We start from the raw sequence: 54,287 nt of genomic DNA, 5'->3' as shown, positions 1-54,287 counted from the left end.
CGGTATTTTTACCGCCCGGAGGGCGGCGTTACAAAAGTCTTAAACTGCTTGAACTAATAGACCATTAGCTGTAAAATATTTCAGAATAGCTAAGTTATGGAGTGTCGAGCAAATCGTGAATCTGAGTGAACTTTTAGAACCAATCGCCAGCCAATTCCGCAGCCTAGGAATTCCTGAACCTGTTACCCATTGGGGACATCCGCTGATGATGGGTATCGTTGTGTTTGTTATGGGTAGTTATGTCGGATTTTCAGGATGGCGAGGAAGATTGGTTGCTGATAAAGATGTGGCGATTAAAAGCCGCTCGGATCACCGCAAACTTGCACCTTGGATGTTTTTGTTCATGGCTTTAGGCTATACTGGGGGCTTGCTTTCGCTGGTGATGCAGCATCAGCCAGTAATGGAAAGCCCCCATTTTTGGACGGGTTCAGTTGTGCTGATTTTACTAGCTATTAATGCCGTGATTTCTTTAACAAATTTCGGTGGAAATCAAGTAACTCTCCGTGCTGTTCATGCTTATTTAGGAACTACGGCGCTTGCTCTTATGTTAGTCCATGCAGCGTTTGGTTTAAATCTCGGTTTGTCTATTTAGTTTGTTAATTGTTAGTTGTGGGTTGTTAGTTGTTGGTTGCCGATTTCAACTAACAATTACCAATTAGCAATTACCAATTACCAATTACTAATTACCAATTACTAATTATATGAATCAAGTAGTCGGTGTTATTATATGTTTAGCCTACATTTTGGGGTTACTGTTTACAGCAATTCCTTGGGGTGGATTCTTGATGCTAGCTTTGGGCGTAGCGGCAACTTTTGCTGTGCCTAAATTATTGCGAGATTATTATAAAAATTCAACCAGAAAACAAAAAACTAAAGGCGCAATAGATAATCCCCCCTCATTATTTGTTTTTCCTAAATGGCTGTGGTTGATAGCAGGAATTATCGGGTTTCTAGCTAGTATTTATTTACAAGTGCGCCTGCCAAAACCTGCAACTGATGACATCAGCAATTTAATTCCTGCTAATAGTAATGCTGAAGAGGTAGTCGTTACTATTCGCGGCACAGTTGCCAGCACCCCCCGCCTGACTCGCTCCGGGCGATCGCAATTCTGGCTAGAAACCACTCAAGTCAGCGAAATCAACGGTAGCAAAGGAGCCGCAGAGGTAAATCGCCCCGCGAGCGGCCAACTCTACGTTACAGTGCCTTTGCTTCAGACAACAGGAGTTTACCCCGGAGATGCGATCGAAGTCACCGGCGCTCTATATAAACCGCAACCGCCATCGAATCCGGGAGCCTTTGATTTTCGATCGTATTTAGCAAGAGAAGGGGCTTTTGCGGGCCTTAAAGGGCGACAAACGATCGCGATCGCAGAAACACAAAGCAAGTGGGGATGGTGGGCTTTACGGCAGCGAATCGTGCGATCGCAGCTACTCCATCTCGGCGTACCCGAAGGCCCTCTAGTCAGCGCGATCGCCCTCGGCAAACAAGCCGTAGATTTAGCTTACGACATCCGCGACTATTTCGTACAAGTTGGGTTAGCCCACGCGATCGCCGCTTCTGGTACTCAAGTCTCTATGGTTTTGGCTTTGGTACTGAGTTTAACCAGGCGTTTTTCCAAACAAATACAATTTATTTGTGGTGTCGGCGCTTTACTGTTGTTAGTGGGATTAACAGGTTTAGAACCTTCAGTAAGTCGTGCCGCTTTAATGGGATTTGGAACTTTATTAGCCTTGGTAATTCAAAGGCAAGTAAAGCCCATCGGTTTGTTATTATTAGCTGCTACAATTCTACTATTAATTAATCCTTTATGGATTTGGGATTTAGGCTTTCAACTAAGTTTTTTAGCAACCTTGGGATTGTTAGTTACTGCTCCGGCAATTATGAAATGGTTGGATTGGCTACCGCCTGCCATTGCTTCTATAATTGCCGTTCCTATCGCCTGCTCAATTTGGGTATTGCCCCTACAACTTTATATTTTTAATGTTGTATCACCTTACAGCATTTTAGTCAATATTATTGCCGCTCCTTTGCTATGGATAGTTAGTATTGGCGGTATGATTAGTGCTTTGGCGGCATTAATTTGGCCGCCAGCAGGAAGTGCTTTAGCTTCATTGCTGCACTATCCAGCAAAAGGGTTAATTGAGGTTGCTCAATATTTCTCCCAATTACCAGGAAACTCGGTAGCCGTAGGCACTCTGTCAGAATTACAGTTGATAGCACTCTATGGAATAATAGGCTTAGTTTGGTTTTTTGGAAGCAGGAAAGAAGAAGGAAGAAGGAAGAAGGAAGAAGGAAGAAGGAAGAAGGAAGAAGGAAGAAGGAAGAAGGGAAAAGGGAAGAAGGAAGAGAAAATCTCCCCTGCTCCTTCGTCCCCCCGCTTCCCTGCTATCCCGTTTTTACCTTTTGCTATTCTTACGGCTATTGGGATAGTAATTCTTCCTACTTGGCAAACTCAGGCATCTCTATTTCAAGCAACAGTGCTAGCGACATCTGGAGAGCCTGTTTTAGTGATTCAAGATCGGGGGCAAGTCACCCTAATTAACAGCGGTGATGAAAATACAGTAAGATTTACAGTCCTACCATTTTTGCAACAACAAGGTATTAATCAAGTTAATTTCGCGATCGCAGCTAATTCCCATTTAGGCTTGAGCAGTGGTTGGTCAAAATTAATCGAACGTTTGCCCATTAAAACATTTTATGATAATCCAGCTCCCCAAGAAACTTATTACACAAATAATCAACCATTTCTCAGCGCTATACAAAATCGTCAAGGAGTTTACTTACCTTTACAAATTAATCATAAAATTAACATCGGTTCCGCAGAATTACAGTTACTCAATGCTGAAGCACCCGTGATAGAATTAGTAATTAATGGGCAAACGTGGCTATTAGTAGGAGACATCGAATCCGAACCTCAAAAAAGATTAGTTGCAAGCGGAAATTTGAAGCCAGCTCAAGTGCTTTGGTGGTCGGGAGAAACTTTAACTGCTGAGTTATTGCAGGCGATCAAACCGCAAGTTGCGATCGCATCCGCCAATTCCCTCGATTCAGACGCAGCAACGCGGTTACACCAAGCTAATACCAAGATATTCTGGACAGGACGAGATGGTGCTCTCGTTTGGACACCGGCACAGGGGTTTAAGACAACCCTGGACTCTGACGGCGCAGACGCATCCTTGCTTTGAGCAAGGGATTGGAAGTTAAGTTAAGTTTGTCCAGAGAAGGATTAATCCTGTTTTTCCCAGAGGATTTACAAAAAGATTTGCAAATCGCCTGCAATAGCGGTATAATAGTTTATGATCTTAAATTAAGAACTCAAAAGCCTTGGAGAGGTGGCAGAGCGGTTGAATGCGGTAGACTCGAAATCTACTTTAGGGCGACCTAACGTGGGTTCAAATCCCACCCTCTCCGTTCAATTCAAACTAATAGTTAGAGAAGATATAACAAGTTATCTTAGCTTGTTTTGTTATATCTTATGGGGAAAATTGGGGAAGAATTGGGGAAGAATTGGGGAAGAGTAACAATGCGATCGGCTACGTACTTGTGATTGATATGTTCGGGTATCATTGGACTCTCCGGTAGTGATTCGCAGAGGATCGGGCGTATAACATTTACCCAGCAAGGCTTTTATCACTCTTGAATCCCTCAAGCGTCGGACGTAGATTTCTAGCAAGGTAAACACCATGACTCAAGCCCAAACTATAGCCACAACAGTCACGTTTGATCAGTTCGTTGCCTGGTATCCAGAGAACTCTGCCCACAAATACGAACTACACAAAGGAGTAATTGTTGAAATGCCAAAACCAACAGGCGAACATTCAGAACTTGGCGGTTATCTCAGTTTTGAGTTAACTCTTCTTTGTCGCAGCAATAAACTTCCTTACTTTCTTCCCAAGGAATGCGTAGTCAAGCACTTTCGCGATGAATCTGGTTACGAACCAGATGTTATCGTTTTGGATAGGCAAGCTGTAGCCAACGAACCGCGTTGGTCAAAAGAATCCGTCATTACAATAGGTTCGTCAGTTCGTTTGATTGTGGAAATAGTCAGTACCAATTGGCGTGATGACTACTTCACAAAAGCTAGGGATTATGAAGAAATGGGGATTCCCGAATACTGGATTGTGGACTATCGGGGTTTGGGTGGCAGACGGTTTATCGGCAATCCCAAACAACCCACTTTCTCAGTTTGCCAACTGGTTGATGGGGAGTATCAGGTCAAACAGTTTAGAGGTGATGACCGGGTTGAATCGGCTGCATTTCCAGAATTGCAATTAACAGCAGAACAGATTTTTTGCGCCGGCTTGCCTCTTCCGTGAGTCGAACTAGAAGAAACGAGATCGCAAAGTTAGCAAATTATCGTTTGATGTCTAGCAACTGAAGAGTAAAGGAGAAACCATGATTCAATCCCACACAAAAGCCAAAACAGTCACGTTTGATGAGTTCGTTGACTGGTATCCAGAGAACTCTACCCACAAATACGAATTACGTAACGGAGTAATCATTGAAATGCCTTTAGGAACTGGCGACCATTCCGACGTTACAGGCTTCATTACCTTAAAATTAGGAGTTGAAATTGACCGTCGCGAATTGCCTTACTCCATTCCTGGTGACTGCCTACTTAAACCAGAGCGCAACGAATCAGGTTATCAGCCCGATGTAATTGTCCTAGACCGAGCGCAACTCGCAAACGAACCGCGCTGGAAAAAAGAATCTATCATCACAATGGGGGCGACCGTGCGACTAGCTGTAGAGGTCGTAAGCACGAACTGGCAAGATGATTATCTGATGAAAGCGGGGGAGTACGAACTCATTGGCATTCCCGAATACTGGATTGTTGACTATCTTGGCTTAGGTGGCAGACGGTTTATCGGCAATCCCAAACAACCCACTTTCTCAGTTTGCCAACTGGTTGATGGGGAGTATCAGGTCAAACAGTTTAGAGGTGATGACCGGATTGAATCGGCTGCATTTCCAGAATTGCAACTGACGGCAGAACAGATTTTTCGCACCGGCTTGCCCCAAACGGTTGATTGAAAAATTGCGGCGATGCGATGGCGAAGCGCCGCGCCGTAGGCATCGCAGCGCCGACCTAACCACTAGGAGAAAATTGACAGATAATCAAGAACAAAAAACATCGTGGCACGCAGCAACAGACCCGGAAAGCTTTGCTACGATGGAGTTTGGGATATGAAGCTTCCTAATATTAAAGCGGTATCAATCATTTCTGTGTAGAATTTATTGGCTGCGATCGCACCCTGACATCATCACAAAGATGTTTATCCTCTTTTACACTGGGGTTATTCTTCAAATAATTGCCGGCCTTATCGCAGGCTTGTTCTAGCAGTTCATCTAAATCTAAGAAATTCCAAGCATATCCTTTACCATCTTTGAGATCAGCGATCGCTTTACCATCAGGGCTAAAACTTACATTAACTAATGAAGATTTAGGCTCAATATTGTAATTATATATTATTATACTATCCAAGGAACTGATACTAAATCATAAAAATTAACTTGTCGCAGCCGCTCTAATTCTTTAATCCATTCTTGTTCTGCCCAAAACTGTTGATAATATCTATCCGCCTGTTCGCGATGGGCAATTGCATCTGTTTTTTCCCACATATTCAAAGCAGCAACACGGCGTTTTTGAGTAGTGATTTGCTCGATATAAGCAATCGCAGCTCGAATTGCCAAGGGAGGTCGGAGAATGTGTTTCTCTGACATTTCATCTAAATGAAACAGGTGAGAAATTTGCTGTAGTTGCGTTGGAAATTCTAAATAATTATTTTGTAACTTTGATATTAACACAGATGCGTCTGCCTGTAAAGAATTTTCATCCAACATTTTTAAATTCAAAAGCTGGAGCCACAAAAATCGATGGTGAGACATACTAAACTGTAAACCTCGCGCTTCTATGGCTTCTATTACAGCTTGACGATGTTCGGAAGAGTGGATATAAATACGCAACAAAAAAGCCTCTGGTTGTTCTAAAACGCTACGTTCTCGCGGTTGAGACAAAGCTTCAGTTGAGGATTTATTCTCACTTGCAGCGCGGCGCGACCTGATTTGCCGACTTCCCTTGAGCTTATTTCTAATTAACGGTGGTAATGCTAAAGATTCATCTTGATTTAGTAATTTTGCCCAATAGGCTACCACCTGATTTAGCAGAGTTTCTGCCAAGAATTTTACTCTTGTTGCATCTCCTTTACTGAGAATTTGAGCGCATTCGTAATTATAATGAGCTAGTTGATTATCATCGGTAATTTTAGTTAATAACTTTACCATTTCTTGAGTAACTTTGCCGTACTGGTCGGCTTGTTTCAAATCGCAGTTAATGAGGAGATTTTGAATTTGCCAATCGAGCCACAGTGGTGCATTTAGCAGCAGTTCGCTATACTTATCAGCCGAATAAGTTTTGAGAAATTCATCTGCATCTTTGCCATCGGGAATATTGAGAATCCGCAGTTGTACTTCTCCCCGATAAGCAAGTTTTTCTATTTCTCCAATTGCTCGTTCCGCCGCTTGAGTACCCGCCTTATCCGCATCAAAGTTAAGCACAATTTGCTTAGATTCAGTATAGCGCAAAAGTTGCCGCACTTGGTCTAAGCTTAATGCTGTACCCAGGGAGGCTACAGCATTAGAAATGCCTGCTGCGTGGAGTGCGATCGCATCAAAATATCCCTCTACTACTACTGCTCGATCTTGTTTGCTAATAGCAGTCTTAGCCTTATCCAAAGCATATAAAGTTTTGCCTTTATCGAATAACTCAGTTTCGGGAGAATTGAGATATTTCGGCTGTTCGTCAGTCAGAGTTCGACCGCCAAAACCAATCGTTCGCCCTTGCAGATCGCAGATGGGAATCATCAGGCGATCGCGAAATCTATCATAATAACCATTCCCCCCCGATTTTCGTGGTAAAATTAATCCAGCTTGCTCTACTAACTGCAAAGGATAATGTTTTTGTTCCACCAAATAACTGTAAAGAGCTTCCCAACCAGACGGCGCATATCCTAATTGAAATTGTTGGATAGTTTCTTCACTCAACTTGCGCTCAACTTGCAGATATTCTAAGGCTTTCTGTCCTTGCGACTGTCGCAAAGCGTGCTCGTAAAAACTCGAAGCTAAAGCCAAAATTTCATACAATTGTTCTCGCAAAGAAATTTGGCGTTGCAATTCTTGCCGCTGTTCCGGTTCCAAGGTTTGTACTGGAACCTGATGTTGTCTGGCTAATTCTAAGACTACATCACTGAAAGAGCGCTTGCCAAATTCCATCAAAAATTTAAAGGCATTTCCCCCTGCACCGCAGCCGAAACAATAAAACATCTGCTTGCTTGGACTAACAGTAAAACTAGGGGATTTTTCATCGTGAAATGGACATAAACCTACGAAATCTTTGCCTCTTTTTCGGAGTACAACGTGAGTGGAAATGACATCTACTATGTCAGCCCTTTGTTTGACTTCCTCAATTGTATCGGGATGGAGGCGGGGAATTTGCATAGAGCATTTTTCATTTCAAAAGAATAAAAAAACAAAACCTTAATTCAGCTTCGAGTTTCTGCACTTGCAGTCTCCGCCGCCGGCTGAGTTACACCCATCCGAATTTCGGAACAAAAAGATGCTACAGTCATCCCAGAAGGCTCTGTGACAACACTGGTGCGTATCCGCAGATTAGGAATGAGATACCACAGACGTTCCTCAGCATAGAAACCTTCTGATTCACCAATTAGTGTTAGCACATCGTCTTCGCCTATAATGTAGCGAGTGGTGATGCTTGCGGCGAGTTTCCCTGACGAGGTTTTAGAGGCGGGGCCTGTACTTTGTAACAATTTACCTGTTTTGGGGTTCTCGGAATTGGGAATCGGTACTAGAACTGTAGAGCCATTCTTTTGATTTTTATCTGCGAGCGGATTCCAGGTAATGCGAACCCCTGCTAACGGCGCTGAAGCTGGGTTAAGCGAGTGTTCAGAGCAAAGTTTGATGACAGCGGGATCGCTTGTCGGTAGGATCTCAATCTTGAGCTCGGATTTGCCCGCCTGCAATTTCCCGGAAGTCAGATTGTGAAGAGTGCGCTGGGAAAACCATTTGCCTGCACTTTGCTCAAAAAATTCGATTATGTCCATGAATTCTCTTGTCTCGCGTCAATATTGGTCAATACTTTAATTTTAATTGTCTGGGGGTTGCATTTTCCTTTTTCCTGGTTCCTTCTCTCCTAGATCAGTAAATCCTCCTTTTCTTTCTGTTATAACTTCAACCATCTACCCCTACCATTAAAGCAAGTTTTTGTCAATATCTACAAAACTACCCGCGTCCCTCATAGCAATTAGCTTTTAAATATGTCATTCTAAACAAAGAGAAGAATTAGGATTTATACTATCCCCTAGGGTGCAGATCGCGTCAAGCAAAGCTATTGCTTTACCAAATCCCACAACATTTTTGAAATACCGCCGTAAAACTATGAGTGAGTTTAGAGAAACATTAGATAACTTATCCTTCGCAGAACAGCACGATCTTTTAGCCACTTTACCAAGTCAGCTAGCTGATGCTTGTGACACAGAAAAATTGCATCACTTGCTAACAAGCTACGATTTTATTGAAGCCAAGCTAGAAACCTTGGGAATACAACCGCTAATTGAAGATTACAACCTAGTTAGTAATCTGAGTATTTCCCCTGATGACCCTAAAGCCCAAACTCTGAAATTAATTCAAGATACACTTCGACTTTCAGCCCACATTATCTCTAAAGATACCACACAATTAGCCGGACAACTAATCGGGCGCTTATTGTCTTTTCCAAACCCAGAAATTCAGGTATTACTCGAAGAAGCAAAACAGCAAAAAAATCCTTGGTTACAACCATTAACCCCTAGCTTTACACCTCCCGGAGGCAGACTGCGGCGCACCCTCATCGGACATACAGACTGGGTACAAGCAGTAGCGGTTACACCCGATGGCAAAAAGGCAATTTCCGCTTCCTCCGACCATACTCTCAAAGTTTGGAACCTCACCACCGGCGAAGAAATTTTTACTCTCAAAGGTCATCTAACTTATGTCAATGCTGTCGCAGTCACCCCCGACGGTACGAAAGTAATTTCCGGTTCCTGGGACAACACTATTAAAATCTGGGATTTAGAAACCGGGCAAAAAATTTTCACATTTAGAGGCGATACTTTTGCCGTAGAAGCAGTAGCAGTCACCCCCGATGGTCAAAGGGTAATTTCTGGTTCCTGGGACGGTACTATCAAAGTCTGGAATTTAGAAACTGGACAGGTAATTTTCAACCTCAAAGGTCATACCAGTTTTGTCCAAACTGTAGCAGTTACTCCCGACGGTAAACGCCTCATTTCTGGGTCTGGCGACCACCACCTCAAAGTCTGGAATTTAGAAACAGGAAAAGAACTTTTTACTCTCACAGGTCATGGAGACTGGGTAAAAACTGTAGCTGTTACGAATGATGGCAGTTGCGTGATTTCTGGTTCCTATGATAAGACTATCAAAGTTTGGAATTTGGTAACAAAAGAAGAACTTTTTACTCTTAGAGGTCATACTAGCTTTGTGCAATCTGTAGCAGTATCACTCGACGATAAGCAATTAATTTCTGGGTCTGGTGACAAAACTATCAAGGTTTGGGATTTGGAAAAAAAGGCAGAAGTTTTTACCTTTATCAATCATATTGCCCCAGTCAATGCTGTTGCCGTACTCCCCGATGGTAAGCAGATAATTTCTGCTTCATCTGACAAAACTCTTAAGATTTGGAATCTGGAAACTGGAGATGAAAATTCATTTTTTGTAGGCCATCTAGACTGGGTAAATACTGTTGCTATTACCCCTGATAGCCAGCGAGTTATTTCCGGTTCTGGTGATAATAATATGAAAGTTTGGGATTTAAAAACAAAAGCTGAAATTCTCACGATTGCAGGCCATGAAGACTGGGTTAAATCTGTTGCTGTCACTCCTGATAGCAAGCTATTAGTTTCCGCTTCGGGTGACAAAACAATTAAAGTTTGGAACTTGGAAAATGGAGAAAAAATTTACACTTTTACAGGTCATGAAGACTGGGTAAATTCTGTTGCTATCACTCCCGATGGTAAGCGAGTAGTTTCTGGTTCTGGGGACAAAACTATTAAATTATGGGATTTGGAAACAGGAAAAGAAATTTTAACTATTGTAGGTCATACAGATGGGGTAAAAGCTGTAGCTGTCACCCTTGACGGTAAGCGGTTAATTTCAGGTTCAGGAGATCATACTCTCAAGATTTGGAGTCTGGAAACTGGAGAAAATATTTTCACTTCAGTCTGGAATTTAGTCACGGGCAATAAATTTTTTACTCTCCTAGGTCATACCAGTTTTGTCAATACTGTAGCAGTCACACCCGATAGCAAATGGGCAATTTCTGGTTCGCGGGAAAGTACGATTAAAGTTTGGGATTTAGGAGGGAGAAAAGAGCTTTTTACGCTTATAGGTCATACTGATGCGGTGACATCTATCGCCGTCACAGGGAAACGGTTAGTTTCTGCTTCTGATGATAATACTCTCAAAGTTTGGGATTTATCAAATAGGGAAGTTATTGCTAGTTTTACGGGAGATAGTGCTTTAAAATGCTGTGCTATTGCCCCTGATGGGGTGACAGTTGTAGCGGGGGAAGCGTCGGGGAGATTGCATTTTTTAAAGTTTGAACAGGAAATAAATTGATACTTTTTAGTTGTATAGCAACTGCCAGGGCGATTAAGGCAACTCCAACCATTACCCTAAATTTAGAGGATCGACATCAATTGTTAAACTCACAGAAGGAGGGGTGTACTCGCGCAACCTCGCTAATGGCAATTCTATTGAGGCATTCACTGCAAATTTGAGCAAAATATGCCATCGATAACGATTAGCTACTCGCATAATCGGCGCAGGCGCAGGCCCTAACAATTCATAGGTGTTTTCCCGATTTATCGAATTTAGTAACGATGCCAAATTCATAGCAGTTTGCTCAACTTCAGCACTATTATACCCGCTTAAGCGCAATAAAATCAACCGCCCACTGGGAGGATAATTTAACTGCGCTCGTTCTTGCAATTCTGCTGCAATAAATGATTCGATTTCGTGACGACGGACTGCTTGAATTACTGGATGTTGGGGGGTGTAAGTTTGTATAATTACTCGTCCGGGGTCATCGCCGCGTCCTGCACGACCTGCTACTTGAGTTAGAATTTGAAAGGCTCTTTCATTGGCTCGATAATCGGAGAAATGGAGCAATCCGTCAGCAGAGACAACTCCTACTAAGGTGACTTGAGCTAAATCTAATCCTTTGGTTAACATTTGAGTACCCAGTAAAATTTCTGCTTCTCTATTTGCAAATTTTGTTAATAGTATGCGGTGAGCATCTTTAGTTTGGGTAGTATCGCTGTCAAAGCGAATAACGCGCAATTCTGGAAATAATCTAGTTAATTCTTGTTCGACTCGCTGAGTACCGCTACCAAAGTTTTTAAAGTAGGGAGAACTACAGTCTGGACAGTTTCGAGGTTGTATTTCGCTGTGGTTACAGTAATGACAACGCAATATTTGTGCTGCTCCTTCACGGACGTTATGATAAGATAGAGAAACATCACAATTCGGGCATTCCATTACGTAGCCACAACTGCGACAAGAGACAAAAGTGCTGTATCCTCTGCGGTGAATAAATAGGATACCTTGCTGTTGATTCTCTTGGAGTTCTTGTAAGGCATTTTGAAGTGGTAAGCTGAAAATTGAGCGGTTGCCCACCCGCAATTCTTGCCGCATATCAACTATTTCAATTGGTGGCATGGGACGGGCGTAAATACGTTCTGGGAGTGAGAGATAATGGGTAATTGGTAATGGGTAATTGGTTATTGATGACGGGTAATTCTCTACATTTGAAAGCGATGATAAATAGTCTTTTATAGAATATTCTTTGGGGCGAGTTTCTACCCAGGTTTCTAGGGAAGGGGTGGCGGAACCTAAGATTAAAGGAAAATTTTCTAATTCGGCACGCCACTTAGCAACGGTGCGAGCATGATAGAGGGGAGGACGATCGTTTTGTTTGAAACTACTATCGTGTTCTTCATCTAAAATGATTAAGCCAAGGTGAGGTAAAGGAGCAAAAATGGCTGAACGAGTACCGATGACAATTTGAGGGATTCCTTGGGTCATGTAACGCCAAGTGTCGAAACGTTCGCCTTCGGAAAGGGCGCTGTGATAGACGCAAACTCGATCGCCAAATCTGGCACGGAATCTATCAGTTAGTTGGGGTGTTAAACCGATTTCTGGAACTAGGACAAGGGCGGATTGACCTCGCTCTAAAATAGGGGCGATCGCTTGTAAATAAACTTCGGTTTTCCCGGAACCTGTGACACCATGTAGCAATACTTGGTTAAAGCCAGATAGATTGTTGATAACGGTTAATGCTTCTATTTGATATTGTGTGAGAGCTTTAGGTGTATCTTTGTTTTGTTCTATTCCTCTATTTAATCGTAATTGTTCTTTTTCTTCTATAAAGATACAACCTTGCTGTTCTAGTTTTTTGATGGTTGTGGTAGAAGTGCTACACATTTTAATCAAGTCGCTTAACCACATTTCGCCGCCTTGATTCCAGAGTATTTGCAATACTTCCCGTTGCCGATCGGTCAATTCATTTGACAAATCATTACCAATCAAGGTTACTGCTTGTTTCAGTTTAGGTTTTGGTGTTCTAGGGGGTTCTAAGTAACTAACTGCCCAGTTTCTTTGCAATAAATCTTTTACTCCTCGGCTTGCTCCTTTGATTTGTTCTCTGATATAATCCCAAGAGTAGGAATAATCGCCATTTTTTGAGGCTTGGAGCAGTTTTAAAACTTGCAGTGCGGATGGATTGAGGAAAATTTCGACATCGCTGGTAATGAGATCGGGAAGTAAACGGATGCGACGCTGCGATCGCCTCAGCAATCCAGGGGGCAATGATGTCCGAATTACTTGAATCAAATCTGTGCAATAATAAGTAGCAATTCGATTTAGTAATTCTCGGTAAGTAGGGGATAAAAATCCCTTGCTAACTATATCTTCAACATTTTTAACTCGATTTTGTGGTAAATTAGAGGGAAGTTCATCAAGGTCGCGAATGGCGATCGCTCTCAACTGTTGATGGCCAAAGGGTACACTTAAAATATCTCCCGGTTCCACATTCAAATCTGGAGGGAGTCGATAGGTGTAAAGTTTATCTTCCTTTTGCTCTTCTGGATTGTTTTCTGACACCTCGAAGGGTAAATCAACTAGCACTTCGATCCATCTTTCCCTCCTTGGGGGGCGATCGCGATCGCCACCAGTGCTGTAAGATACACCAGCTTGGGCTACAATCGGGGATGATAGACCAAAAGTAATAGTAGACATAGCTTTGCGTGTCCTAAACTAGAAGAAGCTACACTCAAAAGTAGAGTGTTCTCATTTTCCATCACTCTATAATGTAAAGGTAGAAGGCAAGCACCATCGGTTAAACGATGGATTTAGAGACTCATCAATTAAATTGCCCCTAAAACCGCTCTGAAGTAAACCCCACCGAAAGCGATCGCTAATATGGCAGAATTTGACTTAGGCAGTATTGCGGTGGCAGCAGAAGCCTCATTCACTCAAATTCCAGAGCATGAGGATGCCCAAATTCACTATCCAACTACAACTCGAACCTCGGAATATAGCAAAGTTTCAGACGATTCGGTGGGGGCCTTATTTAAGGAAATGGCCCGCTATCCCCTTCTTAAACCCAGCGAAGAAGTGGAATTAGCCCGCCGCATTCAAGAATTGGTAGCCCTAGAAGCATTACAACAGAGTTTACAGGAAAATTTGGGTCGAGTTCCCACTTCAGAAGAAGTCGCCGCCGCAGCTTCCTTGAGCGAAGCTCAACTGCAACAGCGCCTCCATTTAGGGCGTGCCGCAAAGCGGAAGATGATTAGCTCAAATTTGCGGTTAGTAGTATCAATCGCCAAGCGCTATCTCAATCGCGGCGTGCCATTTCTCGATTTAATTCAGGAAGGCGCTTTAGGTTTGAACCGCGCCACAGAAAAATTCGATCCCTCAAAAGGCTATAAATTTTCTACCTATGCCTATTGGTGGATTCGCCAAGGAATTACGCGGACAATTGCCAATCAAGGGCGCACGATTCGATTGCCAGTTCATATTGTAGAACAGCTTAACAAACTTAAAAGAGCTTATCGGGAATTGAAGCGATCCTTACAGCGTCACCCCACAGAAAAAGAACTAGCAGAAGCACTTTTAATTACTCCCGAACATTTGCGCGAGCTCCAACAAGTGCGCCGCAAATCGCTTTCTCTGAACCACCGCATCGGAGTAGAAGAAAGTTCGGAATTAATGGATATTCTGGAAGATAGCGAAACGCAATCTCCCGAAGAACAGATGAATGAGATGATGATGCGGCAGGATATTTTAGAGGTTTTGGAGAGTATTTTAACGGAGCGGGAAAAAGATATTGTTGCTCTTCGTTACGGTTTACTGACGGGGGAACCTCACACTTTGGAAGAAGTTAGTAGTATGTTCAATCTCTCGCGGGAAAGGGTGCGACAAATTCAAAATAAAGCAATGCGAAAGCTGCGGCGGCCACAGGTAGCTGAACGCTTGAAAGGATGGCTGCGTTAGGAATTAGTAATTGAGAATTAAAAAGGTATGTAGTTGCGCTTCAGCGCTCAAAAGCAATTATATCAGCTTTAACGCCGCTCTCACTTGCGGTTAAGATACCGCTGAGACGGTGGCGTTATGGATATTTGTCCTAACCACCTTGGCGGTTGCTATAACTAAATTTTTCTTCCCTTTCTTCCTTCTTCCTTCTTCCTTCTTCCTTCTTCCTTCTACTTAGTTCCAATTGACATAAATTCCACCATTAAATAAGAAAAGTCTGCTCTATCTAGAATATATTCACTTGAATTTGAATCAAAAAAAGATTCAAGTTGAGAAACCTCTGACTTGGTTAAGTAAGGAAAAGCCGTTTTTATAAACCACTGACTCTCTTGAGTAATGTAGTTTTTTTGATGGGATGATAAAGGTGAAAACAACTGAACCGGGTAAGGTATTGTGACAATATTTTTTAGCTCAGCATCCAAAAATAATGTACGTAACTTGCGAGCCACATATTCATCATAATAATCTTCCAATGGTCTCTCCGATAAGGCTTGAGCTACAGCATTTTTAAGTTTTAACCACAATTCACAAGGAATTGGATAAAGAATAATTGTTTCTCCATCATATTCTTTAGACGCAATTCTTCCCCCTTTTTTAGCAACGCGCTTTTGTTCTTTCAAAAGCTTTTCTTTCATGGGATCGGGGAAATACATCAAACTATTACTGCAAAAAACCAGATCGAATGTTTCATCTGGATAGGGCATATTAAAAAAATCAGCTTGGCAGTATTCTATAATCTCTTTATAGGGAGAGTTTTCTAAGTTATTTTGGGCATAAGTAATGGCATCTATCGAATACTCAATGCCGATAATCCGACCATTTGGAGCTACTTTTTCACCCAAAAGATTTGACCATAAACCCGGCCCAGAACCTACATCTAATACCGTGTCGCCTGGTTTTAAATCTAAATCTTTAACCATTTGATGGCGGTATTTTTCTTTAGCTTTATAATGATCGACAAGCCATCGCGTACTAGACATTATCAATCCGGTATCTGCTTTATTCTTAAAATCTTCAGGAGAATTTTCTGCTTTCATTGTTAATTCCTCAAGGTTCAATAAATTATGTTCTTCTACTTACTAAGAATAAGTGTATCATATTTCCTTCCTCCTTCTTACTTCTTCCTTCATCAATTACTGCGGCGTAATCTAGATTCAAGTCTAGAACCTAACCAGGTTAGTCCCATTACCATCACATAATAAATCAGACCTGCCAATAATAAAGGTTCAAAATAGATATACTTTTCTGCTCCTACAATTTGAGCGCGACGCAGCACATCTACCACACCAATTGTTGACACCAATGATGAGTCCTTAAGTAAGGCAATAGTTTCATTTACTAAAGAAGGCAAAACATTTTTAACTGCCTGGGGTAAAATAATATCCTTCATCATAGGTATGTAGGCAATTCCTAAAGATAAAGAAGCTTCTTTCTGCCCTTTATCTACTGCTAGAATACCACCTCGAATCGCTTCCGAAATGTAAGCACCTGAATTGAGAGTAAAAGTAACCACGCCTGCTAATAGTGCAGGCATATCATAACCAGTTAATTGAGGTGTTGCATAGTAAACTAAAGCAATTTGTAATAATAGGGGTGTACCTCGAAATATAGAAGTATAACCATTGGCCAATAAAAGTAACGGCTTAATTGTTGAAATTTTACATAAGGCTAAAACTACTCCCCAAATAAGTCCAAAAAATGTTGAGAGCAAAGTAAATTGCAATGTTACTAATATTCCTTCTAAAATAAAAGGAATACTAGGAACTATCTGACCAAAGGACAAGAAAGATTTTTTAGACTCTGGCACTGGCTGGTTTGTATCAGTATTAGTTGTACTAACTACCGACGAAGCGTCAAACCATTTTTTTACCAATTTCTCTATCTTTCCGCTCTCTTTCATTTCTTTAAGAACGGGATTAAATTGATTGACTAGGGAAGAACCTTTAGGAAAAACTACCGCTGAACCAGTTTCTTCCGCATCACTAGGAATGATAGTAAATTCCAAATCGTCATTGCTGGTAATAAATCCTTTGGCAATTGTATCCTCCATAATCGCAGCATCAATTTTACCAGACTTAATTCCTTCAACTATCTCACCTGTTTTATTCAGGAACATAACCTGAACTTTTCCTAATTTCTTCGTTGCTTCTGCTTGAATAGACCCTAATTGAACACCAAGTTTTTTCCCTGCTAAATCTTTAGGTGTTTTCAAGTTGTGCCCTTTTTTGGCAACAATAGTATTTTTGCCTTCGTAGTAAATATCAGAAAAATCTACATTTTTTTTGCGTTCCGCAGTGGGGGTCATCCCTGCCATCGCGAAGTCTGCTTTACCCAACTGTAATGCTGGAATCACCCCGCTGTAATCTATATCTCTGATTTCCAGTTGATATCCTAATTTTTGGGAAATGTATTTGGCAATTTCTATGTCAAAACCAATAATTTCATCTTTGCCACTGGCAGTATTCCTAAATTCATAGGGTGGATAGTCTGCTGAAGTAACCATGATTAAATTTTTCCCCGTTTTTGATTGACCAATTACAGGGTAAGGTGAAAAGTTATTTAATGTAAAAGTAAGGGCTAGTGCTGCCAGAAACAGGAAAGGAATTAGTTTGCTTTTTTTGAAGTTTTTGACTATCTTTGTCATAGAAAATAAGGGAATATTATGATTATCCCTGTAATTACTAAACTTTCTCTCTCGCTCCTTAAAGATTCTTAATTTCATCTTAATTTTTAACAACTTCACCCGATTTAACAACTTCGCCGGATTGAGCAAGGTAAATACCCACTAAAACAATGGCATAAGCTATACAATTAAGGACAGTTAACTGTTCTTGAAAAATGAACCAAGCAAGGATAGCTGTAATTATCGGTTGTAGTAACATGAACAGAGAAACAAACGCTGAGGAAAATTGTTTCAGTTGATAGATAAAAATTACAGAAGCAATTACTTGGCAAAGAATACTGAGAGAAATGACATCGACCCACCCCAAAAGTGAAGTGGGAAAAAGTTGATTTTCAAAAAAGAGTACAACTGGAAGAAGTATGATACTTGAAAGGATACAATACCATAGTGATATGGTCAGGGCTGAAAATTGGGAGCGGAGTTTCTCTATAGTTAAAAAGTAACCCGCGTAGACAATAGCAGAGAACAAGGCCCAGGCATCACCTACAAAGTTTTCTGGAGAAATTTGTAAATCTTCAATTCCAACTACAATCACGCCACATAAAGCAATAGTCATTCCCAGAATAAACTTACGATCGAAGCGTTGACCTAAAAATAGCCATCCTCCAAGAACAGCAAAAACTGAGGGTAAATTATGGAGTAGATTAGAACTGGCAACTGTGGTTTGAGTTAAAGATACAGCCCAAGTAACTAAGCATACTTCTCCAAAAATAACTACTGCTAGGAGAATAAGTAGAGTAGTAATCGTAATTGGTTCTGAGTCTTTTTTCGCTGACAAATCCTTAGATTTGCTGTCTAATAATACTTTAATTCCTTGCCAGAATAGGAAAATTACACTAGCTATCAGTTCACGATTGAAAACTGTCGCATTCGGGCCTAGCTCGTTTTCGCTCAATCTCGTAAAGATTGGATCTAATGATACCAGGAATACTGCTATCAATAACAAAAGCAAATCCAAAACAACTGGATTTGACTTTAATTGAGCTTGTGAATTATCAAGAACATTAGTCATTTAAGTTTGAAGAATTTAGAAGGGTTCTGGTTTATGAGAAAAGCTTGACTATATTATTAGTGAGGAGTATTTTACCTTTCATAATATTTTTTGTACTGGTCTAAGTGAGAATTGAGTCTATATTCATTCATTTGCTTTATTCTCATAATTGATTCTACGTAATCTGATAAATTTATGTTTTATTTTTTAGTCATGAGAACCTGATAATTTGAACCGATCAATACATTACCATAGATAGCTCACATTTCGCAACAGGGCGATCGCATCTAAATTATGAGTAACCGAGTCCTAGTGAAAGACTCCTCCTATCCTAGGGAGGTCTAAGGCAATTACTCTGGCAAGTCGAAGCTAATAACTTGACAAAATACTATTTATGTGATTTACGGCTAAACTAGCATTGTTCCCTTAAGCTCACGATATATAAGTAAACAAGACATACTATTTATTTGTAATAAGCATAGATTATCAAGCTTGTTAAAAATATGTCAATTTATTGACAATTAAATTCTCAGATCGTAACCTCTAGCTCAAAAAGCAATCCGGGAAGATCCTCACCCCTTGAAGATCGGAATAAATTCCTTGAGTTAAATATGATTATTTTGCGTAAAGAGCGAACTTTATTTTCAAACAGAACCATTGACAATATCATAAATTTGTTCTAGCAACCAGTTACTTAGTCTCAAGCTATCAATGCGTCAACAAATATTAAAAAATGTTGAGGATAGACCACAATAAAGAGAAACCTGCCATACTTGCAAAAGTAATCTATTAATTTATTTACACACTCAAATGACCACAGTTCAAATAGTCAATACCTGGGAACAGGAAATTCAAGACAACATCGAGAGTAATTTCTCTCCAGAATCTTTACCATTGCTTCATCAAAAGTTTAAGCGGGAGGGATTTATCAAAATTCCCGAAGTCATGCCTCGCAAGATTCGCCAACTGATGAAGGAAGAAGCTCTAAGGCTCTTGGATCTACACGCTGAGCGTCGCGATCTTAAGCTCGCAACCACAGCCAATACTCCCAGAAAAATGAGTGTTGTCACCAGCGAAACTATTGCCGAAAACAGTGAGTTTGTTAACACGATATACCGCTCAAAATCACTGATCGAGTTTCTGGAAAAACTTGCTGGCGAACCTTTCTTGGCTTGCCCATCAAAAGACGAAGAATTTTTGATTACCCGGCATGAAAAGAGTGGCGATACTCACGGATGGCACTGGGGAGATTATCGTTTTGCTCTGATTTGGATTCTGGAAACCCCACCGATTGAATACGGTGGTATGTTGCAATGCGTTCCTCATACCGTTTGGGACAAATCTAATCCCAGGATTCATGAGTATTTGTGCGAGAATTTCATCCGTACCTATGGTTTTGTCAGTGGTGACATCTACCTGTTAAAGTCGGATACAACCCTTCATCGTACAGTCCCACTAAATCGTGATGCTACTCGCATTATCATCAACATGACTTGGGGATGCCTTGATGACGAGAAAAGGACTCTCAAAGACAACGATCGTTGGTGGGCAGAAAAGGAAGTAGAAGCAGGTGTCTATAGCTAAAAATTTTGCTTTGTGATTGCATCATTGTTTCTGATGTTTTGTATAAACATCAAAATCTGACAAAGATGGAAATACAGTTCAAAAATACCTAATCTACAAAGGAGATTACAAATGACAGCGATACAGGTTCAAAAGTTTGACGAAATCCAAGATCCGAGTGTTCGTCAACGCTTGGAAGTAAGCAACCAAGAAGTCAAAGAATATCTCAATGGGAAGATGGAGTATATTCTCAATCACCGAGCAGTACAACATCCTCTTCTCAACTACTACCGCAAGAACAAGTTTACCAAGGAGCAAGAAAAGAAGTTTTACCTAGAGTGCTGGTATTACTTCCAATACGAACCGTTCTACATCACATCCATTGCCAATAATACTCGCGATTATAACATTTTGCGGGAAGTGGTACTCAACGTATTTGATGAAGTTGGGGGTAAGATTACTCATGAAACGCTGTTTCGCGAGCAAATCAACGATCTTGGAATTAGCAATGAAGAAATTGACAATTACCAGTGCTTGCCGACAACTACAGCTATCAATGAAGGAGCAAAGAAGCTCTATGGCGAACCCCCGATTGAAAAAGCATTGGGAGCATTGTATGCTGATGAAACCATGTCCGCAGTATTGGCAAGTCAGCTTAATGATGGCTTACAAAACCAAGGCTATGACAAGAACGTTCGCAAGCATTGGTTAATGCACCTTAACGTAGAAATTGGACATAGCAACAATGCGTTTAATGCCATTGCACCCTACGTTACCCATCAAGAAGGAAGAGACTTATTTGATGCCGGCATCAATAAATACTTGGAACTGTTAGAAGCCTATTGGGGAGGAGTTGATTCAATTATCCGAGGAGAAGAAGCTGGTACGAACTAGACCTGAAAACTAGAATCCTCTAGTACAGGTCTACTAAAGCTTTTAACTTTGACGGTACAGTTAAGATAATTAACTTACCGTCAATCTTTTTAAAATTCCAACAGAGAGAAACTCTTGTCACCTTATTAGGAAAAGGAAAAATAAAATGCAAAAATCTGTTCAAATTGCAATTGTATTGGTATTGTTGTTTTCTTTTTCTCCAGCAGATGTCCAAGCAGATCAAATCACTGGTTTGAAAGATATAACTATTCAAGCAAATTCTCAAAACATTGCTCAAAATAATTTTGATGCTAAAAAATTTGCTGATGCCTATTTCAAAGTTTGGAACGATCGGGCTTTAGATCGAGTTGGTGATTATTACGCAGAAGATATCCACTATCGGGATCTTTCATTAGACGTATCTATGAAAGGTATCAAAGCACTCAAAGAGTTCATGCAGGAGCAATTTAAAGCTACACCCGATCTGAAATTTAAAGCTATAGATGTGGTGGTTCAAAGCCCAGAAAAACTTGCCATTCAGTGGTTGATGACTGGAACGGATAAAGGTGAGTCTTTTGAGATCGAAGGGGTTTCCGTAATGGAATTAAAGCAGGGTAAAGTCATCAAGAATACAGACTATTACAAGTAAATTCTGTAAGGACACAGCATTGCTGTGTCCTTACAGGTTCTATGAGCAAACAGCAAACGCCAAGATCATTAAGACATATATCCGTAACGCCGCCTTCTAGGCGGTATCCTAACCGCCCAGAGGGCGGCGTTACGTAAGTCATAACTGCCAAGAAGGTTGCTATCAATGGAAGCAAAATACATTCTGCCTTCTGCCTTCTTTCTACAGAGAAAGTTGCACCATCTTGGCATGAGAAGGTTTACCTAGATCGTTGACATAAAACATCATGTAGTAACCCGGAGGAGTCATGTGCTTGTCAGTGGGTGCAGTGAAGGAAGCAAAGGAAAATGATTTGCCATTAACCTCCCCGATCGTACTTTGTTTAAATTGTAGATCGACGAGGCGCTGCCCGAAGTTTAAACCATGAGTTACCGATCCCAACTTAATTAAAACCAACGATGCCTTTTCTGTTGGATTGCTCACCGCGATCTTTTGTTGAGAACCATAGGTTATTTTTTCTATGGCTTTAGTAATCTCTGGACGCGGGCCATCTATGAACAGATAGGGTGGGTTAAATATTTCCGGTTGCCAAGTTTCAGCGGAAAAGAAATTTTGTCCTTTTTCAGCTAAATCAGCAGTGCCAGCCTTGATATCAAGACGAACTTGCCTAATTGCATCTACAGGCGGGTTAATAGCACCATTTCGGTTATCCCAAGCTGCATAACCACCCTGTCCGCCCATCACCAAAACTCGCGCATCGGGCAAGAGAATGGCATTGTTATGATAGAGTCTGGGTTCCGTACCTGGATTCATCCACTCAGTTCGATAGCCTTGATCTGCCTTTCGATCTGGTGTCATCAAAATAGGATGATAAACAGGCATATAGAATACATAATTACCTCCACCAACAACCAAAACTTGTTTAGTAGGAAGAATCACCGCGTTATGAGTGGTACGACGATCGTGGGGGCTAGATCCTAGAAAATTCTCTTTCAGTTTCCACTCACCTTGTACTTTCGATGGCGAACAATTTGGATCGCTGGATCGATCGCAAGTGGTGACGTGCCAACGTTCTAAATCAGCGGAAGTTCTCGCTCCTTCAACGGGTAAATCGGGGCCCAAATTGGGATTGTTCATCCCTTCCATTCCACCAATCAGCAAGATATCTCCATCGGGAGAATTGGGGTCAGGTAGGCTGGTAGTGTAATACTTTGACCATCCTTCTCTTTTTGGGCCTGGCTCAAACTTTACGGATAAACCATCCTTCGAGTCTGCGATCGATAAGAAGTAGGTATTATGAGTTTTGCGGTAGGGAAGTTCGCGCGTACCACCAGAGTCGCCTGTAATTAAAAATCGACCATCTTTTGTGGGGTAAGTATGGGGATAAAGGGCGATAAAATCAGATCTGCCATCTTCCTGAAGGGTTTTATAGGGACTGTTTGGTAGGTTCTTGAGGTCTATAGATTGCCAAGCATTTTTCGGTGGCTTTGTGGGGTCGAAAACTTCAAGTATAGTGGAAACTTTGAGGTTTTCTCCCCAGTCATTTCCAGGTAAAACACTATTAAAACCAACTCCAGAAAAAATAGCGATCTTTCCATTTGCTAAGGGCAGTAAACCAGGGTACCAATGACCGTCAGCCATCTCTCCCGCTAATTCCCACTTATTTTTTTTCCAGTCATAGCGATTGGTCTGTTTTGTTCCTAAAGGTGTGGGAGCGGGAAAGGGGAACCAAGAGCCACTTACTAACAGAACGTCTCCATTGGGTAAGTGGACGTTACCTCCACAAAAAGGGTCATTAATTTGCTCCTCATTGCTCCCTTTATATTTTACAGGTGTGGGGGGCGATTTGATTTTGGTAAAGGGGGTGGCATCATAATCGATGCGGTTAATAGGGTTTCCCCGATCGTCAAGGATGGGGTCGGGATCGGAGAGGCTGGGATCGAATAGGGCCGTATTATCCATCAACCAAGGTTTTCTTGCATCTTTACCTTTGATCCCTTCGCTAACCAGTGAAAGCCGAACAGAACCTCCATTGACAATCAACACTTTACCATTGGGTAATAGTGAGGCGTGAAGACCCTGCATTCTTTCGTTGATATTCTTTGGCATTGGGGGCGTGTACCACGCTCCCTTTTTTTCGGTCGATCCTTCGACAGCTCGCAGTGGGGGTTCGGGTAGATTGGCGGCGATCGCTCGCTCCCAACTGCTAAACATAACTGCGATCGCTAGCATAAAAGCGATCGAAACTCTGAGTATTTTGTGAATACTATTGTGTGGTATCATCATGCAAACAAAAAATGTAGGCAATTGCGAGTTCTCTAGACCTGCGGATTTTGAATTGAGTTGATGGTGCGAATCCCCATGTGTTAGGACTTGGTTAGCGTGTTGTCTGGAAAGATCCAGTTACTAACCAAGTACCTTTTATCGGAGCAGTTGGGTCTGGACTAAGTACGTTTGTTTCTGAAAAAGTTAAGATTCCTTTAGCATTACGGAATTTGCCTTCACCACCAGCGATCGTTATGGTGTAAGAACCACTACCCACAAGTTTTTCAAAATCATAGGTGGAAGTACCAGTTTCAGTTCCAAAAAGTTTGTCACTTCCTTCACCATAAAATGTTATCTTTCCAAAGGGAAAGCTTTCTCCTGTCAAACCAAAAGTTGCTGGGTCTGGCCCTACTTTAATCACATTAGTAGTTTTAGGCTTAAACAGGGCGTAGTTATGATTTTCAACTTTAGTTAGACCGTAGGGAGCATTGTTACTGTCACCTACATCACGTACCCGTAAAACGTCACCTGCGATCGGTTCACCCGTGCTTTCTACATTATATGTAGCTTCAAATGGATAAGAAGTAGTCCGCGCCATCACCCTTGTACTCCCTAGTAAAAAACCAAAAGCAAGTAATACAAAAATTGCGAAAGCCAGTATTCGGTTTAAACTCATGATTTTGTACCCTTGTGTAAATAAATTGCAATATTATAGAGAACTGGTATTAAAAGATTGCTCCACTACATATCCCATACCCTCATGGAGTAGCCTAGCAGCTAGAATTGCAGTTTGATCGTTCACATCGCGATCTGGATTTAACTCTACAACATCCATACCCACTAAATTCCAACTTGCTCGCTGGATTAGATTAAGTACCTGTCGTGAAGTTAATCCACCAGGAACCGGATGAGAAACCCCAGGAGCAAAAGCTGGATCGAAACCATCTAAATCGATAGTGAGATAGACTGGTGCGCCTGCTCTAAAGTGTGGTAAGGTTTCTAATTTTTCGGGTAGATCCCTTGCTGCTATCAAATGTAGGCGATCGCTAAATTTCTGGGCCTGCTGACTTTGAATTGAGTTCATAGTGCGAATCCCAATTTGGGTAATTGAGGCAATATGGCCAAACTCTAGTAAACGAGCTGCTACACAGGCATGAGAATAGGGGCTATCTTCTAACTCAGGATATAGATCGGGATGTGCATCAATTTGGACAATATGAATTGGCTGATTTAAGACATCCAACGCTTTCCCAATTGGAATAGTTACAGCATGATCTCCACCAGCAAAAAAAGGGATTTTTCCTGCCCGAAATAAAGACTGAGCACCTTCGTAATAGCTCTGTGCTGTTAAATCCCAAGAACTCTTTGGTAGCCAGTCTCCCAAATCGACAACAGCACCGGCTAAATCTATACCCGACTCAGTTGTACTGTTGTAACAATAGCCATCATAGGCGTAACGGATTCTTTCTGGCCCTTGAGCGCAGCCTTCACGGTAAGAGGATTGCTCGTCATCTGGCAAACCTACAAACACTAATTGACTGTCGATCGGACTTTCTGAAACAGTCGCGAAACAGCTAGCAAAAGGAATTACTGGTTTAGAAGTTGGCACAGATATAGCAGTCGCCAAGGCGATTAGGACGTTCTGAGTTCCACCAAACTCGCTGATTCTATTCCCTTTTTCCCATTCTTTCCTGAGCATCGTAGCCTAAGCGCCCCTAACCGCCTTGGCGGTTGCTATACCTCTAAATTATTGTATCATTTTACTTGGCAAGAGTTCCAGGAGGAACCACTTCTAACATTCCAAATCGTGCCGGCCCTGAAGAACCGTTGGAATTTTTAAGCAGGAGCGCTCGGTTTCCTAATGGCGCATTTGCAGCCGCAGAAATAGTCAGGCTAAATATTTGGGAATTTTCTTTTTCTTGAAACCCAGTCTTTTTCACCGTGACTCCCGACGATCCGACAAACTCAATTGTGGCATTGCGATCGCTATGAGCAGCCTTGAGAGCAACATTTTCAATTGTCATTCCTTGCTCGATTCTCATATTCAAATGAGAACGCCGAGCAACTTCGAGTAAATCGAATTCTCGCAAGACATCGGCATAAGGCAACGGATTTTTGGGGACTTCGGAACATACATAAGCACGAGGGGGACGTTCTTGTGGGATACCCTCACCGATTACCCCAACTAGAACAGTTTCGGCCATTTGAGCGCCGAACTCGATCGGGAATCCACTAATTGAGATGTCGCTCACCGTAAAGCCCTGTTGTGGTGGAACCTCGTAAACGGCATGAAGTATCCAATCATAAGTTTCTCCAGCTTGGCGCTTGCGTCCTCGAAGCACTTTCCAGTAGTCGGATGGTTTGGCATTCGGGGGCGCGTTGGGAGGGAGCTGATATATACGGAAATTGGGCTCTTGGATATAAATCCCTATAGGGTTTTTGAGAGTCACTCTCACGCCCGAACGCACTAAATCGTTGACGGTTGCGCTAATGAAGGGATCGCTAAAGCGGTTGGGAGTGCCATGCAGACCGCAGTTGACGAGTTGGCTGGGGTCAGTCATGGGATTTCCTTGTTCGTCTACTCGCAGCATCGTGGACTGTGCTCCTAAGAACATGGCACCGTACTGGGAGTTGAACTCGCCAATGAGATGAGCTAAACCACCGGTTGCCTTATTATTCCACTCATTGAGTTCGTTGTAGGCCGGTCGTCCGGTTTGGGGATCGATAATCGGTTTGCCGCTACCATCCCGCAGATACAAATCTTCTAGCTTGACTTGCTCGCTGATTAGTTGCTTGTAGAGGCGCAACACAACATTGGGCTCGACATCCCAGAGGGCATACCAGTATTCTCGGGTTTCACTTGAGAATGCGATTTTCGTAATTTTTCCCTCGGCATTGCGGGTGACGCTCCACTCGGCGTACTCATCCTGCCAACCGCGAGGGCCTTTTGGCTCGTAGTTAGGATCTGGCGTTCCCCGATCGCCATATTCCCAAAGCTGACGGCGACTTGCCTGGGGAAAGGCGAACCTAATACGGTTAGGATAGGCTGTCCAAGTGATGGGAACTGATGGCGCTCCCTTGGGAACGTTGGTTGTTAGGGGGTTGTAGTAATCAGTGAGGGCGGGTTGATTGGTGAAATCCCAAGGCTCGTTTTGCCGGATGCGTTCGGTCAAACGATTAACATCCTCATTCCAGCGCGATCGCAACATTTGTGCCTGTCGTTCTTCACCCGGTCGGAAATCATTCTGAAACCCAGGTGGATCGAAGATAAAGCTAGGCGCACTTTGAGCCAAAACTTTGCCTTTGCGGTAGAAGGGCAATTGATGCAGGCCCCAAGCGGTTAATGCGCCTCCTGTGGCTTGAAAGAAATGACGGCGCGAGAATTTCACCATTTTGCTACTCCATTCATACAAAATTAGTTAGAGCTTTGGGAAGACGAGATTAATGGGAGAAAGATAGCGATCGCGCGATCGGAAACTCCTCAGAAAGGCGATCGGTATCGGACAGTTCTTGTTTTCTGACTACTCATCTTCTTTGTGCTGCTCAAGAGAGTGCTTGCGAGTAAAAGCGCGATCGCTTTTACCGACAACTCCCAACAAGAAAGGAAAGATAGAATTTCTCTCACCTAAGAACGCAACTGTCCCGCCTTAGCAGTCGTTGGCGCTAATGGGCGGACGGACAGGAGGGTACTTTTGATAGGTCGGTTTCGGGGAACAGCAGTTTGGACTCATAAAACTCGCACAAAGCTGGAGTTGAGAGAAAGCGATCGCGTTGCTCGACGCTCCGGCGCATCAAGCGATCCAAGCGTTCGTTCGGTTCGAGATTGGCAACTGAATCCACATAGCCTTGCATTCGCTTTGCCGATAGCTGTTTCCATTGATCGTCGGGCAACTCCCAGGTATATAGGAACTGCTCTTCTGCCGAGCAAGTGTCAAAATTATTGGCATTGCAAGCTTTTGCCCCCGTCTCCTTAATCTTCGCCACAAAGTCTTTGGGGACGCTGCTGACTCCATTGACAAGCGTGCCTGTGGTCATCTTTTCGGCGTATTTCTGAAGACTGGCGCGTTTATCTGAAAACAACGGATTTTTGTAGTCCACCATCAATAGAGCGCCTACGAATTTGTCCGTCACAACTTTTGATTGCAGTAACAGTTGCGTCACGTAAACATCTTCAGCCGGCACCTGTGGCACGAAGTAGGCAAAATAGGTCGAACCTGGATACTCAAATGCCGTACCGCTAGTGTGGTAGAACCCTTTCGTTCCTACCAACTTGAAGTTATGTTTCTTGAGATACGCATCGTAGTCTTTCCGAGGCAAAGTCACCGATAGGGAGGAGTAATTTAGCCCCAAGGTTGTTTGGAATAGCGTATCCGACAGGAAAGTGTCTCTGGGGGGAACGCCAATAATATCCAGGTTTGTTGGACTTGTATCCTTTCCGTTACTCTGAACCTCGCTGGACTTAAAGTTGATGGTGGTAGTCGTAGTCAAGTGGCGCAACATATCACTGATATCGCTCAGATAAGTCGTGCCACCTTCCTTGCGGCTGCGCTCTTCCAGCCAATCTCTGTAGTAGTGTTGAACGCTACCTCTGACTAGCTCTTCAAGGATCTCGGCATTGCGTCTTGGTAAAAAGTAACTCTCGCTGGCGACTGCCTTTGGCACTAGCGCTGAGGAAATAATCACTCGCTGAGATTGCCAGTTATTCCAAGGAGTCTCTATCTCCCTCATCAGCGGTACGCCGTTATGGTGACAGCGAAAACAACTTTTTCCCATTGTTTGCGGTTTTCGTGCGAGAGAACTATTTCCCTTCCAAGCCCAAACCATCTGAGAATCATCACTAGCTCCTGCTTGATTTTGAAGGAAGTAGTAGTTGTATTTTTTGGTTCGGTCGTCAAAAGACATCACCTCTGTTAGGCTAATTTTAGAGACAGGAACCAGCTTGGACATCATAATTTTGCCCTCGTTTTCAGTTGGCCCCCAAGTTATGAGAGAGCGAAGACCGCGAGAATCATCTCTTGAAGCAAAGGTTGTCGGGATTTGCGCCCCTTCTCCGAGCAAGAAAATCGTCGGACTATAGCCCAAATTCTTCGCGATCGCCTCACTCATGGCATCGACAGATTCTGGAAAAATTCCCTTGCGTAGTAAAGCGGTTGCAAAAGAATCAGTGAGCTTCTCAATATCGGAGTTACTCATAGGCGTAGCGCAAGTATCTATCCCCTCAATGAACTGGTAAATTTTGCCTGGAACTACGGCCTGGCAGTTAGTTTCTTGCGGAGTGGCAGCTTTCATCGATGCGAACCAAGCCCCGCTTACGATCGCAAGTAAAGTGAGAACAGCTACAACACTTAGCTTCGCGATCCTTGCTCTTAAAAATTTTGCGAGCATATTTCTCCTCAATCGTGGTATCAGCCGGATTTTTTCTATAAATAACTGACAAGTTGAGCGTAGTGTAGATTGTGTAATTTGGTTCCCATTGTTAACATTTTTTAATGTAGAGGGCGGTAATGTAAAAAATGTAACAAAGCCAGGAGTTAGCAAAAACAATAGAACAAACACCAAATTATGTATAAATCTTAAAGTTAAGAATTTACGGATGTTAATGCTAAGGACGATCGGCGGTAGTCTGACAGGGAGAAAGTTGGGAGAAGTCGGTTTCTGGAATCAGGGACTTAAACTCAAATAATTTGCAAAAGGGTAGAGTCGAAGCAAAACGATCGCTTTGCTCAATACTCAGTCTCATCAGGCGATCTAACTGTTTATCTGGTTCTAGATTTGCAAATGAGTCTACATAAGCTTGCAGTCTTACTGACGTTAATTGCTGCCACTGGTTGTCAGGTAATTCCCAAGTATATAGAAATTGCTCCTCTGCCGAACAAGTATCAAAATTTTCAGCTTTGCAAGCTTTGGCTACAGCTTTAATCTTAGCTGCAAAGTTACCTGGAATGTTGCTAACTCCATTGACAATTTTAGCTTTAGGTATCTTCTGGGCATATTTCTGAAGACGCGCTCGTTTTTCGGAAAATAGTGGATTTTTATAGTCTACCATCAATATAGAGGCTACGAATTTATCTGTCAGAATCTGCGAGTTAAGTAATAGCCTTGTTATGTAAATATCTTCAGCAGAGATTTGGGGTACGAAGTAGGCGAAATAGGTAGATCCGGCATAGCGATATAGGGGAATATCTTCCCGTTTGGATGATTTTGTTCCTACCAGTGCGAAGTTTTTATCCTTAAGATAGGCATCGTAGTCTTCGCGAGAAAATGTCACCGAAAGGGATGAGTAATCCAAACCTAAAAAGGACTGAAAAATCGTATCTGACAAGAAAGTATCGGTGGGAGGAACGCCAGTAACATCAACTTCTGGAACTAGATTGGGAGTCTCCAAAGAAACATCGGAAACCCTTGTTTTGTTTGCAGAAAAATTTAGTTTTTCGAGATCGCGATGATTTTCGCCGGGACTTGTATTCTCTTTATCGCTTTGAACGTTAGAAGACTTTAAATTAATAGTGGTATTGACGGTTAAGTGCCTTAACATTCGATCGACATCGCTAATTTCAATCGTATCATTTTGTTTGCGAATGCGAGTTTCTAGCCAATGGCTGTAATAGTTTTGAAAGTTAGCTCTGATGACTGATTCAAAAATCTTTGCACCGCGTCGCTGCTGAAAGAAACTCTCATTAGCAACGGCAGTAGGGACTATGGTTGAGGCAATTGCGGCTCGATCTGAGTGCCAGTTATTCCAAGGGATTTCTAACTCTTTCATAATTGGCAAGCCGTTATGATGACAGTTAAAACAATTCTTTTTCATCGTTGGCGGTTGCGGCGCGAGAGTAGAATCTCCCGCCCAACTCCACGCTTGAGGAGAAGTGGGATCTTCTACCTGATGCCTAAGTGCATAAAAGTTATATTTATTGGCTTTTGTATCCCACGAAATGATATCATTAACGGAGGATTGGCTAGCAGGAGCAAGGGTTCCTAACATAATTTGGGCATCGTTTTCATCTACTCCCCAAGTTACCACATAGCGAAGAGATCGCGGTGCTTCTCTGGAAGCGGTGGTTAGGGGGATTTGAAAGCCTTCTCCGACTACGTAACTTGTTTGACTATATCCTAAATTGGAATCGGCGATCGCTTGACTGATAGCTTCTGCATTAGCGGGGAAAATTCCCTGACGCAGTAGGGCGATCGCAAAGGGATCGTTGAGTTGTTTCTGGATTTCGCGATCGCTCATGGGAGTTAGGCAACTGTCTAGGGTAGCGATGTAGCGGTATAATTTATCGGGAACAATGGGATTGCAATTTGGTGATATTGGTTGCTTGCTGGTAGCCTGAATCGATGCGAACCAATCTGCGCTAATAATCAGAATTAGAGTCAGAAAACCTGCTAAATATAGTCTTGTAGCGTTTAATTTTAGGGATTTTAAAGTTTTTCCAAGCATAGGTTTTATTCTATTGATTTTATGTCAAAATAGGCGTTTAAGGGCGGGTTGACCGGGATATTGAATTTCAAAACTACGATCTCGATCGACCCGCCCCGCTACTCTATGCCACTTTCTTCAACCAATTAAAAATAGGATTGAAGAGTTCCCTTTCTTCTCACATCTAACGTGGCACAATGAAAAGAACCACCAAAGGTATTAAAGTTGCGGAAATTGCAAGGAATTGGTGTAAATCCCCAATCTTTTAGCATTTTAATCATTGGCTCATCTTGCTTTTCAACAATTACTCTTTGCTCATCAATACTCAAAAGATTCATCCCCACTCCTTTGCTGCTCATATAGAGAGGATGATCGTCAGGAATCGAGAACTCAGGAGCTTTTCGGACATCCCAACTATTGAACATTTCAGGAAGTTTGTCAGCTTTTTCAGGATGTATTAAGAGTTTCCCTGGAGCCATAGGTACAAAGGTAGCATCAATGTGCATTGCTGATTGATCTTTGAACTTAAGTTCATGGATTCTGTACTCATCGCCCAGAATTCTCCGCATCCATTCTATGCCAAAACGATTGGTAACTTGACTTTGTTGGACAAAGATATCTCTACCACATCTGGCAAATTCAGCGGCATCAAATACTGGCTCAAACTCAGTAAGTAAAGAGTTGAATTCTTCATCTTTACCTGCTTCTTGATACTGATAGTTATATAATTCATCAGTGAGCTGTGGTTTAGGTGCTGGAATCCATTGAGCGCCCTGATGAAAATATTCTTTGATTAGGGAGCGATAGGCATTAATTTCAAAGAATCTAGACCGCCAAGGCATAGGTGCTTCGATTAGCTTATCCCCAACTACTATCATTACATCTCTGGGCATTGCTCCATAGAGACCACTTGGACTTTCCCAGTCTGGGGTAGAATAAGGGCGAGTATAATTGGCAGCATCGGGACGACGAACTTTTACTCCTTCTGATTCTAAAATGTGAGCGAGTTCTTCCAGCTCTTTTTCTCCGGCTTTTATTTGTTCGGGTGGGAATAGTTGACCGCCAAAAGTCCGAAATAAGTCCCAATAACGCTGTGGCATTGTTGCCTTGACTGTGATATGCCAAGGTGGTATGACAGCACCATCTAAGCGACCAACAATTACTTCTTCTAGGGTATCCCATTCGTTGAATGAGTTGACAACTGGTGTTGTTGTTTCTGTTAGTTGCGAACTGTGATTTTGCTCCATAGTTAGGTGTTAGAATAGCTATACATTATGAAAAGCACAATCAAACTCTACAATTAGTTAGGTGCTTTTGTCAAGATAATTCATGTATGATTACTTTATGAATGGGTCTAAGTATTATCTACTTTGGTTTCCAGTCGCTTTTGACCTAACTCAGCTATTCGTGGGGTTGTAGAAAAATGAATCAGCTACGCCTTTAAAATGTTGACAATATAATTTACTATATTGTTGAGTTCAACAAGAGGAAATTAATTATGACTATTTGGGTAAATGAGCAAATCGATCCGTCTGGTCTGCTTTATTCTTGTATTGCTTGCGTTGATGAGATTCAAGCAAAGGAGTGTCACGAGTCTTTTGAGAAGAATTTGACGGAGTTGCAAAAAACACAAGGTTGGACTGCTAGATTGCGAACTGTTAATTCTTGGGATGAAGTGCCAGTTAATTCTTTGAAATTGGATTGAATTCAAGGTAAATATAGCTGGCTATTTGATGCTAATTGAACGGACGATCTGGTATTGTCCGTGCTTTGTGGTTTTTTGTGGCTGTGGCATAATATATTTATTGTCAGGATGGATGATGGCGAGATGAATGCACAAAAGGAAGAAGCTGATAGGTTATGGAGTCAAGGATTTGAGCAGTGTCAAAGAAGGCAGTTTCGAGAGGCGATCACATCTTGGGAACAGGCATTAACTATTTATCAGGAAATTAGAAATCGTCAGGGAGAGGCAGCTTCCCTGGGAACTCTGGGAATTGCCTACCAATCGTTAGGGCAATTCCAGTTAGCTATAGAATACTACCAGCAGTGTTTAGAAATTGCCAGGGAAATCGGCGATCGGCAGGGAGAGGCAGGTTTCCTGGGAAATTTAGGAGTTGCCTACCGATCATTAGGGCAATATCAGTTAGCCATAGACTACTACCAGCAGTGTTTAGAAATTGCGACAGTAATAGGATATCGTCAGGGAGAGGCTGTTTCCCTGAGAAATCTGGGAAATATCTATGAATCATTAGAGCAATTCGATAATGCCATAGACTGCCAACAGCAAAAGTTAGCAATTGCCAGAGAAATAGGTGATCGCCTGGAAGAGGCAATTTCCCTGGGAAGTTTGGGAAGTGCCTACGGATCATTAGGGCAATACCAGTTAGCTATAGACTACCACCAGCAGTCTTTAGCCATTGCCAGAGAAATAGGTGATCGCGAGGAAGAGGCAACTTCCCTGGGAAATCTGGGAAATGCCCACCAGTCATTAGGGCAATACCAGTTAGCTATAGACTTCTACCAGCAATCCTTAGCAATTAATAGAGAAATAGGAAATCGCCGGTTAGAAGTGACTTTCCTGGGAAGTCTGGGAAGTGCCTACCAGTCATTAGGGCAATTCTATAATGCCACCGGATGCTTTCGACAAAATTTAGAAATTTCGAGAGAAATAGGATCTCACTACGGAGAGGCAAATTCTTTAGAAGGTCTGGGAGTTGCTTGCCATTTATTGGGAGAACATCAGTTAGCAATAGACTACCATCGGCAATCGTTAAAAATTCGGAAGGAAATCGGAGATCGTCATGGAGAGGCAATTTCCCTGAATAATCTCGGCTTAATTTTTCAAAAAATTAATCAATTCCCAGAAGCAGAAAAAAAACTGCGACAAGCAATTACAATTTGGGAAGAATTACGAGCCATTTTAAAGGATGACAGTCATAGAGTCTCTATTTTTGAAATCCAGCGATATTCCTATCTGCTAATGCAAAAAGTGTTGGTTGCCCAAGATAAACTTACCGAAGCTTTAGAAATTTCAGAAAGGGGACGCACTCGTGCCTTTATCGAGTTGCTAAGACAAAAACTTTCAGAACCAGAAAAGGCAGAAAAAGCTGAGGAAATCACAGATTATCTAACAACTTCTGATATCCAGCAAGTTGCCCAAAATCAAAACGCCACCCTCGTTGAATATTCAATGGTTTATGAAGGCATTTATATCTGGGTAATTCAGCCCACAGGAAACATTGAATTTCGCCGCGCCAACTTAACTCCCTTAGAAACTCGCCACAAATCTCTCAAGGATCTCCAAGAAATCATCCTCAAAGCGCGGGTTTCCATTGGTGTCGATGAAAAAGACAGCAATCAAAACAAAATTCAAATTGAAACCGAAGACAAAAGAGACGCACAATCCAACTTTCCCCTATTGCAATTACTCCATGAAATCCTAATCGCACCCATCGCCGACTTATTACCCAGCGATCCCGAATCCCCCGTTATTTTCATCCCCCATTATGCCCTATTTTTAGTACCCTTTGCGGCCTTACAAAACCGCCAAGGACGCTATTTCATCGAAGATCATACACCCCTAATTGCCCCATCCATCGAAGTCTTAAAACACACCCACGCGCAAGATCAGCAAGTGCGAGGAACCCGGCAAAAAGCCCTAGTAATAGCTGAACCAGCCTTACACCAAAACTTCCAAGAAGATCCTTATAAACTGCGTCCCTATCCATTTATGGAAGCAGCAGCAGAAAGCATCGCCACCATCTTAGAAACCACCGCCATCACAGGAGACAAAGCCACCAAAGTTGCCGTCATCAACGGAATGCTAGAAACGCGCATCGTCCACATTTTCGCGCACGGACTTTTAGACGAATATAAACCCGATGAAATTGTGAAAGGGCGGATTCCCGGCACAATAGTTTTAGCCCCTGCCGATGGTGATGATGGGGCGTTAAATGCCGCTGAAATTATTGATAAACAACTCAATTGTGAGATAGTAGTATTGAGTGCCTGTAGCACCGGCAAAGGCACAATTACCGGCGATGGAATTATTGGGTTATCGCGCTGTTTTATTCTCGCTGGAGTTCCCAGTTTAATCGTTTCCCTGTGGAATATTGGCGCACCGGCCGCTAAGGTTTTGATGACTCAATTTTATCAGAATTTAGCGAATGGGGAAAATCGCGGGTCGGCCTTGCGCCATGCTATGATATTAACGAAAGCTAGGTTTCCCAACCCTGAATGTTGGGCAGGTTTTACCTTAATTGGGGAAACAACAAGTTTAACATTAACTACGCAAAATATAGAGGAGGGTTTACGTGCTATGTCAATCCCTGAGAATGCTACTCCTAAAGCAATTGTCGCAGCTTTTACCCGCTTATTTGATTTTTACGAACAGAACTTTTTGAATCAAATTCACGGATTAGATATTCAGCCTACGGATAGTATAGAACAAACGGCAGAGAAAATCAAAGCTTGGTGCAAAACTCATCAAAATGTTGAGGAAAACATCGAAAATGATCTGTGCAAAATGGGTTTGAGTGATGCCGATGACGCACAGCAAGAATTAGATCAAGATAAAGTTAAAGCCTGTTATGAAAAATATCTCGAAAATCTCAACCGTCAGGGGTTAAAAAGTGATGATTCAATAACGCCTGAAAACGATGATACTCTAAACAATAGTTAAAAATTGAGCTATGAAAATTTATTACGATGCAGAAGTCGATGCGCTGTATATTGAATTGCGTTCCCTAGCTGCGGGAACCGCAGAAAACCGAGAATTGTCTGAAGATATTACTGCGAATTATGGCCCAGATGGAAAACTAGCCGGGTTAGAAATACTCGATGCTTCTTCAGTTTTGGGTGATAATTTCTCAAAAGTGGTTGTAGAACTTTCTCCTATTGTGGGGACTCCAAAAGCTGAGAGTTTGGTATCAAAATAATGACAATAGAAGCCAAAGTTAAAAATCCTATCCTCACCCTCTACGCCTTTCACCTGTGGGCTGATTTCGATGAGGGATATCAAACCAAGGCGAAAAATGCTCAGGCATTTTGGTATAATTTCGCTAAAGAAGTGGGCAAAGAATTAAAAAGTGAGGAACTGCAAAATTTCCCAGAAAAGCTAACAAAAACTATCCCAAAAGACGAAAATTGGGAAAATTTGCTATTGCTACCAGATGGAAAGCGAAAACTCCCTTTGTCTCCCATTCCTATTGCTGAAAATCTCATGCGAAAAGGTGCGTTTCGGGCTGAAAAAATCCAAGATACCTATGCAGTCGAATTAACGTTATCTTGTCAAGAAAAAGATACTCCCATAAATCCCCGTGACTTAAAGGCATTTAATCCTAATGGTTGCTTATTACAAAGCACTATCAAAGCATCTTTAGGGCAAACAATATTACTTTATGCCGAACCAAATATTTTTGTAGATTATCGCACTCTTGCGGATGCTTGCGTTGCGGGATTAGTTGATAGTAAAATAAACCCATCTCCCAAATTTATCAGTCAAGGAAAACTGTTTGGTAGTCCGATTTTTGAATATGATAATCGCGAATTAAACCCAGAGTTAAATTGTCATATTTTGGTGTTACTGAAGCAAAACCCGAACACCTTAGACTCATTTAACCCAGAGTTTGATATTTCCCTCAAAAATCTGCTTTTCTATCGGCGTAAAGTGTTATATGCTTACTATAGAGCCAAAGTCTATTATGGTGATGGACAAAAGCAAGCCAGCGACTTAGAAAAGCAAATTCCCAAATTCAGCGACATCGAAAAAGAACCAGCGTTAGAAAAACGGCTGACAGAGTTAAAAGATTTATTAGCTAACATCCGTAAAAGTGGCTTTGAATACAGTAAATCTTTGCGTTTTGTCCGAGAGTGCCATAACACCACGACAACAAATATTGAGAATTTTAAAAATGCACTGAAAGAAGTCGATCCTGTGAAATTAGATGATGATAATTTAGAAATATGGTATCGTTTTTCAGATTTAGCTTCCAATACTTATTTAAAACAAATTGAAGTTGACTTAAATTACTTGATTGCTGGTCAGAATTTGTTTCAAGAAATGATTGCTAATATCCGAGGAATGCTAGAGATTGAACAAATAGAAACGGATAGAAAAAGCAGTGAAAAAGATACCATTAGCAGCCGCAACTTAAATATTACTATTGCAGTTGTTGGCGGAGGAATGGCCGCCGCCGGTATCGTTGCTACTAGCTATGGGTTGATAAAACCTGAACAACCTTTGTTAATGCCTTGGGATAAAAATGCTGGCAGCTTACATCCTTTTACACAATCAGTTTTTTGGAGTTTATTAATTGGTTTAATTCCAGTTTTGCTGTGGGCATTAATATGGTTTTTCGTTCTTCGCAAACATAAAGTGGTAGGGGCGGGTTCGCCAAAATCCGATCGTAAAAACGATGAATCCACAAAACCCGCCCCTTAATCGCAGGGTGGGGGCAGATTTGTCGGAGTGACGGGGTAAAGTGTTATGATTGTATTATTGATCTTAACGGATGATTTAATATTCTCTGTGCTTTCACTTAACCTGTATAATAAAAGCTGGCTCCAGACTAAAAGCTTTTTGCTGAACTAATTGATAATTGTAATATGCGATATTTTGCTATTCCCAAGTATTTTCATCAATTGCTGTCGCCTAAACGTCTTGCTATTTTTGAAGCCTGTCTGATTGGTTTAGTCTCCGGTTTAGCAGCCGTTTTACTCAAACAAGCTATAGGATGGCTGGGAGGTGCACGCATCCAAGCATCTCATTTACTACATCCTTGGCTGGCGCTACCAGCAATAGGATTAATCGGTGGATTACTAGCAGGAATTATTGTAGAGCGTTTCGCACCAGAAACCTCTGGTAGTGGCATTCCTCAAGTCAAAGCAGTATTAGCTAAAGTGCCAATGTCGCTCGATTTGCGAGTTGCCTTTTTCAAGTTATTGGGTGGAACTTTAGCCTTGGGTTCTGGATTAGCATTAGGAAGGGAAGGGCCCACAGTACAAATGGGAGCCGCCTTAGCCGCCCAACTGAGTCACTGGTTTCCAACTTCACCGGATCATCGTCGCCAATTGATCGCCGCAGGCGCAGGCGCGGGTTTAGCCGCTGCTTTCAATGCACCGATTGCGGGAGTATTATTTGTTGTTGAAGAACTGCTGCAAGATTTATCTGGAATCACTCTAGGTACGGCAATTTTAGCCTCTTTTATTGGTGCTGTTGTCTCCCATGTTTTAGGCGGTCAAAGTTTAGATATTAATCTCAATTTAGTTACTCATACAACAAACTTCTCCGTGCAAGAGATTCCTTTCTACTTAGTATTGGGAGTTTTAGCTGGATTATTAGGTTCGCTGTTTAATGAAAGCATTTTAGCAAGTTTAGCTTTTTATCGCCGCGTGTTACACCTCAGTTTACCCTTGCGAATAGGATTAGCTGGTTTTGTCTGCGCTTTAATAGTATTGATACTGCCAGATATTTTCCGGGATAATACTGGCTTGCGGGAGATACTAATTACTGGTAAAGCTGATTGGCACGTTGCGGCGATCGCTTTTTTAGCTTATTTTTTTCTGACGATAGTTGCTTATGGTTCTGGTGCGCCTGGAGGTCTATTTGCGCCTACTTTAATATTGGGATCTGCCTTGGGATATTTGATTGGTTTGTGCGAACATAATCTCTTGGGAATTAGCCCAGCAACAACTTATGCTTTGGCAGGAATGGGTACTTTTTTTAGTGCAGTAGCCAGAGTGCCAGTCACGGCAATTGTGATTGTTTTTGAAATGACTACTGATTTCAATCTGGTACTTCCCTTGATGATTGGTTCTGTGACTTCTTATCTAGTATCTGAAAAAGTTTCTCCCGGCTCTATTTACGATCGGCTGTTGGAATTCAAGGGTATTTATTTAGAAAAAGAGCTACAAAAAGAGGGATTTTTTACTTCTATGAAAGCTCTTGATGTTATGCAGCGTCGGGTCGAAATATTAACAAGTAGTATGACATTAGAGGAAGCAATACAAGCCTTTTCTCGTTCTCACCATCGCGGATTTCCGGTTGTTGAAAATGGCAAGTTAGTAGGAATTATTACCCAAACCGATCTAGCACTTTACACCGAACGCCAGCTAGATAGAAACATTCCACTGGGGCGAATCGTGACTACGAAACCAGTGACGGTAACGCCTGAAGCTTCTTTGGCAGATGTCCTTTATTTGCTTAACCGATATCAACTTAGCCGTTTACCAGTAATTGAGGATAAAAAGGTAGTAGGAATTATCACTCGTAGCGATCTAATTCGAGCCGAAGCTAATCATTTAAGTGGCTCAACTCCGACTTTAATTCCTCCCTCTGAGCCATCTTATATAGTTTATCAAACGCGATCGACGACGGGAGGAAAGGGGCGATTGTTAATACCATTAGCTAATCCCCAAACAGCATTTGCATTGTTACAAATAGCTGCGACAATTGCTCGCGATCGCGATTATGAATTAGTCTGTCTTCAGGTCGTTATTGTTCCGCGTCATAACTCCCCATCTGAGACACCCGTAAGAACAACCAAAAGCCGTAGATTGTTGCGTCAAGCAGAAAATTTAGGAATTAGAGAAAATATTTCTGTACATACGCAGGTAAGAGTAGCCCATGATGTCGATCGGGCAATTTTAGAAACTATAAAAGATCAACATATTGATTTTATGATCATGGGATGGAACGCCGAACCCCCAGCCCAAGGCAGAATTTTTGGTACGGTGGTAGATACGATTATTCGCCAAGCTGCTTGCGAAGTAATGTTAGTAAAATTAGGTGAGAGATCTACATCAAATGGGATTAATTCATCTTTCTGTTTGCTACCTTCTGCTTTTCACAAATGGTTAGTACCAATTGCTGGCGGGCCAAATGCTCAAGAAGCGATGCAACTATTACCAGCTTTAGTTTCTTTAGGAAATTCTCCGTCAATTGAACTTTGCCAAGTTTTTCATCCTAAATTAGTTAGTCCCGATTTATCTATACTGGAAAAATCAGCAGATTTTCTGCGGAGTAAATTGCAGAAAAATGTAACAACTATTCCGATTGTATCAAGTTCTGTTGCGGAATCTGTGATTAATTTAGCTGAAACAAATAAATTTGATGTGGTTTTGGTTGGTGCTAGTCGAGAAGGATTATTGCAGCACGTAATTAATGGGAATATTCCAGAGGCGATCGCTCGTGGTGTTAATAGTAAGGTGATTTTAGTAAGAAGTGCAATTTCTTAGGTAATAATTAGGATAAGCCCAATAGACCCGACGGTTGAAACCGCGTCTACACAAACAAAACCCGCCTACGCGGGTTGAAATTATACAGAGTTCTTGCAAAAATTAATCAACCTCATTAGTCCGCGAAGGCGGACTTTGTTCGTGTAGACGCGATTTCAATCGCCGGGATATTTTTGCTGGATATTTTCCCTCATTCAGGAAATTTCCCCTCTCTAACTTCCATTGAATAATTCTGCACGGCCTCAGTAATAGTTTCCCGCAAATTAGTATAAGCCTTCGCAAACGGAGGCAATCGCACAGAAAGCCCCAATAAATCATTAATTACTAAAACTTGACCATCACAATGAGGCCCCGCACCAATGCCAATAGTAGGAATTGCCAACTTTTGACTAATTTGAGCCGCTAAATCGGCTGGAATATGCTCTAATACTATCCCAAAAGCTCCCGCATCTTGCAGTGCGATCGCTTCCCCTAAAATTTTATCACTCGCCTCCGCCGTTTTCCCCTGTTTCCGATATCCCAGTTGGTGTACCGACTGCGGAGTTAAACCCACATGACCCATCACAGGTATTCCCACTGATGTTAGCTGAGAAACTGTGTGCGCGATCGCGGGATTTCCCCCCTCTAATTTTATCGCTTGCGCCCCCGTTTCTTTCAAAACTCTACCTGCTGAGTGCATTGCTTGCTGCGGACTTTCTTGATAACTTAAAAATGGTAAATCTACCACAACTAAGGCTTCCTTAACTCCGCGACGAACCGCTTTCGCGTGATGGATCATTTCATCGAGAGTTACTGGCAGAGTTGTCTCATAGCCTAATGCTACCATTGCCAGAGAATCGCCTACTAAAACGATATCAACACCTGCTCGATCTAGGATTTGAGCAATAGCGAAATCGTAGGCTGTCAAAACTACAATTTGACGACCTTGCTGTTTAGATTGAATTAATTGGTTAATCGTGAGTGGCATTAAATTACTAAAATATAACTAGGGGCTAGGGGCTAGGGAAAGAAGGGGAAGAAGGGAATAGAATCACAGTTAACAGTTAACAGTTAACAGTTAACAGTTAACAATTAACAATCTAGCGCCATCCCAACCATCGCAATACAGGAACAATCAAATAATGACTCGCGCCCAAACACAATCCGATGGCACTTCCCATTAAGCCAAAAAAGGCAATGCTACCCCAGAATTGTAACCAATTGGGTTGAGAATGAGCGAGTAAAAGGAAGTGCAAGAAACTGTCAGGGAAAAAATTAAAGGTTTTGAAGGTAGCAAACACAGCAAAAGGTGCGATCGCGGCTACAAAAGCATGAATCCCATGATGGCTACGCAAACCCATTCCCAAGGTCACAGAAGCGATCGCCATCGCCCCTACCAACATCATCTCATCTATCCCACTCGCCCAACACAGCCCCCCCAATCCATAGCCCAGCATTCCCGTCAAACCCGCCATCCAATAGCGACGACGCTGGCGAAACCCTCCCGCATCCGTCAAACCGAAAGCAGTTCCCAAGCCAGCACATCCAAACAGCAAAACCTCTACCCCGACATTGAAGGTAAGATCGGGTACGAGTTCGTGTAACCCCTGATTAAGCAAACTCGCCAACTGAGGGCCCAAAGGCGACCAATAAGCCAAAATCAAGCCGCCGATCGCCCCTACACTCCCACCAAGTCCGCCTAATACCATTTCCCAAGCAGTATCCAGAGAAGCTACTACCGTCTGCGCGATCGCACTAAATAGGAAAACAGTTAAACTTCCAATTCCTTCACCTAGTGTCGCCAACACTTCCCATGAAAAATTGAGCACGCCTTGACCTACAGCAACGATCGAAGTCGGCGAATTCTGGCTTAAAGAAATTTTAGCGAGGCGATCGCGAATTTGAGCCGCATTTACCGGACGTTCCCGCGCCTGCGATCGCACCATATCATCCAACAAATTAGCCAAACTCTGACTATGAGGCGCAATATGTCGCCATCGCAACTCCCCAGTTAAAGGATCTTCCAGATCCGCCGGATACTTACCAGTCAACAAGTGAATGCAAGTCCGGCCCAAAGCATAGAAATCCGCAGCAGGCCCAACCGCACCCCCCACAATTTGTTCCGGCGGACTGTAACCTGGAGAAATCAGTCGAGTCGAACTCAAACTCCCTTTCTTAGCCGCATCTACCCCCACCTGTTTCGCCCCCCCAAAATCAATCATTACCAATTGCCCAGTTTCCTCCCTAAGCATTAAATTAGAAGGTTTAATGTCCCGATGAATGATATTGCGATCGTGCAACTCCTGCAAAATCTCCACCGCTTGAGTTAACCAACTAAAAATCCACGCCTCTGGACACCCTTGAGGGCGATCGTCGAGAATATCCTGTAAAGTTTCGCCGTGAATTTTTTCCATCAGCAAACAAGGGAGGCGGCGTTGCGAGTAATTCCCTTGATTTGTGACAATTCGGAGTTCCAAGTGAAAATAACAGTCCGGCTCGATTCTGGGTATCCCCGGATGGCGTAAACTCGCTAACATCCACGCTTCTTGCTCGAACAATTCTAAAGCTTTGGGGGAGTTTTCAAGCAAGACTTTGAGCACTCGTTCTGTCTGACTCTGCAAGTCCCAGACAGTGTAAATAGCTGCAAAACCCCCAATTCCGAGGCGTTGTAGAGGAATATAGCGATTCAGCAGCAGCAGGGGAGCTCCGCAACTCTGACAAAAATTATTACCCCAAGTCTGAGGATAAGGCCTTGGGCAATCGGGGTTAATGCAGTGGGCGGTGGTAAGAATAGGCTGAGGCACAACCAATTTTGTAGGGTCTGAATATCCTTATTATGTGTCAAAGAGGTGAGATCGTTGATTTAATCTATTTGCACCGTTTAATGTGATTGGCGAACCCGTCCTTACAGGCTTTCTCGTTTTCTCGTTCCCAGTTAGAGGCTGGGAATGCGTAGCTGAAGGCTCAGCTTCCAAATAATATCACAATTAGGAACACAAATCATGTCTCAAAATACTAACAAAAGAACAAGTCCACCGCCCATTTTTTTTATTATTATCTTCATCTTAATTGCCTTTGGCGCATACAAGTTTCTTCCCAGTTTATTCAAGCAGAAAATTTCACAGCCATCTGGGGCGCTTGCCAATCGTTTAAGTTTAGGAAATCAGATATTACTAACATCGCAAACAACCGCCGAAAAGCAAGCAGGAGTTACAGCTTTTGCCAAAGGAGATTACAAAGAAGCCATCCAAAAATTTCAGGCTTCATTGCAACAAAATCGCAACGACCCGGAAACTGTTATCTATTTGAATAATGCCAGAGCAAGTAATGGTTCTTCCTTAAAAATTGCGGTCAGCGTCCCCATTGGTAGCAACCCCAATGTTGCCCAAGAAATCCTCCGAGGTGTCGCCCAAGCTCAGGATCAAATCAATATTAATGGTGGCATCAATGGCGCACAACTGCAAGTAGAAATTGTCAACGATGACAATAATCCACAGTTGGTCAAAGAAGTTGCCAAAGCCTTAGTAAAGGATGGGAGTATCCTAGCAGTAATTGGACACAATGCTAGCAATGCCTCTCTCGAAGCTGCTCCGATCTATCAGCAAGAAAAACTGGTAATGGTGACACCGACTAGCCAAGCAAATAATCTCTCAGGATTTGGCAGCTACATCTTTCGGACAGTACCTAATATTAGCTTAATGGCTACTCGTTTAGCAACTTATGTAGTGAAAACAGGCAAAATTAATATTGCCATTTGTTCTGACTCGCAAGCACCGGATAGCATCTCATTTAAAGATGAGTTTGTGGCATCTCTTACTGCTGCTGGAGGCAAATTTGTTCCCACTGTTTGCGACTTTTCCACACCCTCTTTTAATCCTAACAATTCGCTGGCTGATGCTGTCAGCAAAGGGGCACAGGGATTGATGGTATTACCCCATGTCGATCGCATCGATCGCGCCATGTCTTTGGCTCACATAAATCGAGGCAAATTGCCGCTCTACGCTAACACTACACTCTATACTAATCAAACCTTAAAAGAAGGTCAAAAGGACGTTAACGGGCTTGTTCTGCCTGTTCCCTGGCATCCTGAAACCAATCCCGGTAGTCCTTTCCCAGAATATGCCCGTCAGCGGTGGGGAGGAGTAGTAAATTGGCGAACAGCAATGAGTTTTGACGCAACTCAAGCTATCATCGTGGGATTGCGGCAAAGTAATACGCGGGAAGGGTTGCAACAAGCACTCAGAAATCCAAGTTTCTCAACAGCAGGAGCAAGCGAAGAAGTGAAGTTTTTGCCAACGGGCGATCGCACGGGTAAGCCGATTTTAGTACAAGTTAAACAAGGAGGAAACACTGGCTACAAATTTGTCCCTCTACCATAAGTTTGCCAAGTGCGATCGCACTCATCAGGAGGTTGAACAAGATTTATAATAATGGGAAAACTTCGGTGTTATTCTAGGTCGCTCGATATCCTATTATAAATCTTGTTAAAAGGAATTTACTCCAGCTTAGTTAACAGCATCGAGCTGCTGGTTTTCCCAAGGCACAGATGGCGATCGCCATCCACTCCCACCACATCCCCACAGTCCGCTCGGCTTACATCTCTATCACTTATTCGCCCAAAAATATTTTAAGAATTGTTAAATAATATTTTCAAATGTTGCAAAAACATAAAGTAAACTTATGTAAATTAAAATAATATTAAAATTACACAGTATCGCTTTCTTGATATAGTTTTTATCAGTCTGCCATTAGACAAAAAATTTAAGCGAATCGAGGGACGCGACATTATGTCTTATTCTCAAACCCAAACTCAATCTAAGGCTGGGTATAAAGCCGGAGTTCAAGACTATAAACTGACGTATTACACGCCGGACTATACGCCAAAAGATACTGATATTCTGGCTGCATTCCGCGTCACGCCCCAGCCAGGAGTTCCCCCAGAAGAAGCTGGAGCCGCAGTGGCCGCCGAATCTTCCACTGGTACTTGGACAACAGTTTGGACTGACCTTTTGACCGACCTCGACCGCTACAAAGGTCGCTGTTATGACATCGAGCCAGTTCCCGGTGAAGACAACCAGTACATCTGCTTTATTGCCTATCCTCTGGATTTGTTTGAAGAAGGTTCCGTCACCAACTTGCTGACCTCATTGGTTGGTAACGTTTTTGGCTTCAAAGCCTTACGTGCTCTGCGTTTGGAAGATTTAAGAATTCCTATCGCTTACCTCAAGACCTTCCAAGGCCCACCTCACGGTATCACCGTTGAGCGTGACAAATTGAACAAGTACGGTCGTCCTTTGCTGGGCTGTACCATCAAACCGAAATTGGGTCTATCTGCGAAGAACTACGGCCGCGCCGTGTATGAGTGTTTACGTGGCGGTTTGGACTTCACCAAAGACGACGAAAATATCAACTCGCAACCCTTCATGCGTTGGCGCGATCGCTTCTTGTTCGTTCAAGATGCGATTGAAAAAGCCCAAGCAGAAACCGGCGAAGTCAAAGGTCACTACCTGAACGTCACCGCCCCTACCTGCGAAGAAATGATGGAACGGGCTGAGTTCGCCAAAGAACTCAAAACCCCCATCATCATGCACGACTACCTAACCGGTGGTTTCACTGCTAACACCACCTTGGCAAAATGGTGCCGTCGCAACGGTATCTTGTTGCACATTCACCGCGCCATGCACGCCGTAATTGACCGTCAAAAAAATCACGGTATCCACTTCCGCGTGCTTGCCAAATGCTTGCGGATGTCCGGCGGCGACCACCTGCACTCCGGTACAGTTGTGGGCAAACTGGAAGGCGAAAAAGGCATCACGATGGGCTTCGTAGACTTAATGCGCGAAGACCACATCGAACAAGACCGCGCTCGTGGTATCTACTTTACCCAAGATTGGGCTTCCATGCCTGGGGTAATGCCCGTTGCTTCCGGCGGTATCCACATTTGGCATATGCCCGCATTGGTGGAAATCTTCGGCGATGACTCTTGCTTACAGTTCGGTGGCGGTACTTTGGGCCACCCTTGGGGTAATGCTCCCGGTGCAACTGCTAACCGCGTCGCTTTGGAAGCTTGTGTTCAAGCTCGTAACGAAGGCCGCAACCTGATGCGCGAAGGTGGCGACATCATCCGCGAAGCTTGCAAATGGAGCCCTGAATTGGCTGTTGCTTGCGAACTGTGGAAAGAAATCAAGTTCGAGTATGAAGCAATGGATACCGTCTGATCTAAAGTTTCTAGTTTTGAGTGCTAAGTGTTGAGTTTTGAGTTAGAAAGTTCTTAATTCAAAGCTAAATATTCCGGGCGGTCATAGAAGTACCGCCCCACCACTCAAAACTTTTAAGGGGCTGGGTCAAATATGGATATTAAACAAGTTGCAAAAGACACTGCAAAGGTGTTGGCAAGTTACCTGACCTATCAAGCTGTGCGGATTGTGATCGATCAATTGAGTGAGACTAATCCGCCTGTGGCAATTTGGTTAAGCAATGCTTCTTCAACGGGAAAAATCCAAGACGGAGAGGTTTATTTGCAAGAGCTACTTTCACAAAACCAAGAGTTAGCGTTTCGGATTATGACGGTACGGGAGCATTTGGCAGAAGAAGTGGCGGATTATTTGCCGGAAATGGTTCGCGCTGGGATTAAGCAGGCAAATATGGGACACAAACGCCAGCACTTAGAGCGAATTACGCAACTAAATATATCTGTTGACCGTAGCTATCCTGAAACACAATTAGACCCGGAAACTAATTTGGATAATTTATCTAGTTAGTTGATTGGAAACAGCAATCACGTACACATTTAAGAGATAGGAAAGATGAAGACTTTACCCAAAGAGCGGCGCTACGAAACTCTGTCTTATTTGCCACCGCTGAGTGATTCACAAATTGCTAAGCAACTGCAATACATTTTGGATCAGGGTTATATTCCCGGTGTGGAATTCAACGAAACCTCTGCTGCTGAAATGCGCTACTGGACTCTGTGGAAGTTGCCTTTATTTCATGCTCGCAGCGTCCAAGAGATTATGAGCGAAATTAACGCTTGCCGTCAAGAAAATCCTACTTGCTACATCCGCGTGATGGGTTTTGACAACGTGAAGCAGTGCCAAGTGTTGAGCTTTATCGTTCACAAGCCGAATACCAGAGGTTACTAATTAGCTTTCCTATTTTGTAGGGAATATAGTTAGGTAAAAGTTGAGGTGGGGAATTTTCCCTGCTTCAATTTTTTTATAGCTTACAAATGGCTTTAAAAACTTGTAATAATAAAATTGACGATTCAGGTTCCATCAGATTCAGCAGTGGCATTAGCTGATAAATTGCGGGATTTCCGCGCTGGATATACACAAATTGATAGCGCGAACCGTTAGTAGTTAAACCCCAGACAGAGGATTGATGTTCTATACTCTTAGAAGTATATGTCAGCAGTTGAGGTAAACCCGCTAATGGGTCAATTAGACTGTTTTTAGTCTCAATCACTAAAACCCAAAAAGATATTTCACTGTTTATCGGTTTGGTTTTATTAACGGCGAGAATGTCCAATTTTCCTGTAATTTTGATATCTTCATCTTCAATAAGAAGATCGGCAATGTCTTGTTCTAAACTAATATTAATTGGGTGTCGATAAAATTTAGCTAATCGCATTAATGGAAAGGTAGTTAGAGCTTTTACCAGTCCCTCTAAGACTCTATCATTCGAGAGGTAATTATCAAAGTCATCCCTAATTTGTGTGAGTTCTTGCTGTTCAAATTCGGTGAGGGGTTCGAGAGATAATAGGGACGTAAATGAGTTATTGTATTGCTTCTGGAAGTTGAAAAGTTGGTGAACTTGTCCGATGGTGAGGTTTTTGGCGTTAAGAGTTAGCATGGTTTGGGGATGGTTTAGCGATCGTATAATGTTAGCGCATATTCTACAGCTTACAAATAGCTTTAAGAACTTGTAACAATAAAATTGAAGGTTCAGGCTCCATCAAAGTTAAGGATGGCATAAGCTGATAGATTGGTTGTTCTCCTCGGCGGATATAGACAAATTGGTAAAACTCTCCATTTGTTGCTAATCCCCAGACGGATTCTTGGCGTTCCAAACTTTTGTAGGCATAAGTGAGTAGTTGGGGTAAACCAGTACGGGGGGCAATTGCACTATTTTTAGTTTCAATTACCAAAACCCAAAAAGATATTTCTGTTGTTATTGGTTTGGTTTTATTGATTGCTAGAATGTCCAATTTCCCGGTGAGTGTGATATCTTCATCTTCAATCCTAATCTCGGCGATGTCTTGTTCGAGACTGATCTTAATTGGGGGGTGATAGAATCCAGCTAATCGTATTAAGGGAAAGGTAGTTATTGCTTTTACTAGACCTTCTGAGAGTTTTTCTGCTGAAATATATTCACGGAAATCATTGCGGATTATGAGAAGTTCTTGCTGTTCAATTTCGCTAAGAGGTTCCAGGGCTAATAAGGTAGAAAATGTGTCCGTGTTATTAAACTGTTCTTGCAAATTAAAAAAATGACGAACTTCATTCAGGGTAATGTTTTTAGCATTAAGGGTAGTCATTGTTTAACCTGACAGTAAATTACCATACTAAACTAATCTATCATTTCCATCACTGCCCCGTCAACTATTTCATATCCCCATTTTTGATTTCTATTCGCCAGTTGCTTAGCTGCATCATACTCACCTAAATAGCAGAGTTCAGCTAATAGTTGATAGCCATTTTCTTTTTCTTGCTGAATTCTCTCCCGACGCAACTTTTCTCTGGCTTTCTCAGAAAGGGGTTCCCGTCCCAACTCTAAAGGATTAATATCACTAATTTGCTTCATATTTACCTCTAAAAAGGAATAGACTCTATGACTTGACCATCAACCATTTCATATCCCCACTCTGGATTTTTAGCAATTAAATTTTCAATCATCTTTCTCCCAATAGGAGTTTTACACGCCTCCTGCAAAGAAGCAATACTCGGAATTTCATCTGCTGATTGAGATGGTTTTTCCTCTATTTCCTGCTGTTCTAAATTTACCGCAGAAAGCATATTAGAACTTGATGACTCTAAGGAAAATTGCGGTGCGATAATTCCTAATTTTTTAATCACACTTTCTTTTGTAATTTGAGGCTTTTCGGTAAAAGAAGGTGGCAGATAAGGTGTCTCGACTCCCATCTTTTTAGCCTTAATAGCCTCATCAGCTATTCGATCGCACTTTCTCAAAAATCCTTCCCACAAATCGCGGCCTAAAACTGGATTTCTCAAGTCAGATCGCGCCTTTAAAACTGCCTGTTCTAAGGGTTCGCCTTTGTGAACATAATATTGTGTCCTTTCTTCTTCAAAAGCTGGATAAGACACTCCCGGTTCTATTTCCCATTCTCGCTTGACTTTCTGGCTTTCTCCCAATGGTTTCCCTGAGATGAAATCATCCCATAAGGGAGATATAAGGCCTTTTGTCATGTTATCAATTTCGTAAAATACAGATCTAGAAGGATTCGGATGACCTTGATTTTTATAGTATTCTAATAAGATACGCTGAAATTCCTCGAATTGCTCATCAGACTGCCAAGGGCCACTAAATTTATAATGGGGGGTAACTCTAACTGTTGTTAGTTGGCGAGGTTGACCGAAAAATTTATCAGTTTTAATAGTTAAATTTGAGGTAGGGTAGTTAGTCACTACTTCTACAGGAGGATTTTTTGTTTGGCAGATATTCTGTGCTATTATATCTGAAGATTGAGCGGTGAAAATATTATCGAGTTTATTCTCAAGAGCGTCAATATCTGCCCAAAGTTCTAGGGTGGTATCATTAACTAATCTTGCTTTGAGTAACAAACGCTCTTGTAGTTGACGGCGTGCTAGTTCTTGTTCGCTAGGGTTTAAACCTGTTGCTTTTTCAATTTCATCGCTTGTAATTTTGACCCATTCTTGGGGATGAGATAATTGAGATTGCCAGTCAAATACTTGGCAAAATAGGATAGAAGCAGCCACACCACCCGTAAATTTAGCTAGCTTAGGATAATAGATGAGGGGCGTTCCTAGATGTCTCAAAAATAGTCCGAGTTTCATTGCCTATTAAAGTTGATAATCAAGGGGTTCGCAAAAATCTTGGACTCCAGTTTTGACCACATAAATAACCACAGGAGTTGCTAAAATATCGGGACAAAGTTTGGCTTCAATCAAAGCTTCTACTGCTGGTTTTAATAGTCCATTTATTAAATTTGCTCTTACCTCTTCTTCGCAGAGAACAACACGGCATCTTTTAGCTAAACTTGATAGCCAATTGTCAGAGGTATTGGGTTCTTGTCCGACTTGAATTGCCATAGATATTGCTGCATCTTCTACATCTCCTTCACAGTCTTCAATTACATCCAGCGCTTTTAAAGCTTCTGAATAATCAGCTAATTGAGAGCGAAACTTTGCAATTTCCTGGGAAGTAATAATCACTTTATAATTCTCCTCGATCGTTTGTGGCCGTGCTTAATAATGCTATCCTATCATTATATGACTTACGCATTGTTGTACACTCTGTCTGGGTGGTAAAGATACCGCCGAGACGGCGGCGTTACGTTAGAAGTGCGTAAGTCCTTATTATTTAGAAATAGTTAAAATGTCCTATCTTTCGCCTTGCTTATATGAATGATAGTTTGCTGCCAATTGAGAGTATATCGGATACGGCCTTCGGTATTGCGATCGCGCGTGCAATTGAAAGCGATCGCTTAGATGCCAATTTCTGCGATCCATTGGCGCGAATGCTGGGAGGCGATCGCGGGGAAAAGTTCATTTTAGCCCTTGGCGGGCCTCCTGACAAGGCAGGCTTGGCCGTAGCTATCCGTACTTGTCTGATCGACGAGGCGATCGCGCAAAGCATCCGCAGCGACGGCGTGGATACCGTGCTCAACCTCGCTGCGGGTTTGGATACTCGTCCTTACCGGATGTCACTACCCGCCTCTCTACAGTGGATTGAGGTTGATTTACCTGCGATCGCATCCTACAAACAGGAAAAACTTGCTAGTGAAAAACCTATTTGTAATCTGAAAATTGTTCCTCTAGATTTAACAAATCTCTCGTTAAGAAATCAGCTTTTTGCTCAAGTTAGCGCTGCTAGTAATAAAGTGTTAATTATTACTGAAGGACTCTTAGCTTATTTAACTTCTGAACAAGTTGGATCTCTAGCAATTGATTTGCGGAGATATGTTAATTTCCGCTGGTGGGTATGCGAATTAGCCTCGCCATTTTTAATGCAGCAAGTGCAAAAAAAGTGGGGTAAATCTTTTAACGCAGCCAATGCTAAACTCCAATTTGCACCAGCAGAAGGGCCAAAATTTTTCGCACGCTACGGCTGGAGAACTCGCCAATACAGCAACTTTTTACAGGAAGCACCCCGTTTAAATCGAGATGTACCTTTCGGTTCCTTACTGCGCCAAAAGCCGCTATTTAAAGATGGAGTAGTTTGGCTAGAACAGCAAAATTAACGAGAAAGAAGGAAGAAGGAAGAAGGAAGAAGGAAGAAGGAATAGGAAAAAAGTATTACCAATTAGCAATTAGCAGTTAACAGTTAACAGTTAACAGTTAACAGTTAACAGTTAACAGTTAACAGTTAACAGTTAACAATTAGCCTATTCTAACAGAGAACCATCTGAAGCTTCTAGCACAAATCCTGCATCCCCAATCATCTCCCAATCTTGATTGGCTGTTTGACCTGGAGTCGTGAGATAATCACCCACAAAGATAGAATTTGCAGCATAAAGTCCGAGAGGTTGTAGCGATCGCAAATGCACTTCTCGCCCCCCTGCAATCCGAATTTCTTGACTGGGAAGCAAAAATCGGAACAAACAGAGAATTCGCAAACATTGACGAGGATTTAACGTTTTTACATCGGCAAATGGCGTACCGGGAATAGGGATGAAAAAATTAACGGGGACGCTAGTAACTCCCAACTCCCGGAGGGAAAGCGCTAAATTAATGACATCATGATCAGATTCACCCATTCCCAAAATTCCACCAGAACAAGTTGTAATTCCGGCTGCTTTCACATGATTAACCGTCTCAACTCTATCATCAAAAGTATGGGTAGTACAAATCTCTGAGTGATATTCTTCGGAAGTATTGAGATTGTGATTAACTCGATCTACGCCAGCTTTTGCTAAGCGGTGAGTTTGTTCTTCACTCAATAATCCCAAACAAGCACAGATTTTAAGATCGTAGTTAGCCTTGACAGTTTCAACTGCATCTACAACTCGATTAAAAGTAGATTCGCTAGGTTGGCGACCAGAAATTACCAAACAAAATGTACCCGCTTTTAACTGTTTTGCTCTTTCCGCTGCATCCAGAATTTTCTCCTTAGCTAAAAGCGGATATTTTTCAATTTCTGCTGTGGAAATTTTGGACTGAGAACAGTAATGACAATCCTCTGGACAAAGGCCACTTTGAGCATTCAGTAAATAGTGCAATCTTACCCGATTTCCCCAGTAGTGTCGCCGCACCCGATAAGCTGCACTTAGTTGTTCGAGTAAAACGTCATCGGGTGCGGTTAAAACGGCTAAAGATTCCTCGCGAGAGAGGCATTTTCCAGCCAAAGCACTGTCAGCCAAGCCGTTCCAATTAGGGAGATTCATAAGCGAAATGTTAGTAAAAGTCAAGGGGTTAGAGAGTATTCAAGATTTGGCGAATTGCCAGATAAATAGATTCTAGTTCATCTGGAGAAATGCAGTAAGGAGGCATTAAATAAAGTGTATTTCCCAAGGGACGGAGTAAAAATCCGGCTTCTAGAAATCGTGCTTTTAACTGTTGAGCAATTTGATTAAAATAACCGGGGACATTTTTAGTTTTTATGTCCATTGCTGCAATTGTACCACAAATGCGAATCCGTTCTATTTTGGGATGATATTTTAGGTATTGATTCAGGTAGCGGCGGTGCTGTTTTTCCATCCCTTGATAGGCTTCGGGGTTTTGCTCCAGCAGATATAAAGATGCTACACTGACTGCACAAGCTAATGGATTCCCAGTATAGGAATGACTGTGAAAAAAAGCTTTGTCAGATTCATCTTGCCAGAAGGCTTGGTAAATTTTCTCCGTTGCTAGGGTTACGGCAATTGGCAAACAGCCTCCAGATAAACCTTTAGATAAACAAAGAATATCTGGTGAAGTTGTGGATTTCAAACAGGCAAATAGTTCGCCAGTTCGACCAAAACCTGTCATTACTTCATCATAAATCAATAAGACATTATATTGATGGGCAATTTTTTCTAGGGCTTGCAAAAATTGAGGGCGACACATTCGCATTCCCCCTGCACCTTGTACTAAGGGTTCGATGAAAATTCCGGCATATTTATCACTCTGTTTTAACAAAAATTCGATTTTTTCTAAAGCTAATGCTTCGCGAGTTTCTACTTCGGTATCGTTGTCAAAGGTGGCAGGATAAGGAACAATATCGGTAGCAAACATTAAAGGTTTAAATGGTTGCCACCAGAGGGAACTTCCACCCATTGACATTGCTCCAATAGTATCACCGTGATAGCCTCCTTCAAAACTAATAAAGTTGGTGCGATTGGTTTCTCCGAGATTATGCCAATATTGATAGGCCATTTTTAGGGCAACTTCAACGGCCGTCGATCCGTTATCAGAAAAGAAAACTCGCGCAAGAGATTTTGGGGTATGAGTTAACAATTTATTGGCTAGTTTTTCGGCTGGTTCGTGAGTGAAACCAGCGAAGATTACGTGCTCTAATTTTTGGGCTTGTTCGTAAAGGGCCTTGGCGAGTACGGGATGGCTGTGTCCGTGAATTGTCACCCACCAACTAGAAATGCAGTCGAGAATTTGCCGCCCATCTGCTAATTCTAATATTGCTCCTTTTCCTCGCACAACGTTCAGAGGTGGGGGGGCTGTTTTCATTTGGGTGAAGGGTTGCCAAATGGGGGAGTTTGAATAATTTTGTGGGTGCTTTGTCATTATTTATATGTTGACATTAACAGGACTTATGTACGATTACGTAACGCCGCCATCTTGGCGGTGATTTTACC

42 protein-coding genes and 1 tRNA gene are annotated in these 54,287 nt (G+C 42.3%); 20 read left to right on the top strand and 23 right to left on the bottom strand.

Annotated features, from left to right (window positions below; genetic code table 11):
* Positions 1 to 112 precede the first annotated feature (112 nt).
* The 5 genes from PY364_RS24105 to PY364_RS24085 all read left to right on the top strand — a co-directional run bounded on the left by PY364_RS24105 (position 113) and on the right by PY364_RS24085 (position 5,034).
* A complete protein-coding gene (locus PY364_RS24105; RefSeq protein ID WP_026103613.1) occupies positions 113 to 592 on the top strand; it encodes a DUF4079 domain-containing protein in 480 nt (159 codons plus the stop codon).
* A 109-nt stretch (positions 593 to 701) separates the two neighbouring features.
* Positions 702 to 3,185 (top strand): ComEC/Rec2 family competence protein, encoded by a 2,484-nt coding sequence (locus PY364_RS24100; RefSeq protein WP_275570241.1) that lies wholly within the window; start codon positions 702 to 704, stop codon positions 3,183 to 3,185.
* Between the two features lie 141 nt (positions 3,186 to 3,326).
* Positions 3,327 to 3,411 (top strand) — tRNA-Ser (locus PY364_RS24095).
* Between the two features lie 272 nt (positions 3,412 to 3,683).
* Positions 3,684 to 4,316 carry a Uma2 family endonuclease gene (locus tag PY364_RS24090; RefSeq protein WP_275570240.1) on the top strand — a complete coding sequence of 211 codons (633 nt, stop codon included), beginning with the start codon at positions 3,684 to 3,686 and terminating at the stop codon, positions 4,314 to 4,316.
* Positions 4,317 to 4,395: 79 nt separating this feature from the next.
* On the top strand, positions 4,396 to 5,034 hold the full coding sequence (locus tag PY364_RS24085) for a Uma2 family endonuclease (RefSeq protein WP_275570239.1): 639 nt from the start codon (positions 4,396 to 4,398) through the stop codon (positions 5,032 to 5,034).
* 184 nt (positions 5,035 to 5,218) lie between these two features.
* Here the strand turns inward: PY364_RS24085 and PY364_RS24080 are convergent, their stop codons facing one another.
* From PY364_RS24080 to PY364_RS24070, 3 genes are read right to left on the bottom strand one after another with little or no spacing between them, the layout of a single operon-like run.
* Positions 5,219 to 5,485, bottom strand: a complete 267-nt coding sequence (locus tag PY364_RS24080) for a hypothetical protein (RefSeq protein ID WP_275570238.1) — start codon at positions 5,483 to 5,485, stop codon at positions 5,219 to 5,221.
* A complete protein-coding gene (gene dnaG / locus PY364_RS24075; RefSeq protein WP_275570237.1) occupies positions 5,473 to 7,497 on the bottom strand; it encodes a DNA primase in 2,025 nt (674 codons plus the stop codon). Before dnaG ends, PY364_RS24080 begins: the two co-directional genes overlap by 13 nt.
* Positions 7,498 to 7,541: 44 nt before the next feature.
* Positions 7,542 to 8,120 carry a phycobiliprotein lyase gene (locus tag PY364_RS24070; RefSeq protein ID WP_275570236.1) on the bottom strand — a complete coding sequence of 193 codons (579 nt, stop codon included), beginning with the start codon at positions 8,118 to 8,120 and terminating at the stop codon, positions 7,542 to 7,544.
* Positions 8,121 to 8,454: 334 nt separating this feature from the next.
* Here PY364_RS24070 and PY364_RS24065 point away from each other — a divergent pair, with 334 nt between their 5' ends.
* Entirely contained in the window at positions 8,455 to 10,689 is a 2,235-nt protein-coding gene (locus PY364_RS24065; protein ID WP_275570235.1) for a hypothetical protein, read from the top strand.
* A gap of 51 nt (positions 10,690 to 10,740) precedes the next feature.
* Here the strand turns inward: PY364_RS24065 and priA are convergent, their stop codons facing one another.
* Positions 10,741 to 13,368, bottom strand: coding sequence for a primosomal protein N' (gene priA / locus PY364_RS24060; protein ID WP_275570234.1), 2,628 nt, complete (start codon positions 13,366 to 13,368; stop codon positions 10,741 to 10,743).
* Positions 13,369 to 13,551: 183 nt separating this feature from the next.
* Between priA and PY364_RS24055 the strand changes: the two genes are divergently transcribed.
* On the top strand, positions 13,552 to 14,625 hold the full coding sequence (locus tag PY364_RS24055; RefSeq protein WP_275570233.1) for an RNA polymerase sigma factor, RpoD/SigA family: 1,074 nt from the start codon (positions 13,552 to 13,554) through the stop codon (positions 14,623 to 14,625).
* Positions 14,626 to 14,834: 209 nt separating this feature from the next.
* Here PY364_RS24055 and PY364_RS24050 read toward each other — a convergent pair whose 3' ends face one another.
* From PY364_RS24050 to PY364_RS24040, 3 genes are all read right to left on the bottom strand, one after another.
* Positions 14,835 to 15,701 (bottom strand): class I SAM-dependent methyltransferase, encoded by an 867-nt coding sequence (locus PY364_RS24050; RefSeq protein ID WP_275570232.1) that lies wholly within the window; start codon positions 15,699 to 15,701, stop codon positions 14,835 to 14,837.
* A 92-nt stretch (positions 15,702 to 15,793) separates the two neighbouring features.
* Positions 15,794 to 17,386 carry an ABC transporter substrate-binding protein/permease gene (locus PY364_RS24045; RefSeq protein ID WP_275570231.1) on the bottom strand — a complete coding sequence of 531 codons (1,593 nt, stop codon included), beginning with the start codon at positions 17,384 to 17,386 and terminating at the stop codon, positions 15,794 to 15,796.
* 1 nt (position 17,387) lies between these two features.
* Complete coding sequence (locus PY364_RS24040; RefSeq protein WP_275570230.1) at positions 17,388 to 18,359, bottom strand: DMT family transporter; 972 nt, start codon at positions 18,357 to 18,359, stop codon at positions 17,388 to 17,390.
* 789 nt (positions 18,360 to 19,148) lie between these two features.
* Here PY364_RS24040 and PY364_RS24035 point away from each other — a divergent pair.
* The 3 genes from PY364_RS24035 to PY364_RS24025 all read left to right on the top strand — a co-directional run bounded on the left by PY364_RS24035 (position 19,149) and on the right by PY364_RS24025 (position 21,423).
* A complete protein-coding gene (locus PY364_RS24035; RefSeq protein WP_275570229.1) occupies positions 19,149 to 19,922 on the top strand; it encodes a hypothetical protein in 774 nt (257 codons plus the stop codon).
* A gap of 111 nt (positions 19,923 to 20,033) precedes the next feature.
* Positions 20,034 to 20,795 (top strand): iron-containing redox enzyme family protein, encoded by a 762-nt coding sequence (locus PY364_RS24030; RefSeq protein ID WP_275570228.1) that lies wholly within the window; start codon positions 20,034 to 20,036, stop codon positions 20,793 to 20,795.
* A 145-nt stretch (positions 20,796 to 20,940) separates the two neighbouring features.
* Positions 20,941 to 21,423 (top strand): ester cyclase, encoded by a 483-nt coding sequence (locus PY364_RS24025; protein ID WP_275570227.1) that lies wholly within the window; start codon positions 20,941 to 20,943, stop codon positions 21,421 to 21,423.
* A 201-nt stretch (positions 21,424 to 21,624) separates the two neighbouring features.
* Here PY364_RS24025 and PY364_RS24020 read toward each other — a convergent pair whose 3' ends face one another.
* The 7 genes from PY364_RS24020 to PY364_RS23990 all read right to left on the bottom strand — a co-directional run bounded on the left by PY364_RS24020 (position 21,625) and on the right by PY364_RS23990 (position 32,331).
* Entirely contained in the window at positions 21,625 to 23,688 is a 2,064-nt protein-coding gene (locus PY364_RS24020; RefSeq protein ID WP_275570226.1) for a galactose oxidase early set domain-containing protein, read from the bottom strand.
* A gap of 91 nt (positions 23,689 to 23,779) precedes the next feature.
* The gene (locus PY364_RS24015; protein WP_275570225.1) at positions 23,780 to 24,343 is read right to left on the bottom strand and encodes a hypothetical protein; all 564 of its coding nucleotides are present in this window, start codon (positions 24,341 to 24,343) and stop codon (positions 23,780 to 23,782) included.
* 33 nt (positions 24,344 to 24,376) lie between these two features.
* A complete protein-coding gene (speB, locus tag PY364_RS24010; RefSeq protein WP_275570224.1) occupies positions 24,377 to 25,366 on the bottom strand; it encodes an agmatinase in 990 nt (329 codons plus the stop codon).
* A 61-nt stretch (positions 25,367 to 25,427) separates the two neighbouring features.
* Positions 25,428 to 27,059, bottom strand: coding sequence for a hypothetical protein (locus PY364_RS24005; protein ID WP_275570223.1), 1,632 nt, complete (start codon positions 27,057 to 27,059; stop codon positions 25,428 to 25,430).
* A 271-nt stretch (positions 27,060 to 27,330) separates the two neighbouring features.
* A complete protein-coding gene (locus tag PY364_RS24000) occupies positions 27,331 to 29,052 on the bottom strand; it encodes a hypothetical protein (protein ID WP_275570222.1) in 1,722 nt (573 codons plus the stop codon).
* A 217-nt stretch (positions 29,053 to 29,269) separates the two neighbouring features.
* Positions 29,270 to 31,105, bottom strand: coding sequence for a hypothetical protein (locus PY364_RS23995; protein WP_275570221.1), 1,836 nt, complete (start codon positions 31,103 to 31,105; stop codon positions 29,270 to 29,272).
* A 125-nt stretch (positions 31,106 to 31,230) separates the two neighbouring features.
* Complete coding sequence (locus PY364_RS23990) at positions 31,231 to 32,331, bottom strand: amidinotransferase (protein ID WP_275570220.1); 1,101 nt, start codon at positions 32,329 to 32,331, stop codon at positions 31,231 to 31,233.
* A gap of 251 nt (positions 32,332 to 32,582) precedes the next feature.
* Here PY364_RS23990 and PY364_RS23985 point away from each other — a divergent pair, with 251 nt between their 5' ends.
* From PY364_RS23985 to PY364_RS23965, 5 genes are all read left to right on the top strand, one after another.
* On the top strand, positions 32,583 to 32,789 hold the full coding sequence (locus tag PY364_RS23985; RefSeq protein ID WP_272033097.1) for a glycogen debranching protein: 207 nt from the start codon (positions 32,583 to 32,585) through the stop codon (positions 32,787 to 32,789).
* Positions 32,790 to 32,849: 60 nt separating this feature from the next.
* Positions 32,850 to 35,765 (top strand): CHAT domain-containing tetratricopeptide repeat protein, encoded by a 2,916-nt coding sequence (locus PY364_RS23980; protein ID WP_275570219.1) that lies wholly within the window; start codon positions 32,850 to 32,852, stop codon positions 35,763 to 35,765.
* A gap of 10 nt (positions 35,766 to 35,775) precedes the next feature.
* Complete coding sequence (locus PY364_RS23975) at positions 35,776 to 36,021, top strand: DUF2283 domain-containing protein (RefSeq protein WP_275570218.1); 246 nt, start codon at positions 35,776 to 35,778, stop codon at positions 36,019 to 36,021.
* Complete coding sequence (locus PY364_RS23970; protein ID WP_275570217.1) at positions 36,021 to 37,526, top strand: hypothetical protein; 1,506 nt, start codon at positions 36,021 to 36,023, stop codon at positions 37,524 to 37,526. The genes PY364_RS23975 and PY364_RS23970 overlap by 1 nt, the downstream gene beginning before the upstream one ends.
* Positions 37,527 to 37,690: 164 nt before the next feature.
* Complete coding sequence (locus tag PY364_RS23965; RefSeq protein ID WP_275570216.1) at positions 37,691 to 40,321, top strand: chloride channel protein; 2,631 nt, start codon at positions 37,691 to 37,693, stop codon at positions 40,319 to 40,321.
* 190 nt (positions 40,322 to 40,511) lie between these two features.
* Here the strand turns inward: PY364_RS23965 and panB are convergent, their stop codons facing one another.
* Positions 40,512 to 41,288: a 3-methyl-2-oxobutanoate hydroxymethyltransferase gene (gene panB / locus PY364_RS23960; protein WP_275570215.1), complete on the bottom strand. Its 777-nt coding sequence runs from the start codon at positions 41,286 to 41,288 to the stop codon at positions 40,512 to 40,514.
* Between the two features lie 112 nt (positions 41,289 to 41,400).
* A complete protein-coding gene (locus PY364_RS23955) occupies positions 41,401 to 43,104 on the bottom strand; it encodes a serine/threonine-protein kinase (RefSeq protein WP_275570214.1) in 1,704 nt (567 codons plus the stop codon).
* A 198-nt stretch (positions 43,105 to 43,302) separates the two neighbouring features.
* On the opposite strand from PY364_RS23955, the gene PY364_RS23950 reads away from it, so the two are divergent.
* The 4 genes from PY364_RS23950 to PY364_RS23935 all read left to right on the top strand — a co-directional run bounded on the left by PY364_RS23950 (position 43,303) and on the right by PY364_RS23935 (position 47,442).
* Complete coding sequence (locus tag PY364_RS23950; protein WP_275570213.1) at positions 43,303 to 44,679, top strand: ABC transporter substrate-binding protein; 1,377 nt, start codon at positions 43,303 to 43,305, stop codon at positions 44,677 to 44,679.
* A gap of 408 nt (positions 44,680 to 45,087) precedes the next feature.
* Positions 45,088 to 46,518: a form I ribulose bisphosphate carboxylase large subunit gene (locus PY364_RS23945; RefSeq protein ID WP_275570212.1), complete on the top strand. Its 1,431-nt coding sequence runs from the start codon at positions 45,088 to 45,090 to the stop codon at positions 46,516 to 46,518.
* 132 nt (positions 46,519 to 46,650) lie between these two features.
* Positions 46,651 to 47,061 carry a chaperonin family protein RbcX gene (locus PY364_RS23940; protein ID WP_275570211.1) on the top strand — a complete coding sequence of 137 codons (411 nt, stop codon included), beginning with the start codon at positions 46,651 to 46,653 and terminating at the stop codon, positions 47,059 to 47,061.
* 45 nt (positions 47,062 to 47,106) lie between these two features.
* Positions 47,107 to 47,442, top strand: coding sequence for a ribulose bisphosphate carboxylase small subunit (locus tag PY364_RS23935; RefSeq protein ID WP_275570210.1), 336 nt, complete (start codon positions 47,107 to 47,109; stop codon positions 47,440 to 47,442).
* 73 nt (positions 47,443 to 47,515) lie between these two features.
* On the opposite strand, the gene PY364_RS23930 is transcribed toward PY364_RS23935, so the two are convergent.
* The 5 genes from PY364_RS23930 to PY364_RS23910 are packed head-to-tail and all read right to left on the bottom strand — an operon-like array spanning position 47,516 to position 50,712.
* Positions 47,516 to 48,151, bottom strand: coding sequence for a restriction endonuclease subunit R (locus PY364_RS23930; RefSeq protein ID WP_275570209.1), 636 nt, complete (start codon positions 48,149 to 48,151; stop codon positions 47,516 to 47,518).
* Between the two features lie 43 nt (positions 48,152 to 48,194).
* The gene (locus PY364_RS23925; protein WP_275570208.1) at positions 48,195 to 48,836 is read right to left on the bottom strand and encodes a restriction endonuclease subunit R; all 642 of its coding nucleotides are present in this window, start codon (positions 48,834 to 48,836) and stop codon (positions 48,195 to 48,197) included.
* A 32-nt stretch (positions 48,837 to 48,868) separates the two neighbouring features.
* Positions 48,869 to 49,102, bottom strand: coding sequence for a hypothetical protein (locus tag PY364_RS23920; protein ID WP_275570207.1), 234 nt, complete (start codon positions 49,100 to 49,102; stop codon positions 48,869 to 48,871).
* 8 nt (positions 49,103 to 49,110) lie between these two features.
* Complete coding sequence (locus tag PY364_RS23915) at positions 49,111 to 50,334, bottom strand: hypothetical protein (RefSeq protein ID WP_275570206.1); 1,224 nt, start codon at positions 50,332 to 50,334, stop codon at positions 49,111 to 49,113.
* A gap of 6 nt (positions 50,335 to 50,340) precedes the next feature.
* Positions 50,341 to 50,712, bottom strand: a complete 372-nt coding sequence (locus tag PY364_RS23910; RefSeq protein WP_275570205.1) for a hypothetical protein — start codon at positions 50,710 to 50,712, stop codon at positions 50,341 to 50,343.
* Between the two features lie 188 nt (positions 50,713 to 50,900).
* Here PY364_RS23910 and PY364_RS23905 point away from each other — a divergent pair, with 188 nt between their 5' ends.
* Entirely contained in the window at positions 50,901 to 51,740 is an 840-nt protein-coding gene (locus tag PY364_RS23905; RefSeq protein WP_275570204.1) for an SAM-dependent methyltransferase, read from the top strand.
* 144 nt (positions 51,741 to 51,884) lie between these two features.
* On the opposite strand, the gene bioB is transcribed toward PY364_RS23905, so the two are convergent.
* Together bioB and bioA are read right to left on the bottom strand one after the other, a co-directional pair.
* Positions 51,885 to 52,883, bottom strand: coding sequence for a biotin synthase BioB (bioB, locus tag PY364_RS23900; protein WP_275570203.1), 999 nt, complete (start codon positions 52,881 to 52,883; stop codon positions 51,885 to 51,887).
* A 28-nt stretch (positions 52,884 to 52,911) separates the two neighbouring features.
* Positions 52,912 to 54,216, bottom strand: coding sequence for an adenosylmethionine--8-amino-7-oxononanoate transaminase (gene bioA, locus PY364_RS23895; protein ID WP_275570202.1), 1,305 nt, complete (start codon positions 54,214 to 54,216; stop codon positions 52,912 to 52,914).
* Positions 54,217 to 54,287: the final 71 nt, after the last annotated feature.

The organism is Kamptonema sp. UHCC 0994 (assembly GCF_029167235.1).
Taxonomy (GTDB): domain Bacteria; phylum Cyanobacteriota; class Cyanobacteriia; order Cyanobacteriales; family Microcoleaceae; genus Kamptonema.
Note: the sequence above shows the minus strand (reverse complement) of the source record. Positions and strands in the feature narration are given on the sequence as shown.

Bases quoted from the DNA above. Each gene is read 5' to 3' on its own strand.
- PY364_RS23905 (WP_275570204.1), top strand. From the start codon at position 50,901: ATGAATGATAGTTTGCTGCCAATTGAGAGTATATCGGATACGGCCTTC.
- PY364_RS23920 (WP_275570207.1), bottom strand. From the start codon at position 49,102: ATGAAGCAAATTAGTGATATTAATCCTTTAGAGTTGGGACGGGAACCC.
- PY364_RS24020 (WP_275570226.1), bottom strand. From the start codon at position 23,688: ATGATGATACCACACAATAGTATTCACAAAATACTCAGAGTTTCGATC.
- PY364_RS23950 (WP_275570213.1), top strand. From the start codon at position 43,303: ATGTCTCAAAATACTAACAAAAGAACAAGTCCACCGCCCATTTTTTTT.
- PY364_RS23995 (WP_275570221.1), bottom strand. From the start codon at position 31,105: ATGCTTGGAAAAACTTTAAAATCCCTAAAATTAAACGCTACAAGACTA.
- PY364_RS23940 (WP_275570211.1), top strand. From the start codon at position 46,651: ATGGATATTAAACAAGTTGCAAAAGACACTGCAAAGGTGTTGGCAAGT.
- PY364_RS24005 (WP_275570223.1), bottom strand. From the start codon at position 27,059: ATGGTGAAATTCTCGCGCCGTCATTTCTTTCAAGCCACAGGAGGCGCA.
- PY364_RS23930 (WP_275570209.1), bottom strand. From the start codon at position 48,151: ATGCTAACTCTTAACGCCAAAAACCTCACCATCGGACAAGTTCACCAA.
- PY364_RS24045 (WP_275570231.1), bottom strand. From the start codon at position 17,386: ATGAAATTAAGAATCTTTAAGGAGCGAGAGAGAAAGTTTAGTAATTAC.
- PY364_RS23965 (WP_275570216.1), top strand. From the start codon at position 37,691: ATGCGATATTTTGCTATTCCCAAGTATTTTCATCAATTGCTGTCGCCT.
- PY364_RS24040 (WP_275570230.1), bottom strand. From the start codon at position 18,359: ATGACTAATGTTCTTGATAATTCACAAGCTCAATTAAAGTCAAATCCA.
- PY364_RS23945 (WP_275570212.1), top strand. From the start codon at position 45,088: ATGTCTTATTCTCAAACCCAAACTCAATCTAAGGCTGGGTATAAAGCC.
- PY364_RS24085 (WP_275570239.1), top strand. From the start codon at position 4,396: ATGATTCAATCCCACACAAAAGCCAAAACAGTCACGTTTGATGAGTTC.
- PY364_RS23975 (WP_275570218.1), top strand. From the start codon at position 35,776: ATGAAAATTTATTACGATGCAGAAGTCGATGCGCTGTATATTGAATTG.
- PY364_RS24050 (WP_275570232.1), bottom strand. From the start codon at position 15,701: ATGAAAGCAGAAAATTCTCCTGAAGATTTTAAGAATAAAGCAGATACC.
- PY364_RS24100 (WP_275570241.1), top strand. From the start codon at position 702: ATGAATCAAGTAGTCGGTGTTATTATATGTTTAGCCTACATTTTGGGG.
- PY364_RS24025 (WP_275570227.1), top strand. From the start codon at position 20,941: ATGCAAAAATCTGTTCAAATTGCAATTGTATTGGTATTGTTGTTTTCT.
- PY364_RS24055 (WP_275570233.1), top strand. From the start codon at position 13,552: ATGGCAGAATTTGACTTAGGCAGTATTGCGGTGGCAGCAGAAGCCTCA.
- PY364_RS23935 (WP_275570210.1), top strand. From the start codon at position 47,107: ATGAAGACTTTACCCAAAGAGCGGCGCTACGAAACTCTGTCTTATTTG.
- speB (WP_275570224.1), bottom strand. From the start codon at position 25,366: ATGCTCAGGAAAGAATGGGAAAAAGGGAATAGAATCAGCGAGTTTGGT.
- PY364_RS24070 (WP_275570236.1), bottom strand. From the start codon at position 8,120: ATGGACATAATCGAATTTTTTGAGCAAAGTGCAGGCAAATGGTTTTCC.
- bioB (WP_275570203.1), bottom strand. From the start codon at position 52,883: ATGAATCTCCCTAATTGGAACGGCTTGGCTGACAGTGCTTTGGCTGGA.
- panB (WP_275570215.1), bottom strand. From the start codon at position 41,288: ATGCCACTCACGATTAACCAATTAATTCAATCTAAACAGCAAGGTCGT.
- PY364_RS24015 (WP_275570225.1), bottom strand. From the start codon at position 24,343: ATGAGTTTAAACCGAATACTGGCTTTCGCAATTTTTGTATTACTTGCT.
- PY364_RS24035 (WP_275570229.1), top strand. From the start codon at position 19,149: ATGACCACAGTTCAAATAGTCAATACCTGGGAACAGGAAATTCAAGAC.
- dnaG (WP_275570237.1), bottom strand. From the start codon at position 7,497: ATGCAAATTCCCCGCCTCCATCCCGATACAATTGAGGAAGTCAAACAA.
- PY364_RS24065 (WP_275570235.1), top strand. From the start codon at position 8,455: ATGAGTGAGTTTAGAGAAACATTAGATAACTTATCCTTCGCAGAACAG.
- PY364_RS23915 (WP_275570206.1), bottom strand. From the start codon at position 50,334: ATGAAACTCGGACTATTTTTGAGACATCTAGGAACGCCCCTCATCTAT.
- PY364_RS23970 (WP_275570217.1), top strand. From the start codon at position 36,021: ATGACAATAGAAGCCAAAGTTAAAAATCCTATCCTCACCCTCTACGCC.
- priA (WP_275570234.1), bottom strand. From the start codon at position 13,368: ATGTCTACTATTACTTTTGGTCTATCATCCCCGATTGTAGCCCAAGCT.
- PY364_RS23990 (WP_275570220.1), bottom strand. From the start codon at position 32,331: ATGGAGCAAAATCACAGTTCGCAACTAACAGAAACAACAACACCAGTT.
- PY364_RS23925 (WP_275570208.1), bottom strand. From the start codon at position 48,836: ATGACTACCCTTAATGCTAAAAACATTACCCTGAATGAAGTTCGTCAT.
- PY364_RS23985 (WP_272033097.1), top strand. From the start codon at position 32,583: ATGACTATTTGGGTAAATGAGCAAATCGATCCGTCTGGTCTGCTTTAT.
- bioA (WP_275570202.1), bottom strand. From the start codon at position 54,216: ATGACAAAGCACCCACAAAATTATTCAAACTCCCCCATTTGGCAACCC.
- PY364_RS24000 (WP_275570222.1), bottom strand. From the start codon at position 29,052: ATGCTCGCAAAATTTTTAAGAGCAAGGATCGCGAAGCTAAGTGTTGTA.
- PY364_RS24090 (WP_275570240.1), top strand. From the start codon at position 3,684: ATGACTCAAGCCCAAACTATAGCCACAACAGTCACGTTTGATCAGTTC.
- PY364_RS24030 (WP_275570228.1), top strand. From the start codon at position 20,034: ATGACAGCGATACAGGTTCAAAAGTTTGACGAAATCCAAGATCCGAGT.